Below are 57,671 nucleotides of genomic sequence, written 5' to 3' on the forward strand. Positions count from 1 at the left end.
CCGAGGAGCTGTACCGCGACTGCGTGTGGCTGCACCACCGGACCCTGCTGGGCACCGAGCAGCAGATGCACGACACCGCCGCGATCGTCGCCGAAGTGCTGGCGCGGCGATGAAGACCTACCGGGTCGCGGTGGTCGGCCTCGGCTGGGCGGGGCGGTCGATCTGGCTGCCCCGCCTCCAGGCCCACCCCGCCTTCGACGTGGTCGCCGCGGTCGATCCCGAGGCGGTCATCCGCAGCACGGTCGGCCGCGAGGCAGGAAACCTCAAGCTCCTGTCCAGTGTGGACGAATTGAAGGGGCTCTCGGTGGACCTGGCCGTGGTGGCGGTGCCGAACCACCTGCACCACGACGTGGCCAAGGGTCTGCTGCTCGACGGGATCTCGGTGTTCCTGGAGAAGCCGGTGTGCCTGTCCTCGGCGGAGGTCGACTCGCTGGCCGCCGCCGAGCGCGCCGGCCGCGCCACCCTGCTGGCGGGCAGTGCCGCGAACTTCCGCGCGGACGTGCTGGCCCTGCACGACCTCCGCAAGGAACTCGGCCACATCCGGCACCTCGAACTGACCTGGATCCGCGCCCGTGGCGTGCCTTCGGGCGACGGCTGGTTCACCGACCGCCGCTACTCCGGTGGCGGCGCGCTGGTCGACCTCGGCTGGCACCTGCTCGACGTGGCCGGGCCGCTGCTCGGCGACGCGGAGATCGACCAGGTCATCGGTTCGGTCTCGGCCGACTTCGTGAACGACAGTTCGCGGGGCGCGGTCTGGCGCCACGACGCGGGCACCGGGGCGCACGGCGACGTCGAGGACACCGCGAACGCGTTCCTGGTCACCGACAACGGCACGTCAGTGCTGGTCCGCGCGAGCTGGGCCTCGCACGAACAACGCGACGTGACCACGGTGACCGTGCACGGCAGCGAGGGCACCGCCCGGCTGCGCTGCACCTTCGGCTTCAGCCCGAACCGCGAGGGCGCGGCCGTGCTGAGCCTGACCTGCGACGGCGAAACCGTGGCGCTGCCGGTCCCGGAGGAGCCGATCGGCTCGGAGTACGACCGGCAGCTCAACGAACTGCCCGGCCTGCTCGCGGATCCCGCGTCGCAGGGCAGGGCGATCGAGGACGCCCGCAAGACCGTGCGGGTGATCGAAGGGGTCTACGGCTCCGTGAACCGGCGGAGGACCGCGTGACGATCGAACTCAACCGCCCGGCGACCGGCGGCCCCCTCGGCGTCGTCTTCGACCTCGACGGGGTCATCGTGGACAGCTTCGCGGTGATGCGCCAGGCCTTCGACCTGGCCTACGCCGAGGTCGTCGGCGAGGGGCACCCGCCGTTCGAGGAGTACAACAAGCACCTCGGCCGGTACTTCCCGGACATCATGCGGATCATGGGCCTGCCGCTGGCGATGGAGGAGCCGTTCGTCCGCGAGAGCTACCGCCTCGCCGGTGAGGTCGAGGTGCACGACGGGGTGCCCGAGACGATCGCGGAACTGCGGGAGCGCGGGCACCGGATCGCCGTGGCCACCGGGAAGAGCGGGCCGCGCGCCCGGTCGCTGCTGGAAACCCTCGGCCTGATCGAGCTGTTCGACGTGGTGATCGGCTCGGACGAGATCGCCCGCCCGAAACCGGCACCGGACATCGTGCGGCACGCGATGGACGTGCTCGGCGTGCCCGCGGACCGGTCGATGATGATCGGCGACGCGGTCACCGACATCCAGAGCGGGCAGGCCGCCGGGGTGACCGCCATCGCCGCGGTCTGGGGCTGCGAGGGCAACACGGCCGAGCTGCTGGCCGCGGACCCGGACGTGGTGCTGGAACGGCCCGAGGAACTGCTCGCCCTGTGCCCGGCCGCGGCTGTGGCGAGCGCCTGATGAGCGAGCGGATCGACGTCGACCTCGGCGACCGCTCGTACCCGGTGCACGTGGGCGCCGGGGTCCGGCACCGGCTCGGCGGCGTACTCGCCGGACTGGGGGTTCGGCGAGTCGCCGTCGTGTCGGCCAGGCCGGCCGAGCTGCTGCCCGATCCCGGGGTCGAGTCGATCGTGCTCACCGGGCAGGAGGGCGAACAGGACAAGAACCTGGCGACGGTGGAGGAGCTGTGCCGCCGCTTCGCCGGGTTCGGCCTGACCCGCTCGGACGCGCTGGTCTCGTGCGGTGGTGGCACGCTGACCGACGTCGTGGGGCTGGCGGCTTCGCTGTACCACCGCGGGATCCCGGTGGTGCACCTGCCGACCTCCCTGCTGGCGCAGGTGGATGCCAGCGTCGGCGGCAAGACCGCGGTGAACCTGCCCGAGGGCAAGAACCTGGTCGGCGCGTACTGGCAGCCCGCCGCGGTCCTCTGCGACACGGACTTCCTGGAGACCCTGCCGCGACGCGAGTGGATCAACGGCTACGGCGAGATCGCCCGTGCGCACTTCATCGGCGCGGGGGAGTTGCGGGAGCTGCCGCTGGCCGAGCAGATCGCCGCGAGCGTCCGCCGCAAGGCCGAGATCGTGGCGCGGGACGAACGGGACTCCGGGCTGCGGCACATCCTCAACTACGGCCACACCCTCGGGCACGCGCTGGAACGGGCCACCGATTTCCGGCTCCGCCATGGGGAAGCCGTGGCGATCGGCACGGTGTTCGCCGGCCGGCTCGCCGGGGCGCTCGGCCGGATCGACCAGGCCAGGGTGGACGAACACCTCGACGTGGTGCTGTCCTACGGCTGCCCGTCGGAGTTGCCACCGGGGCTCGACCTGGCGGAACTGGTCCGGTTGATGGGCATGGACAAGAAGGCCACCACCGGGCTGGCGTTCGCGCTGGACGGCCCGGACGGCGCCGAACTGGTGCGGGACGTGCCCGAGGACGTGGTGTTCGAGGTGCTGCGGCAAATGCCGGTGGGGCCCGCCCTACCGTGAATCCTCCGGTTGGCCCGGTGGGCCGGGCGGGTGCCCGGGACCAGGCTGAGCGGTATGAAAATGGTCTTGCTCAGCGCTTTGTGCCTGGTGGGTCTGGTGTCCCCGGCCGCGGCCGCGCCACCGGAGCGCCTGCGGTGGGAACCCTGTCCGGTCGCCGGTAGCGCGCAGGAGTGCGCGACCCTGCGGGTGCCGCTGGACTACCGGGCACCGCACGGCGAACGGATCGACGTCCGCGTGTCGCGGATCCCGGCGAGGCGGCCGGAGGCGCGGCACGGGGTGCTGTTGCTGATCCCCGGCGGTCCCGGCAGCACAGGGTTGAATCGTCCCTCCACATTGGACATCCCGGCCGAGGTGCGCGACCGGTTCGACCTGGTGGGCTTCGATCCGCGCGGGGTCGGCAAGAGCACACCGATCAGCTGTGCGCTTTCCCCGCAGGACAACGGGAAAACCATGCCGTGGCCGGACGCCGACGGCGGCATCGGGGAGAACGTGGCGCAGGGCAAGCGGGTCGCGAAGGCCTGTGCGGACAACGGCGGCCCGGTGCTGCGGCACATCAACACGCCCAACGAGGTGCGCGACCTCGACCGGCTGCGGCAGGCGCTGGGGGAGCGGAAGCTTTCGTACTGGGGCCTTTCGTACGGGACCTACGTCGGCGCGGTCTACGCGACGATGTTCCCGCGGCACACCGACCGGGTGGTGCTGGACAGCACGGGCGACCCGCGCCGGGTGGCCCGCGGCTGGCTGGCGAACTACCAGATCGGCGTCGAAGACCGGTTCCCCGACTTCGCCCGCTGGGCCACCGAACCCGGCAACGAACTGCGCCTGGCCGACGATCCGGCGGCCGTCCGGCCGTTGTTCCTCGACCTCGCCGCCCGTCTCGACCGCGCTCCGCTGCCCGGGTTGACCGGCAACGGACTGCGGGAAGCCCTGCTGCGCAACCTCTACACCGACGCGGGCTTCCCGGCGATCGCCAAGCTGATGATCGCGGCCAGGGATGGCGGGGAGATCCCGCCGCAACCGCAGCCGCCGGAGGACGTGCTGCAGAACGTCAGCGCGATGGCCATCACGACGGTGTGCAACGACGTCGAATGGCCGAAGTCGATCAAGGGGCACGAACGCGCCGTCGCGGAGAGCCGGGAGCGGTTCCCGCTGACCGCGGGCATGCCGGTGAACATCACGCCGTGTTCGTTCTGGCCGTACGAGCCGGTGAAGCCGGTGAAGATCACCGACAACGGCCCGTCGAACGTGCTGATGGTGCAGAACACGCGCGACCCGTCCACCCCGCTGGCCGGGGCGCGGGAGATGCGCCGGGCGCTGGGTGACCGGGCGCGCATGGTCGTGGTGGACTCGGGCGGGCACGGCGCCTACCGCGCCAACGGCAACGCCTGCGGCGACGACGCGGTGACCGGCTACCTGCTCTCCGGGCGGCTCCCGGCCGCCGACGTCACCTGCCCGGCCTCGTCCGGGCAGTAGTACTCCGGCATCCGGGCTTCGGTGGTTTCGATGTAGTCCCGCAGGGCCTGGCGAGTGCGGTTGAGCGTGTCGATCTGCTCGTCCAGGCCCTGCAACCGCCCGTTCAGCAGGTCCAGCGTCTCCTGGCACGGCACCAGGTCGGGACCGGCGCCGGACAGGCACGGCTGGAGGTAGGCGATGGCCTGGGTGGACAGCCCGGCGTCGAGCAGCTTCCGGATCTGGAGAACGGTGAGCACGGCGTCCTCGCCGTATTCGCGGTAGCCGCTGGTGCTGCCGCGGTCCGGTTCGAGCAGGCCCTGGGACTCGTAGTACCGCAGCTGGTGCGCCCCGACGCCGGTGCGCCGGCTCAGCTCCCCGATCAGCACGGCGGTTCCTCCTTGACCTTCATACCGGTGTGAAGGTTCACCATAGCGCCATGACGAAGAACCCCACGCATTCGGTGACCGTGCTCGGCCTCGGCCTGATGGGCCGGGCACTCGCCGGCGCCTTCGTGCGCGAAGGCCACACCACCACCGTCTGGAACCGCACCGCCGCCAAGGCGGACGAACTGGTCGCCGAAGGCGCGACCCTGGCCCCCTCGATCCGCGACGCGCTGGCCGCCGGCCCGCTCGTGGTCGCCTGCGTATCCGACTACGACGCCCTGCGCGCGCTGCTCGACCCGGTCGGCGACCAGCTCGACGGGCGCGTGCTGGTGAACCTGACCTCGGGCACTTCGGCCGGGGCCCGCGAGACCGCGGCCTGGGCGGTCGAGCGCGGTGCCACCTATCTCGACGGCGCGATCCTGGCCGTGCCCGCCGCCATCGGCTCGGCGGAGGCCGTGCTGCTCCACAGCGGTCCCCGGGAGGTGTTCGACCAGTACGAACCGGTGCTGCGGGCGCTCGGCACGACCACCTACCTCGGCGCCGACCACGGCCTGTCCTCCCTGAACGACGTGGCCGTGCTCGGGCTGATGTGGAGCATCCTCAACGGTTTCCTGCAGGGCGCCGCACTGCTCGGCGCCGCGGGCATGTCCGCGTCGTCCTTCGCCGAACTGGCGAAACGGCTCGCCCCCACCGTGGTCGACTGGCTCCCGGCCTACGCCGAGCAGATCGACAACGGCGCCTACCCGGCGTTCGACTCCACCATCGACACCCACTTCGGCGCGATGGACCACCTGGTGCACGAGAGCGAAGCGCTCGGCGTCAGCACCGAACTGCCGGAGTTCGTCAAGGCGCTGGGCGAGCGCGCGATCGCCGCCGGCCGGGGCGGGGACGGATACGCTGCGGTGATCGAACAGTTCCGCAAGCCTTCGGAGGTGGCATGACCACGCCGTTCAACCCGCGCGACCTGCTCGCCGCGAGCAACCTGGGGGTGCTCGCGACGATCCGGGCCGACGGGCGCCCGCAGCTCTCGCCGGTGACCACGTACTACGACCGCGAAGCCGAGACCATCTACGTCTCGCTGACCGACGGGCGGGCCAAGACGAAGAACCTGCGCCGGGACCCGCGGGCCTCGCTGGAGGTGACCAGCGCCGACGGCTGGTCGTGGGCGACCGCCGACGGCACGGCCACGCTGGTCGGCCCCGGCACCGATCCGCACGGTCCCGAGGTCGAGGCGCTGGTGGACTACTACCGCAAGGCCGCCGGCGAGCACCCCGACTGGGACGAGTACCGCTCGGTCATGGTGTCGGACCACCGGGTGCTGCTGAAACTGTCGGTCGAGCACGTCTACGGCGAGAAGGTGCGCTGAGCCTGGCTAGGCTGGGCTTCGAGTTCCGCCAGCACCCAGGAGGACCGTTGCCGCACATCGAACTCGATCCCCAGCTGCCCGGCATCCGCGCGTTGTTCGCCTACCGGCCCGAAACGGCGCAGCCGCTCGGCCTGCTGGCCGAAACCCTGCTGCGCGGGCCGAACAGCCTGTCCGTCGGCGAGCGCGAGCTGATCGCGTCGGTGGTGTCGAAGGGCAACGACTGCACGTTCTGCTCGTCCAGCCACGGCGCGGCCGCCGCGGCGGCGCTCGACGAGGACCTCGAAGTGGTCGCGGCCGCCTGGGGTGACGTCGACGCAGCGCCGGTCTCGGCGAAGGTGAAGGCATTGCTGCGGGTCGCGCTCGCGGTGCGGGAGACCGGCAAGGCGGTGACCCCGGAGCTGGTCGCGGCGGCTCGCGCCGAGGGCGCCACCGATGTGGAAATCCACGACACCGTGCTGATCGCTGCGGCGTTCTGCATGTACAACCGCTACGTCGACGGCCTCGCCACCGTCGCTCCTCCGGAGCTTTCGGCGTACCGGGGCATGGGGCAGCAACTGGTGGACCAGGGCTACCTGCGGATGTAGGGGGCGCCTCTGCACCCGTGCGGTGAATGTGGCTTTCACAGCGTCAGGCGCTGTGAAAGCCACATTCACCGCGTTCGGGGTCTCACATGGCGGCGGCCAGGCGGCCGGCCAGCAGGCGCATGAAGCGCGGCGGGTCGCTCAGCTCGCCGCCTTCGGCCAGCAGGGCCATGCCGTAGAGGATCTCGGCGGTTTCGGCCAGCGCCGGGTCGTCCTTGCGCTCCTCGTGCGCCTTGCGCAACCCGCTGACCAGTTCGTGGTCCGGGTTCAGCTCCAGGATCCGCTTGATCTGCGGCATTTCCTGGCCCATCGCCCGGTACATCTTCTCCAGCGTCGGGGAGACGTCGTTCGCGTCACCGACGATGCAGGCGGGCGAGGTGGTCAGCCGCGAGGACAGCCGGACCTCCTTGACCTGCTCCGACAGCGCCTCACCCATCCAGCCGAGCAGTCCGGCGAAGTCCTTCTGCTGCTCGTCGGACTCCTTCTTCTCCTCGTCGGAGTCGAGGTCGACCTGGCCCTTGGCGATGGACTGGAAGTTCTTGCCCTCGAACCCGGTGACCGACTCGACCCACATCTCGTCGACCGCGTCGGTCAGCACCAGCACCTCGTACCCCTTGGCCTGGAACGCTTCCATGTGCGGCGAGTGCTCGATCAGCGAGCGGCTGGCGCCGGTCAGGTAGTAGATGTGCTCCTGGCCGTCCTTCATCCGCTCCACGTACTCGCGCAGCGTGGTCGGCTTCTCGGCGTCGTGCGTGGAGGCGAACGACGAGATCTCCAGCAGCGTCTCGCGGTTGTCGGCGTCGTTGACCAGGCCCTCCTTGACGGCCGGGCCGAACTCCTTCCAGAAGGTCGCGTACTTCTCCGGCTCGGTGCTCTGCATCGCCTTGACCGTGCTGAGCACCTTCTTCACCAGGCGGCGGCGCATCAGCTGGATCTGGCGGTCCTGCTGGAGGATCTCGCGCGAGACGTTGAGCGAGAGGTCCTGCGCGTCCACCACGCCCTTGACGAACCGCAGGTACTCCGGCATCAGCGCTTCGCAGTCGTCCATGATGAACACGCGCTTGACGTAGAGCTGCACCCCGCGCTTGCTGTCGCGCATGTACAGGTCGAGCGGCGCGTGCGACGGGAGGAACAGCAGCGCCTGGTACTCGAAGGTGCCCTCGGCCCGCAGCTGGATGGTCTCCAGCGGGTCGGTCCAGTCGTGGCTGATGTGCTTGTAGAACTCGTGGTACTCCTGCTCGGTGGCGTCGTCCTTCGACCGGGCCCAGAGCGCCTTCATCGAGTTGACGGCGTCGGTGCTGTCCTTGCCGAGGCGCACCGGCCAGGTGATGAAGTCCGAGTACCGCTGGACGATCTCCTTGAGCTTCCAGTCGGCGGTGTAGTCGTAGAGGTGGTCGTCGCTGTCCTCGGGCTTGAGGTGCAGGGTGACCGCCGTGCCCGCGGGGGCGTCCTCGACCTCGTCGATGGTGTAGGTGCCCTCACCGGTGGACTCCCAGCGGGTGCCCTGGCTCTCGCCGGCCTTCCGTGTCACCAGGGTGACCTTGTCGGCGACCATGAAGCTGGAGTAGAAGCCGACGCCGAACTGGCCGATCAGGTCCGCCGACGCGGTGGAGTCCTTGGCTTCCTTGAGCTTGCGCAGCAGTTCCGCGGTACCCGACTTGGCGATCGTGCCGATCAGGTCGACCACGTCGTCGCGGGACATGCCGATGCCGTTGTCGCGCACGGTCAGCGTGCGCGCCTCGGCGTCGGCCTCCAGCTGGATGTGCAGGTCGGACGTGTCCGCGTCCAGGTCCTTGTTGCGGTACGCCTCGAGCTTCAGCTTGTCGAGCGCGTCGGAGGCGTTGGAGATCAGCTCCCGCAGGAAGATGTCCTTGTTCGAATACAGCGAGTGGACCATCAACTGCAGCAGCTGGCGCGATTCGGCCTGGAACTCGAGCGTTTCCACCGGATTCCTTTCGGGCTCACCAGGTTGGACGGGGAGCCCCCATTATCCCGTGTGCTCAACCCAGCTTTTCGCGCAGGGCGGGCAGCAGCTCGCGCTCGGCGAAGCCGAAGAAGCCGTCCTGGTGGTCACCGCCGATCTGCACCAGCGCCACGTCGGTGAACCCGGCGTCGGCGAAGCCCCTGACCGCTTCCACGACGGGCTCGGCGTCCGGCCCGCAGGGGATCGACGCGGCCACGTCGTCCTGGGTGACGAACTGGGTGGCACCGGCGAAGGCCGAGGTCCCCGGCAGCTCGGCGTTGACCTTCCAGCCACCGCCGAACCAGCGGAACTGCTCGTGGGCGCGTTCGATCGCGGCACCGCGGTCGGGGTCCCAGCTGATCGGGAGCTGGCCGACCTTGCGCGCGGTCCGGCCCGCGTGCTCGTCCCACGACCGGCACAGCTCGGCCTTCGGCTCGACCGCGATCAGCGTGTCCGACTTGGGCGCGAACGCGGCGATCGACTGCTCACCGGACACCGCCACGCCGATCTGCGGCCTGGTCTCGGGGAGGTCCCACAGCTTGGCCGAGTCGACGCGGTAGTGCTTGCCCGCGTAGTTGAAGTAACCACCGTCGAAGAGGCCGTTGATGATGTCGAGCGCTTCGCCGAGCATCTCGTGGCGGACGTTGGCCGGGGGCCAGCCCTGCCCGACGACGTGCTCGTTGAGGTTCTCGCCCGCCCCGAGGCCGAGGGTGAACCGGCCGTCGGCGAGCAGCTGCGTGGTCGCCGCCTTCTGCGCCACCACGGCCGGGTGGTAGCGCAGGATCGGGCAGGTCACGTAGGTCATCAGCTCGACGCGTTCGGTCGACTGGGTGACCGCGCCCAGCACGCTCCAGGCGTAGGGCGCGTGTCCCTGCTCGTCGAGCCACGGCGAGTAGTGGTCGCTCATCACCTCGAAGTCGAATCCGGCCCGCTCGGCCTCGCCGGCGAAGCGCACGAGGTCCTTGGGCCCGGCCTGCTCGGTCATCAACGTGTACCCGAATCGCATGCTCCCGGCGTTCCCGTTCGGCGAGGCGTGAAACCTCACCTCGTTCGTTCACTTGTCGTTCATGCTCAGTTCAGTGACCGGGGTAACCACTTCGGGTGACCACCATGGATGATCTGCACGGAGAACAGTTGTCGGAGCAGCTGCGCGCCCTGGAGGAACGGCTGGCGCGGGACTACGCGGACGTCCCGCCGCGCACCGTCCACCGGTGCGTGGAGCAGGAGGTCGGCCGGTTCGCCGGCGCCAGGGTGCTGAGCTTCATCCCGGTGCTGGTCGAGCGCGCGGTCCGGCCGAAGCTGGAACGGGGTTTCGTTGGCACGTAGGCTCATCCTGGACGTCGACACCGGTACCGACGACGCCGTGGCGATCATGCACGCGGCGCTGCACCCGGACCTGGAGCTGGTCGGGATCACCACGGTGAACGGCAACGTGGGGCTCGCGCACACCACGGACAACACGCTGCGGGTGCTCGACGTGATCGGGCGGGCGGACATCCCGGTCCACCCCGGGCTGGCGCACCCGATCGCGCGCCGCGGCTTCCCGGGGCGGAAGCACTACGAGCGCGACACCGACCGCGACATGCACGGCACGTCGCTGCCGCTGCCCGAGGCGCGGTCGAAGGCGCAGGACGTCACGGCGGTGGAGTACCTGCTGGAGACGCTGCGGTCGGCGACCTCGCGGCTGACGCTGGTGCCGGTCGGGCCGCTGAGCAACATCGCCACCGTGCTGGCCATCGACCCGTCCGTGGTGGACGCGGTGGACGAACTGGTGATCATGGGCGGGGCGCACGCGTACGGGAACGTGACCGCGTCGGCGGAGTTCAACGTGTGGGCCGATCCGGAGGCCGCGGCCATGGTGTTCTCCGCGGGCTTCGAGCGGTTGACGCTGGTCCCGCTGGACGCCACACACCAGGCACTGGTCACCCGCCGTGACTGCGAGGCGCTGGCGGGCCTGGGTACGCCGGCCGGAGCCGCGGCGGCCGACCTGATCACCCGGCGCATCGACGCCTACCGCGCCGGCGGCGGGGTCTCGGCGGCCGACGCCGCCCCGGTGCACGACGCGGTTTGCACGGCGTACCTGGTGCGGCCGGACATCGTCACCACGCGGCACGTGCACGTCGACGTCGATGTCGCCGGCCCGCTCACGGTGGGCCGCACGGTCATCGACACCCGCCCGAACGCTAGCGGCTCGCCGAACGCGCACGTCGCGTTCAGCGCCGACCCGGCCATCCTGGTCGACACCCTCACCAAAACCTTCGCCTAGCCGGTGTCACGAAGGTGGCTTCCGCCTCTCGGAAGCCACCTTCGTGACACCTAAGCCAGGCCGTAGGCGCGTTCTGCCCGCGCCCGGGCGATTTCCGCCAGTTTCGCCCGGTTCACGTGGTCCGAGCCGTAGGCGCCGGCGGCCGGGTCCAGGTAGCGGTCCAAGCCCGTCGCGGCCAGGGTGAGGATCGCGCTCGGTCGCAGTTTCGTGGTGATGAAGGCACCCGGCAGCGGTGTGCTCCGGCGCAGCCGGGCGAAGGCGTCGGGGCACGGGCGCGGCAGGAGCCACGGGCGCCGCTTGGCCAGTGCGCGGTAGGCGGTGGCCAGCGCGGGCAGGTACTCCGGCAGCAACCGGCGGGCGCCGATGCGGGCGAAACCGTTCTGGCACAACAGGTCCACCGCGAACAGCGGATCCGTCTGGTCCAGCATCGGCGGTTCGTGCACCGGGCGCTTGCCGGTCACGCGCGCGAACGCGACCCGGTGCGCCTCCCGGTCCAGCCGCCGCGACGGCAGCAGGACCAGGTCGAGGTCCCACAGCGCCAACTCGGGACCGGACTCCCGCGCGGTGAGCACCGGCGAGGTCCACTCCAGCGGCAGATCGCTGACGTACGCGGTGGTCACCGACATGGCAGCCCTCCCGGCGCGGTGACCGCCCGCCGCACCTGGTCCAGGTGGTCCAGCGACGCCAGCACCTGCTGGTCCGGCACGCCGAAGTCGATCAGGCAGGCCACCTCGTCCACGCCCACCTCGTGCAGGTTCCGCACGAAGTCCGCGCACCGGGCGACCGAACCGAACAACGCCGACGACCGGAAGTACCGTTCGAAGGCGTGGTCGAGCAGGTTGCCCTGCCTGGCGTCGTTGAGTTCCGGCCACTTGCTGCGCCAAAGGTCCACAGAGGACTCGAGGTAGCCGAGGAACGGCTCGCGGATCACCGCGCGCACGTCGTCGTCGGTTTCGCCGACGAAGGTGTGCAGCATGACCGTCACCGTGCCGGTGTCCGGGTCGAAGCCCGCCGCGGCTCGTGCTTCGCGGTAGGCCTCGATCCGCGGTACCAGGTCGTCGACCTCCTGGAACAGCAACGCGGTCAGCACGTTGAGCCCGCGCGACCCCGCCTCGGCGAAGTTGGCCGGATTCGACGAGCAGGTCAGCCACAGGTTCAGCTCCGGCTGCACCGCCCGCGGGTAGGTGGTGATCTCCACCTCCGCGCCCTCACCGTTGACCCGGGTCATCGGCTTGCCCGACCACAGGTCACGCAGCACGTCCAGGTGCTCGAAGACGTACTCGCGCCGCCCGGCGTACCGCTCCGGCGCGAGCGCGAAGTCGTTCGCGTTCCAGCCGGTGGCCAGCGCCAGGTCGACCCGGCCGCGGGAGAGGTTGTCCACGAAGGACCAGTCCTCGACCACGGTCAGCGGGTCGTGCAGCGGCAGCACCACGCTCCCGGCGCGCAACCGGACCCGGCTGGTCGACACGGCCAGCGCCGTGGCGGCCAGCGCCGGATTCGGGTACGCGCCGCCGAACGGGTGGAAGTGCCGCTCCGGCAACCACAACGCGGTGAACCCGTGCTCGTCGGCGAAGCGCGCCGAATCGAGCAGCAGGTCGTACTCCTTCGGCGGATCGGTCACCTCGCGGTTGGCGAAGTAGAGCAGGCTGAAGTCCATCCCCCACCTCACCTGGTCCCGGCGCCGGCCAGGCCGCCCTTGAGCGCCAGTGCCACCGCCTGGGTCCGGTTGGCGCAGTTCAGCTTCACCAGCATGCTGGCCATCACGCGCTTGACCGCGTGGTCGGAGATGGCCAGCCCGCGGGCGATCTGCTTGTTGCTCATGCCTTCCACGAGCAGCGAAAGCGCCTCCTGCTCCCGGCGGGTCAGCCGGGAGCGGTACTCGCGGCGCGGCGGTGGCGCGGGTGCTTCCGCGCGGCCGGCCCGGTGCAGCAGTTCGCGGGCCATCGCCGAGGGCATCGGCACCTGGTCCACCAGCAGCCGGTGCAGGGTGTCCTCGAGCACCGGCACGGTCAGTTCTTCTTCGACGAGGTAACCGTCGCCGGGCAGCTGCGCGATGGCCGACAGTTCCGCTTCGCCGGGATCGCGCATCAGCAGCAGGATCTTGGTGTGCGCGTGGCGCGCCCGCTCCAGCAGCGGTGGCAGGCCGGGGTCGGGCCCGAGCCCGGCCACCACCACGTCGGGCCGGTGCGCCCCGATCAGCCTGCTCGCTTCGTCGAAGCCGGTGCAGCTCAGCACATCACGGACGTTGGCGATGGACCGCAACATCGCCTCGATCCCTCGCCGCACCACCTCGTTCTGCCCCACGAGGAGAATGCGGATGTCCACGCCAGCCCCAGCGATGACCGAAATGCTCTTCGAGCTCTCCTGATTCATCGGATTCACCCATTCACAACGCCTGCCCCCAATGCAGGATCAATGACATTCGTACCCCCGAAGTTATGAGAAATTACCTCTGTTCTTCGGTATGGGGGTGTGCTAAAGCCGTAATCGAACGCTGACGCTTGGTTCTAGAACGGTGTGCAGGCGTGGGCGAAAAGGGCGGAAAAGGGGGTCAGCTCATCGCGCGGCGCTGGAACTTGCGCACCGCGATCGGCGCGCAGATCGCCACGAGCACCACGCACCAGGCGAAGGCACCCCAGCCGCGCCAGCCGAGCGGCTCGTCCAGCAGGAAACCGCGGACCGCGTCGACGATCACGGTGATCGGCTGGTAGTCGGCGAAGACCCGCAGCCCGGCCGGCATCGACTCGGTCGGCACGAAGGCGCTGCTGGCGAAGGTCAGCGGCAGCAGCCAGATGTAGTTCGCCGACTGCGCGCCCTCGGCGTTGCGCACCATCAGCCCGATGGTCGAGGACACCCAGGAGAAGGTGAGGCTGACCAGCAGGAGCAGCGCGATCGCGGCCACCCAGCCGCCGACGCCCGCGGTCGGCCGGAAGCCGACCACCAGGCCGATCAGCACGCCGGTGACGATGATCAGCGAGTTGCGCACCACGTCGGCGAGGATGCGGCCGGTGAGCACCGCGGAGGGCGCCATCGGCAGCGAGCGGAACCGGTTGACCAGCCCGCGGCTCATGTCCTCGGCCAGCCCGACGCCGGAGTTGACCGCGCCGAAGGCCACCGTCTGCACGAAGATCCCGGCCATCAGGAAGTCCGGGTAGGTCATGCCGGGCGTGCCGATCGCGCCGCCGAAGACGTACCGGAACAGCAGCACGAAGATGATCGGGTTGACCGTGGCGAAGATCAGCTGGTCGGGGATGCGGGGGATGTGGCGCAGGCTGCGCTTGGTCAGCACCAGGGTGTCGGTGATCGCCCACTGCAGCCGGCCGCGCTGGAGCGGGCGGACGGGGGCGAGGGATTCGGCCGTGGTCACGGTGGCTCCTCGGTCAGGCTTGCTGGGGTTCGGCGGGCACGGCGTTCTTGCCGGTCAGGGTCAGGAAGACCTCGTCGAGCGTCGGTTCGCGCAGGCGCACGTCCTCGACGCCGATCTCCAGGTCGTCGAGCTCGCGGATCACCTTCGCCAGCAGGCGCGGCTCCTTGATCGCGGGCACGGTGATCACGCCGGTCTCGGGGTTCATCTCGGCGGAGGCGGTGCTGAACCGTTCGAGCGCTTCGAGCGCGACGGTCGCCTTGGCGTCGGCGGCCAGGTGCACCTCCAGCCGGGCGCCGCCGACCTGGGTCTTCAGCGAATCCGGGGTGCCCTGCGCGACCACCGTGCCGCCGTCGATCACCACGATGTCGTCGGCCAGTTCCTCGGCTTCCTCCAGGTACTGGGTGGTCAGCAGCAGCGAGGTGCCGCCGGCGACCAGTTCGCGGACCATCTGCCAGACGGTCTGCCTGCTGTGCGGGTCGAGTCCGGTGGTCGGCTCGTCGAGGATCAGCAGCGCCGGGTTGACGATCAGGCTGGCGGCCAGGTCCAGCCGCCGCCGCATGCCGCCGGAGTAGGTCTTGACCAGGCGCTTCCCGGCTTCGACCAGTTCGAAGCGGGCGAGCAGCTCGTTCGCCCGGCGGCGCGCGTCGGCCCCGCTGAGGTGGTAGAGCTGGCCGATCATCTCGAGGTTCTCGTAGCCGGTGAGGTACTCGTCGAGCGCGGTGTACTGGCCGGTGAGGCCGATCTCGGAGCGCAGCGCCCTGGCGTCGCGCACCACGTCCTTGCCCAGCACGGTGACCGTGCCGCGGTCGAACGGGAGCAGCGTGGAGATGATCTGCACGGTGGTGGTCTTGCCCGCGCCGTTCGGCCCGAGCAGGCCGAGCACGGTACCGCGGCGGGCGGAGAAGCTCAGCCCGTTGACCGCCTCGACGTCGCCGTAGCGCTTGTACAGGCCGTCGACCACCAGCGCGGGGGTCTGGTCGGACATGGCGTTCCCTTCGTGGCCAAGTTCATTGTGAACTAGTAGATAGTGAGGAAGTACACTAATATCGGGAGTATGTCCGCCCCCGCTTCCGGCCGTCAACCCGGCACCGAGAGTGACCAGATCCCGGCCAGGGACATCGTCGCGATCCTGTTCGACACCTCGCGCCGGTTGTGCCTGCAGTCCGATCGCCTGCTCGGCGCCACCATCGGGCTGTCCGAGGCCCGCGCCCGCCTGCTGGTCACCGTCAGTGAGATGGAGCCCGCGCGGATGGGCAGGCTCGCCAGTGATCTAGGGGTTAGCCCACGTTCGGTGACCAGCATGGTCGACGCCCTCGAACGCGACGGGCTGATCACCAGGGAGCCCGACCCGGAGGACCGCCGCGCCACCCTGCTGCGGCTCACCGCGGACAGCCGGGCCAGGATGTCGCGGCTCTTCGACGCCCAGCACCAGCTCGCCGAGGACCTCCTCGCCCCGCTCGGGGAGGACGACCGGGCGAACCTGCACCGGATGCTCACCGTGCTGTGGCACAGCGCGGGCCCGGATGGGGCGCCCCGATCGGGGCGCCCCGGCGAGGTGACGGGTTGAGCCGAATGGGGCGCGCCTTCGTCTCTCTCGGTGCCCTCGTCCGGCGCCCTAGCATCGGCCGCATCGACACGAGGAACGCCGCATTGGGGGAAGATCCGGTCCAGGCCCGCCGGCGGCGCCGTCCTCCGGCGGAAGGCGAATCCGATGACCACAGTGCGTTCCGAGCCCGCACCGGCCGAGCCGGTGACCGAGTCAGCGAAGGCCGCATCGACGGCCGCACCGGGGACCGAATCGGCGGCGGCCGTGCCGGTGGCGAGCGAGTCGGCGGCGGCCGCGCCGGTGGCCGGGTCGGTGGCGGGCGAAGCGGCGGGCTGGACTCCCGAAGCGCCGTCGAGCCGGGCGAGTTCGGCGTATCTGGCGCTGGGCTACCTCTGCTTCTCGACCACCCTGTTCATCCTGGCGGTGTTCCACGCGGGGCTGGTCTCGTTCAACTTCATCGTCGCGGTGTTCCCGACGGCGATCTTCTTCGGTGGGGTGGCGCAGTTCATCGCCGGTATCTGGGCGTATTCACAGCGTAATTTCTTCGCCGCCGTCACCTTCACCTCGTTCGCCGCGTTCTGGCTGAGCTATTCGCTCTACACCTGGCTGTTCCTGCCGCAACTGGTGGCGAACTTTGGTAATTCTGTTACTGCCGCCACCGGTAGTTTCACCCTGGCGTGGGGATTGGTGGCGCTGTTCACCACCATCGCCGCGCGGCGGGTGAACCGCGCGGTGTTCGGGCTGCTTTCGCTGACCACGCTGATGTACTTGTTCATCACCATCGGCCAGTACGCGGTGGCACCGCCGGTCGACCTGGTGGGCGGGGTCTTCGCGCTGGTCGCGGCGCTGCTGGGGCTCTACGTCGGCGCCGCCTACCTGATCAACGGCAGCTACCGCCGGGTCGTGCTGCCACTGGGCGAACCGCGCTCGTAGCACCGCGAACGAACCGCACAGAACTGGGGACAGGGGCCGCGCCATGCCGTTTTCCACCGTCGGAAGCAGAACGGAAACCGTCGTCGAAGCCGTCCGGCTGGCGGCGGCCACCACCCCGGGAAAGCTCGCCTTCACCTTTCTCGAAAACGGTGAGACCGAAAGCGCGCGCTACGATTTCGCCGGTCTCGACGCTGCGGCCCGCCGGGTGGCCGCCCGGTTGCAGGCCGACGGCCTGGCCGGTGGCCGCGTGCTGCTGGCGATCAATCCCGGCCCGGACTACGTGGCGGCGTTCTTCGGCTGCCTCTACGCCGGGGCGACCGCGGTGCCCTGCTACCCGCCGCGGCAGCACGGCAAGTCGCGGGAACTGGCCGCGATCGCGGTGGACTCCGGCGCCGGTGCGGTGCTGACCGCGGGTGGGATGGCCGCCACCGTAGCCGAGCGGTTCGCCGAAACCGTGGAAGACAGCCACTTCCCGGTCCTCGACGTGGACACTGTGGACGATGAGCTGACCGGCTCGTGGACCCCGCCGGAGATCGGCGGCGACGACCTCGCCTTCCTGCAGTACACCTCGGGCTCCACCGGCGCGCCCAAGGGCGTGATGGTGCGGCACCGCGACATCGTCCGGCACGTCGGCCACATGTACCGCCGGTTCGAGCTGACCGGCACCAGCACCGCGGTGTCCTGGCTGCCGCCGTTCCACGACATGGGCTTGATCGCGTTCATCCTGATGCCCGCGGTGATGGCCTACCACGCCGTGCTGATGACCCCGCGGGACTTCGTCACCCGGCCCGCGCGCTGGCTGGAGGCGATCAGCCGGTACCGCGGTGAGATGGTGGCTGCACCGGACTTCGCCTACGAGCTCTGCGCCGACCGGGTCACCGACGACGAACTGTCCGGTTTGGACCTGTCGAGCTGGCGCCACGCCTGCAACGGAGCCGAGCCGGTGCGGGCGGAGACCATCGAGCGCTTCACCGAACGGTTCGCGCCACGGGGTTTCCAGCCTGAAACCTTCCGTCCGTGCTACGGACTGGCCGAGGTCACCCTCGCCGCCGCGGTGCCGCTGTCCGGCAGCCGGCCGGTGATCATCGAACGCACCTGGGACACCGAGGAGCAGGGCAAGCGCCTGGTCGGCTGCGGGGTGCCGCTGGACGACCACGAGCTGGTCATCGTCGACCCGGAAACCCGCGAGCGAACCGGCGACGGCACCCTCGGCGAGATCTGGGTGACCGGGCCGAGCATCCCCGCCGGGTACTGGAACCGCGAGGAGGAGACCGAGCGGACCTTCCGCGCGACCCTGGCCGGCGGTGACGCGCACTACCTGCGCACCGGCGACATGGGCCTGGTGCAGGACGGCGAACTGTACGTGGCGGGCCGGTACAAGGACCTGATCATCATCCGCGGCCGCAACTACGCGCCGTCGGACATCGAGCACCTGGTCGGCCCGTGCCACCCGCGCAACCGCGCCAGCGGCACGGCCGCGTTCTCGGTCACCGCCGGTGGTGCCGAGCGGCTCGTGGTGGTGCAGGAGGTGCGCACCCGCCGCGAGAGCGACTTCGAGGCGATCGTCGAAGCGGTTCGCCGGCGCGTGCTGGAGGAACTGGAGATCACCGTCGACGTGGTGGTCCTGACCAAGCCGACCGCGCTGCCCAAGACCACCAGCGGCAAGATCCAGCGCCGTGCCTGCCGGGCGCGGTTCCTCGCGGGCAGCCTGGAGACCCTGCACGAGTGGCGGGCCGCCACCGGTGAGCGCGCGGCCGGCCCGGTCGAACTCGAGGACGGCTGGTCCGGCACCGCCGAGGCGATGGAGATCCTGCTCGCGGAGAACGTCGGCCGGGTGATCGGTTCCGACGTCGCGCTGATCGACCGCGCCCAGCCGTTCAGCACCCAGGGCCTGGATTCGGTACGGGGTGCCGAGTTCACCGGCAATCTCTCGGTGCTGCTCGGCGTACCCGTGCCCGCCGCGGCGCTCTACGAATACCCGTCCATTCGCGACCTCGCCCGGCACCTGGTCGAACAACGAGCGGCGGGCGAGGGGACCGGGGACGACCGGTGACCGCGCCGGTCGCGGTGGCCGGAATGGCCTGCCGCCTCCCCGGGGCTTCCGGACCGGACGAGTTCTGGCGGCTGATCACCGAGGGGCGCAGCGAGGTCGGCGAGGTGCCGTCCGCGCGCTGGGACGTGGAGGCGACCTACGATCCGCAACCCGGTCTGCGCGGCAAGACCTGTTCACGCTGGGGTGGCCTGCTGTCCGATGTGGACCGCTTCGACACCGAACTGTTCGGGATCACCCCACGTGAAGTCGAACGACTGGACCCGCAGCAGCGGTTGGTGCTGGAGGTCGCCTGGGAGGCGCTGGAGGACGCGGCGCTGATCCCCGCCGACCTGGCGGGCAGCCGGACCGGGGTGTTCATCGGCGCCGGGAACAGCGACTTCGCCCGAATGCTGTTGCAGGAAATGTCCGAAGTGGACATCTACTCCCTGGTCGGCGGTGGGCTGAGCCTGCTGGCGAACCGGCTGTCGTACACGCTCGACCTGCGCGGCCCGAGCGTGGTGGTGGACACCGCGTGCTCCGGCTCGCTGGTCGCGGTGCACCAGGCGATGCGCAGCCTGCGCGACGGTGAATGCGATCTGGCCATCGCGGGCGGGGTGAACCTGTGCCTCTCGCCCGAGGTGGACATCGCGAACTCGCACGCCCGGCTGCTCTCACCGACCGGCGGCAGCAAGGTCTTCGACGAGTCGGCCGACGGTTTTGTGCGGAGCGAAGGCTGTGCACTGGTGGTGTTGCGCCGTGCCGACGAACCGGGTCCGGCGCACGCGGTGCTCAAGGGGTCCGCGATGGCGGGTTCCGGGCGCGGCAACGGGCTTGGCGCGCCGAGTGCGGCCGGTCAGGAGGAAGTGGTCCGGCTCGCGTTGCGCAACGCCGGGGTCGAGCCCAGCGCGGTCGGGTACGTCGAAACGCACACCACCGGCACGGCCATCGGTGACGCCGTCGAGGTCGGCTCGCTGTCCCGCGTGTTCGGCGGTGACCGCGAGACGCCGTTGCGACTGGGTTCGGTCAAGGCGGGCATCGGGCACCTGGAAGCGGCTTCGGGCGTGGTCTCGTTGATCAAGACCATTCTGGTGCTGCGGCACGGCTGGATCCCGCCGGTGGCGGTCGAGCGGTTGAGCCCGCAGATCCGGCTCGGTGCCGGGGTGGAGATCCCGGCGGAACCGTGCACTTGGGACGGTCCGCGGCTGGCGGGTATCAATTCGTTCGGCTACGGCGGCAACAACGTGCACCTGGTGGTGGGCGAGGCGCCCAGCGTCCCGGCGAAATCCGGTGAGGGCCCGGAGGTGCTGGTCCTGTCGGCTCGTTCGGCGGAATCGCTGACCGAACTCGTCAGCCGTTACACCGGTTTCCTGCGGGACCGCCAGGACGTGCCGCTGGCCGACATCGCCCACACCGCTCGGGTCGCCCGGACGCACTACGACCACCGGCTCTTCGCGGTCGGCACCACGCACGAGGAACTGGCCCGAAGCCTCGCCGAGGCGGAGGCGTTCGTTGTCGGCAAGCCGGTGATCGCCTTCGAGTTCGCCGACGACAAGGCGGACGGTGACTGGTTCGAAGCCCTGTGCCAGCGGATTCCCGCACTCGCGCTGATCGTCGAAGACCTCGATGGCACGATCGACGCGCCCGGCTTTGTGCCGCAGTACGCGTTGGCGACGTTGCTGGCGGAGTGGGGTGTCTACCCGGACCTGGTTCTGGGGGACGGTTCGGGTGAGATCGCCGCCGCCTGCGTCGCGGGCGCGAGCAATCCCTACGAGTTCGACGGCGAGTTCGGCGACCCCGACACCCCGCTGTACCTGGGCGGTCAAGCACCCGAGCGCGACTTCACCATCCGCTTCTGCGACGACTTCACCGGCGACGGATTACCGCGACTCCTCGGCAGCCTGCACTGCCGAGGCTCCGAAGTGGACTGGACGGCGATCGGTACCGAGCGGCCGGTGGCGCACCTGCCCGCGACCCCGTTCGAGCACCACGAGCGGTGGCCGATCGGGCTGCACCGCCGGGCACCGGCTAAACCGGCCAAGGCGCACCCGCTGCTGCGCCGGCGCTGAACCTGCACGCGAGGGCTACAGAAATGGGGTTGGGACCTGATGCGTTCCCTTGACCGGATCGAAACCGAGCTGGACCTGGAGTCCGTGCCCTACCTGCGGGATCTGGAGCTGGCGGGCGTTCCGGTCGTGCCGTCGGCCGTGGTGCTGGAGATCGCGGGCGCGACCGCGGCGATCGCCGAGCAGGGCGAGGCGATGGTGGGCGTCCGCCTGCCGGAACCGGTGGTGCACACCGAAAACGACACCGTCGAGCTGGTGGCCGACCTCTACCAGAACTCGACCGGCGCATACGGCGTGCGCATCCACCGCGCGGACTGGGCGCGGACGGTGCACGTGGAAGCGCTGTTCGCCCCCGGCAGCAGTGCCGAGAAGACCGCCGACCCCATTCCGCTCGACGACATCCGGCGCCGCTGCGGACAGCCGGTTTCGCGGGACGAGTTCTACGCCGATCTGACCGCGCTCGGCATTTCCTGCGGTGCCGCACTCGGCTGCGTGGAATCGGCGTGGCGGGGAAATCAGGAAATTCTGGGCGCTGTGCGTTCCCCCGTTTCCGAGGCGGAATCCGAACTTTACCGTTTACACCCTGTCATGCTGGAAGCGGCGCTGCAACCCGCGTTCGCACTTCTCACTCCTTGGACGGGGAGTGGTTGGTACCTCGGTGGAATCGACCGGTTCGAGATCCACCGCGAAGGCGCCACGGTCGCCTGGACGCACGTCGTGCGCACCGACACCGGCGAGAACCTGCCCGGTGCGGCCACCTTCCACATCGGCCTGCTCGACGCCGACGGTTACGTGGTCGCGGAACTGACCGGTGTGCAGTTGCGGGTGTTCGGTACGGGAGAACTGCGCCCGCCTCGGCTGGAACCGCCGTCCGGCGAAGAGATCCGCGCACTGGAAGGCGACGAACAGCGGGACACCATTCACACGGCACTGCACCGGTGGCTGGCCCAGGTGATGCGGATCGACGCCGACGAACTGGACACGAACCGGAAACTGCGTTCCTACGGCATCGACTCGTTCATGGGAATGGAGTTGAAGGCACTCCTTCAGCGCCATTGGGAAATCGATATCCCGCTGACCCTGCTCTTCGACGGCCGCAGTGTGGAAACGCTGACCGAGGACGTGGTCCAGCGGTTCTCGGGACACCACGCGAACCGGATCACCCGCCGCGAGCGTGGTGAAATCTCGCGCCTGTCCCGAGGGCAGGAAGCGCTCTGGTCCATCCACCGGTTCGCGGCCGAGTCTGGGGCTTACCACGTGGCGACCGCGTTGCGCGTGCTTTCCCCGCTGGACTTGGACAAGCTGGAGAACGCCTGGCAGACGGTGGTTGCCCGTCACGGCCTGCTGGGCGCGACCTTCGGCGAAGACGACCAGGGACCGTTCTACCGCCTCGGTTCGGCGACCGACTTCGACTGCGTCGACGCCCGGGCGGTCAACGACTTCGAGCGCCTGCTCGCCGACGAAGCCGACCTGCCCTTTGTGCTGGAGGACAGCGTTCCCGTCCGGCTGCGCGTCTACCAGCGCCCGGACGGCGAGTCCGTGCTGTTGCTCTGCGCGCACCACATCGTGGTCGACATGTGGTCCTGCGTGGTGTTGCTGGAGGACCTGGCGCTGGCGTACGGCGGCGGGACCGAGGCGTCGGTTCCGGCCGTCGAGTACGCCGACTTCGTGGACTGGCAGCGGGAACTGGTGGCGAGCCCCGAGGGTGACCGGCTTTGGAACTACTGGCGCGAACGGCTTTCCGGTGAACTGCCCGTGCTCGCCCTGCCCGGTGACCGGCCGCGGCCGGCGGTGCAGTCGTTCCGCGGTGCCAGCCGGGTGTTCGGCATCGGCCGCGAGTTGACCGAAAGGTTGAAGGAACTCGGTGTCCGTTGTGGAGTGACACCGTTCGTGGTCCTGTTGTCAGCCTACCAGCTGCTGCTCCACCGCGAGACCGGGCAGGAGCGGGTGGTGGTCGGCTCGCCGATCTCCGGGCGTGGCCGGAGTGAGCTGGAACGGACCGTCGGTTACTTCGTGAACCCGGTTCCGCTGATCGCGGACTTCACCGACCAGATGTCCTTTGAGGACACGCTGAGGCAGGTGCACGAGGTGGTGCTGGGGGCGTTCGAGCACGAGGACTTCCCGATGGCGGAGATGGTCGAACGGCTCGCGCCCGAACGGGATTCGTCGTATTCCCCGCTGTACCAGACGATGTTCGTGATGCAGCGCTCCCAGGCGTTCGACCAGGAGGGACTCGCGCCGCTGGCGGTCGGGGCGGGCAGCCGCCTCCAAGTCGAGGCGATCGAGCTGCACTCGCTGGTGGTCGAGCCGGTGACCGTGCCGCGCAACTGGTCCATGTTCGACCTGACCTGGATGGTCGCGGAATCGGACGACGGGTTCCTGGTATCGGTGGATTACAACACGGATCTGTTCGACGAGAGCACGGTCGACCGGTTCCTGGAGCACTTCCGCGTGCTGCTCGACGGTGTGGCCGGTGCGCCAGAGCGGGCGGTCGCCAAGGTGCCGTTGCTCGCCGCCGCCGAGCACGACCTGATGGTGCGGCAGTGGAACGACACGGCCGTGGACTTCGGCGCCGCCGCGGCCGGACGCGTGCACGAGGGTGTGTGGGCGGCCGGGGCGTGCTTCCCGGACGCCACCGCCGTCATCGCGCACGACGGCTCGGTGACCTACCGGGAGCTGCTGGCGCGGGCGTCGCGGATCGGCTGGTGGTTGCGGGAGCAGGGCGCGCGGCCGAACGAGCTGGTGGGCGTGTGCCTGGAGAAGTGCACCGACCAGGTGGCCGCGGTGCTCGGCGTGGTGGCCTCAGGCGCGGCGTACCTGCCGCTGGACCCGGGCCTGCCGCAGGCGCGGCTCGCCGAACTGGTCGACCTCGGTGCCGTCAAGCAGGTGCTGACGCGTTCGGGCATCGAGCTGCCGGACGGGGTGACGCGGCTCGACCTGGACGCGGCGAACCTGGCGAGCTACCCGGCGGGCCTGCCGGACGTGGTGCAGGCCCCGACCGACCTGGCGTACGTGATCTTCACGTCGGGGTCCACGGGTGTGCCGAAGGGCGTGATGATCGACCACCTCGGCGTGCTCAACACCGTGGTCGACATCAACCAGCGCTTCGACGTCACGCCGGACGACCGGGTGCTGGGACTGGCGTCGCTGAGCTTCGACCTATCGGTGTACGACATCTTCGGCCCGCTGGCGGTCGGCGCGGCGCTGGTGCTTCCCGCGCCCGAGGGCGTGAAGGACCCGTCGCACTGGGTCGAGCTGATCGACCGCCACGGCGTCACCGTCTGGGACTCCGTGCCGATGTTGCTGCAACTGCTGGTCGAAGCCCCGGAAGCGAGCGCGCAAACGCTTGCCTCCCTGCGAATCGGCCTGCTCTCGGGTGACTGGATCCCGGTGACGCTGCCCGAGAAGGTGTGGGCGCTGAACCCGGAGATGAAGCTCTTCAGCGGGGGTGGCGCCACGGAGGCGTCGATCTGGTCGATCACCCACCCGATCACCGAGGTCGACCCGGGCTGGACGAGCATCCCGTACGGCCGTCCGCTGTCCAACCAGCGCTTCTACATCCTCAACAGCGCGCAGGAACCGTGCCCGGTCGGCGTGGCCGGTGAGCTGTGCATCGGCGGCATCGGGGTGGCCCGCGGGTACTGGCGCGATGAGGAGCGGACGAACGCGAGCTTCCTGCCTGACCCGTTCTCCGACGACCCGCGCGCGTTGCTCTACCGGACCGGCGACCTGGGGCGGTGGCGCAAAGACGGCGTGATCGAGTTCCTGGGCCGGGTGGATCACCAGGTCAAGATCCGCGGGTTCCGGGTGGAACTGGGTGAGATCGATTCGGTGCTCTCGGCGCATCCGGCGGTGGCCGAGTCGGTGACGGTGGTGCACCAGGACGGGGTGAACCGGCGGCTCGCGTCCTATGTGGTCACCGAAGCCGACCCGGCTGAGCTGCGCGACTGGGTGCACTCGCGGCTGCCCGAGTACATGGTCCCGGCGGGCGTGACCCGGCTCGACCGGCTGCCGTTGTCGTCGAACGGCAAGGTGGACCGGTCGGCGTTGCCCGAGCCGGTGTGGCAGGCGGCCGACGAGTTCGTCGAGGCGCGGTCGGAGCAGGAACGCGTGCTGGCCCGGATCTGGGCCGAGGTGCTGGGAGTCGAACGCGTCGGCGTGCGGGACAACTTCTTCGCGCTCGGTGGCGACTCGATCCTGTCGATCCAGATGGTCTCGCGAGCGGCCCAGCACGGGATCCAGCTGACTCCGGCGCAGGTGTTCCGCGAGCAGACCGTGGCTCGGCTGGTGGAAGTGGCTGGTCAGGGTCCGGTGGTGGTCGCCGATCAGGGACCGGTGGTCGGACCGGTGGAGCTGGGGCCGGTGCAGCGCTGGTTCTTCGGCCTCGACCTGACGAACCGCGACCACTGGAACCAGACCGTGGTGCTCGAAGCCGACGGCGAACTGGACGCCGAGCGCGTGGCCAAGGCACTCGAAACCGTGCTCGACCGCCACGACGTGCTGCGCTCCCGCTTCGCCCGTGAAGACGGGCAGTGGCGCCAGGAGCAGTTGGCCGAGGCCACCGCGCCGGTGGTCGACGGGGACCCGAACCGCGGACTGGACATCGAACACGGACCGTTGCTGCAGGCGGCGATCACCGGCAACACCGTCACGATCGCCTGTCACCACCTGGTGATCGACGCGGTGAGCTGGCGCTTCGTCCTGGAGGACTTCGAACGCGCTTACCTCGGTGAAGGCGAGATGCCCGCGAAGACCACCTCGTACGCGGAGTGGTCCTCGCGGCTCGCGGACTACGACGCGAGCGATCAGGTCGAGTACTGGCGCGAGCTCGTGGACACGATCACCCCGCTGCCCGCCGACCTGAGCGGCGACGACACGCACGCCACCGCCGTCACCCGGCGGGTCTTGCTCCCGGCCGCGTCCCTGGTGGACGCCGGCCGCCGGATGAAGGCCCGGCCGGACGAACTCGTGCTGACCGCCTGGGCACGGGCGCTCGCCGAGTGGACCGGCCGCGACGGCGTGACCGTCGACGTCGAGGCCCACGGGCGCGAGGCGTTGTCCGACGACGTCGACCTTTCCCGGACGGCGGGCTGGTTCACCGCGATCCGACCGGTCCACCTGCCGGTCGGCGGCACCGACGAGATCGGGGCCCTGCGGGCGGTGAAGCGGTCGCTGCGCGAGGCGCCGGACCAGGGCATCGGGTACGGACTTCTGCGTGCCCAGCTCGGCCGGGACGCGCCGGTACTGTTCAACTACCTCGGCCAGATCGACCAGGCCGGCGCGGTGTTCGCCCTGCGCTACGACCCGGCCGCCAACGACGCCGGGTACGCGCCGGAGAACCGCCGCCACCACACCTTCGAGATCAACGCCGGGCTGCACCACGACCAGTTGCTGATCGATTTCACCTACTCCTCGGCCCGGCACGAGGGCACCACCATCGACGGCCTGCTCGACAGCGTGCAGCGGCAGCTCACCGCGCTGACCGACTCGACGCAGGCCGCTTTCATCCCGGAGGACTTCCCACTCACCCAGGTCACCGAGGCGGAACTCGCGCGGATCGCGACCACCTCGATCGACGACCTGTACCCGGCGACGCCGATGCAGCAGGGTTTGCTGTTCCACACGCTGTCCGCACCCGACTCGGGTGTCTACATCGAACAGATCCGGCTCCGGCTGTCCGGTGAGCTGCGAGTGTCCACTTTGTGCGACGCGTGGGAACGGACCGTGCAACGGCATCCCGCGTTGCGCACCGCGCTGGCCTGGCAGGACCTCACGACGCCGTACCAGGTGGTGCACACCAAGGTCGCCGCGCCGATCGTCATCGAGGAACGCGACGACCTCGACGCACTGCTGCGCGAGGACCGGACCGCCGGGTTCTCGCTGTCCGACGCGCCGCTGATGCGCCTGCGGCTGATCCGCGCCGACGACCGGTCCTGGGACCTCGTCTGGTCGCACCACCACGTCGTGCTGGACGGGTGGAGCGCGGCGCTGGTGCTGGAGGACTTCTTCGCCGTGTACCGCGCGCTGGTGGCCGGGGAGGAACCGTCCGCGGTGACGGCACCGCCGTACCGCGACTACGTCGAATGGCTGGCCGCGCAGGACCTCGGCACGGCCGAGGAGTACTGGCGCACGCACCTCGCCGGGTTCACCGAGCCGACGCGGCTGGGCATCGAGCAGGTCATCGCCGCGACGGCGCGTCGTCCGGAAGCAGCCGAGTCCACTGTGGAACTGCCGAAGGAACTGTCGGACCGCACCCGCGAATTCGCCCGTGCGCACGGGCTCACGCTGAACACCGTGCTGATGGGCGCCTGGTCGCTGCTGCTGTCGCGGTACTCCGGCCAGCGGGACCTGGTCTTCGGCGTCACCTCCGCCGGGCGTCCGGCGGAAGTGTCCGAAGTGGAGCGGATGATCGGTTTGTTTATCAACACGCTCCCCGCACGCGTGGGCGTGCCCGCCGAACAGCGGGTCGCCGACTGGCTGCGCGACCTCCAGCGGGTGGAGACCGAGCGCCGCCGGTACGAGAACACCCCGCTGACCAAGGCACACGAGTGGAGCGACATCGCGGGCGGGACCCCATTGTTCGACCACATCTTCGTGGTGGAGAATTACCTGCTCGACGAGTCCGTGTTCCAAGTGGACGAATCTCTGCGCGTCTCGGACTACCGCTCCTACGAGCAGACGAACTACCTGCTGGCGCTGGTGGTGGAACCGCTGGAACGGCTCACCCTGCGCACGCGGCACGATCCCGACCGGCTCGCCGCCGACACCGTGGAGCGGCTGCTCGGCCACTTCGAGGTGCTGCTGGACGGGGTCATCTCCGCGCCACAGCGGCCGGTCGGCGAGGTGCCGCTGCTCAGTGCGGCCGAGCGCGAGATGCTGGTGCGCCAGTGGAACGACACCGACGAGGACTTCGGTGCGCCTGCCTGTGTGCACGAGGGTGTGTGGGCGGCTGGGGCGCGGTTCCCGGACGCGCCGGCGGTCATCGCGCACGACGGGGTGCTGACGTACGGGGAGTTGCTGGCGCGGGCGTCGCGGATCGGCTGGTGGTTGCGGGAGCAGGGTGCGCGGCCGAACGAGTTGGTCGGCGTGTGCCTGCCGAAGGGCGTGGAGCAGATCGCGGCGGTCTTGGGCGTGGTGGCTTCGGGGGCGGCTTATCTGCCGCTGGATCCAGGGCTACCGCAGGCGCGGCTCGCGGAACTGATCGAACTCGGTGGGGTCACGCGGGTGCTGACGGGCTCGGGTATCGAGCTTCCGGGCGGTGTGACCCGACTGGATCTGGATGTCGAAAAGCTGGCGACCTATTCGGCGGAAATGCCGGACGTGGTGCAGGCCCCGACGGATCTGGCGTACGTGATCTTCACGTCGGGGTCCACCGGGGTGCCGAAGGGCGTGATGATCGATCACCTCGGGGTGCACAACACCGTGGTCGACATCAATCGGCGCTTCGAGGTGACGCCGGACGACCGGGTGCTGGGGCTCGCGTCGTTGAGCTTCGACCTATCGGTGTACGACATTTTCGGTCCGCTGGCGGTGGGGGCGGCGTTGGTGCTTCCGGCGCCGGACGGGGTGAAGGATCCTTCGCACTGGGTGGAGTTGATCGAGCGGTATCGGGTGACGGTGTGGGACTCGGTGCCGATGTTGTTGCAGCTGCTGGTGGAGGCGCCGGAGGCTTCGGCCGAGAAGCTGGCCTCGCTGCGAGTCGGGTTGCTTTCGGGTGACTGGATTCCGGTGTCGTTGCCCGAGAAGGTGTGGGCTTTGAACCCGGGGATGAAGATCTTCAGTGGTGGTGGGGCGACGGAGGCGTCGATCTGGTCGATCTCGTATCCGATCACCGAGGTGGACCCGTCGTGGACGAGCATTCCGTATGGTCGTCCGTTGTCCAACCAGCGCTTTTACGTCCTGAACGAGGCGCAGCAGTTGTGTCCGGTGGGCGTGGCCGGTGAGTTGTGCATTGGCGGTATCGGGGTGGCGCGCGGGTATTGGGGTGATGAGGAGCGGACGAACGCGAGCTTCTTGCCTGACCCGTTCTCCGATGATCCGCGGGCATTGCTGTACCGGACTGGTGACCTGGGGCGGTGGCGCAGTGATGGGGTGATCGAGTTCCTCGGGCGCGTGGATCACCAGGTGAAGATCCGCGGCTTCCGGGTGGAGCTGGGGGAGATCGACTCGGTGTTGTCGGCGCATCCGGCGGTGGCCGAGTCGGTGACGGTGGTGCACCAGGAAGGCACGAACCGGCGGCTTGCGTCCTACGTGGTCGCTGAGAACGCGGATGTCACGGCATTGCAGGAATGGGTGCGCGAGCGGTTGCCCGAGTACATGGTCCCGGCTGGGGTCACCGTGCTGGACAGGCTTCCGTTGTCGTCGAACGGCAAGGTGGACCGGTCCGCGCTGCCGGAACCGGAGTGGCAGTCCGACGGCGAGTACGTCGAGGCGCGGTCCGCCACCGAGAAGGCGCTGGCCGGAGTGTGGGCCGAGGTGCTGGGTGTCGAGCGTGTGGGCATCCACGACAATTTCTTCGCCCTCGGTGGCGACTCGATCCTGTCGATCCAGATGGTGTCGCGGGCGGCTCAGGCCGGGATCCACCTGACACCGGCGCAGGTGTTCCGCGAGCAGACCGTGGCCCGGCTGGCGGAAATGGTCGGGGAGAAGCGCACGTCGATTCAACGGCGTGAACGTGGTGCGGTCTCGCGGCTGTCCAGGGGACAGGAAGCGCTCTGGTCAATTTATCGATTCGCCGACGAATCGGGGGCCTACCACGTCGCGACCGCGATGCGGGTGCTGTCCCCGTTGGACAACGAGCTGCTGCGGTCTGCCTGGCAGACGGTGGTTTCCCGGCACAGCCTGCTCGGCGCGGTGTTCGGCGAGGACGATCAAGGGCCTTTCTTCCGGATCGATCCCGGTGCGGTGGCCGACTTCGACGTGGTGGACGCCCGTGCGGTGGCCGACCTGGAAGGCCTGGTCGCCGACGAGGCCGACCGTCCGTTCGCTTTGGACGATGGCGCGCCGGTCCGGCTCCGCGTGTTCGAGCGTGACGGCGAGTCGGTCCTGCTGATCTGCGCGCACCACATCGTGGTCGACCTCTGGTCGTGCGTGGTGCTGCTGGAGGAACTGGCGCTCGAATACCGGGGCGAGGCATCCATGCCGCCGCCGGCCGTCGAGTACGCCGACTTCGTGGACTGGCAGCGGGAACTGCTGTCCGGCGCCGACGGCGAGCGGCTGTGGGAGTACTGGCGTGAGCGGCTCGACGGTGATCTGCCGGTGCTCGCCCTGCCCGCCGACCGCCCGCGCCCAGCCGTGCAGTCGTTCCGCGGCGCGAACCGCGTGTTCAACGTCGGCCAGGAGATCTCCGAAGGGCTGAAGGAACTGGGTGCCCGGCTCGGGGTGACGCCGTTCGTGGTGCTGCTGTCGGCGTACCAGCTGTTCCTGCACCGCGAGACCGGGCAGAATCGGATCGTGGTCGGCTCACCGACGGCGGGGCGCGGGCAGCCGGAGATCGACAACGTGGTCGGGTACTTCATCAACCCGTTGCCGATGCTCACCGACTTCACCCCGGATATGTCCTTTGAGGACACGCTCAGGCAGGTCAACGAGGTGGTCCTCGGGGCGTTCGAGCACGAGGACTTCCCGATGGCGGAGATGGTCGAGCGGCTCGCCCCCGAGCGCGACTCCTCGTATTCGCCGCTGTACCAGACGATGTTCGTGATGCAGCGGACGCAGGCGTTCGACACCGAAGGGCTGGCGCCATTGGCCGTCGGTGCCGGGAACCGGCTCCAGGTGGGCGAGGGCGAGGCGATCGAGCTGCACTCGCTGGTGGTCGAGCCCGCCACCGTGCAACGCCGGTGGTCGATGTTCGACCTGACCTGGATGGTCGCCGAGTCGGACGACGGGTTCCTGGTTTCGGTGGACTACAACACGGATCTGTTCGACGAGAGCACGGTCGACCGGTTCCTGGAACACTTCCGCGTGCTGCTGGACGGGGTCGTCGCGGCGCCGGAGCGGCCGGTCGGTGAGGTGCCGCTGCTGACCGAAGCCGAACGGAACCGGCTGGTCCACGAGTGGAACGACACCGACGAGGATTTCGGTGCGCCTGCCTGTGTGCACGAGGGCGTGTGGGCGGCTGGGGCGCGGTATCCGGAGGCGACCGCGGTCATCGCGCACGACGGTGAGCTGACCTACCGGGAGCTGCTGGCTCGGGCGTCGCGAATCGGCTGGTGGTTGCGCGAACAGGGTGCCCTGCCGAACGAGCTGGTGGGTATCTGCCTGCCGAAGGGGGTGAACCAGGTCGCCGCGGTGCTGGGCGTGGTGGCCTCGGGCGCGGCCTACCTGCCGCTGGACCCGGCCCTGCCGCAGGCGCGGCTCGCCGAGCTGATCGAGCTCGGCGGGGTGAAGCACGTGCTCACCGCGTCCGATGTGGACCTTCCCCCGGTCGGCACGCGGCTCGACCTGGATCGGGATCAGCTGACCGGGTTCTCCTCGCGGATGCCGGACGTGGTGCAGACTCCGACGGATCTGGCGTACGTGATCTTCACATCGGGTTCCACTGGAGTGCCGAAGGGTGTGATGATCGATCACCTCGGGGTGCACAACACGGTCGTAGACATCAATCGGCGCTTCGAGGTGATGCCGGAGGATCGGGTGCTGGGGCTGGCGTCGTTGAGTTTTGACTTGTCGGTGTACGACATTTTCGGTCCGCTGGCGGTGGGGGCGGCGTTGGTGCTCCCGGCGCCCGAAGGCGTGAAGGACCCGTCGCATTGGGTTGAGCTGGTGGACCGGCATGACGTGACTGTCTGGGACTCGGTCCCGATGTTGTTGCAGCTGCTGGTGGAGGCGCCGGAGGCGGACGCCACCAGCCTTGCGTCCCTCCGAGTGGGGCTGCTCTCGGGGGACTGGATTCCGGTGTCGTTGCCCGAGAAGGTGTGGGCGCTGAACCCGGGGATGAAGATCTTCAGCGGTGGTGGGGCGACGGAGGCGTCGATCTGGTCGATCTCGTACCCCATCACGGAAGTCGACCCGTCGTGGACGAGCATTCCGTACGGTCGTCCGTTGTCCAACCAGCGCTTTTACGTCCTGAACGAGGCACAGCAGTTGTGCCCGGTGGGCGTGGCCGGTGAGTTGTGCATCGGCGGCATCGGGGTGGCGCGCGGGTATTGGGGTGACGAGGAGCGGACGAACGCAAGCTTCCTGTCCGACCCGTTCTCCGACGACCCGCGGGCGTTGCTCTACCGCACCGGTGACCTCGGGCGGTGGCGTAGTGATGGAGTGATCGAGTTCCTTGGGCGCGTCGACCACCAGGTCAAGATCCGCGGCTTCCGCGTGGAGCTGGGCGAGATCGACTCGGCGCTGACGGCCCATGAAGCCGTTTCCGACGCGGTCACCGTCGTCCACGGCGAAGGCACCGGAAAGCGGCTGGCGTCCTATGTGGTCACTGAAGCCGATCCCGCCGAACTGCGGGGCTGGGTGCGCGACCGGCTGCCCGAGTACATGGTCCCGGCCGGGATCACCGTGCTCGAAAGGCTCCCGTTGTCGTCCAACGGCAAGGTGGACCGGTCGGCGTTGCCGGAGCCGGTGTGGCAGGCGGCTGACGAGTTCGTCGAGGCCCGGTCCGACCAGGAACGCGTGCTCGCCGAGATCTGGGCCGACGTGCTCGGCCTGGACGAAGTCGGGGTGCTGGACAACTTCTTCGCGCTCGGCGGCGACTCGATCCTGTCGATCCAGATGGTCTCCCGGGCTGCCCAGCACGGCATTCACCTGACGCCCGCGCAGGTGTTCCGGGAGCAGACCGTGGCCCGGCTGGTCGAAGTGGCTGGTCAGGGGCCGGTGGTGGTCGCCGAGCAGGGACCCGTGGTCGGACCCGTCGAGCTGGGGCCGGTGCAGCGCTGGTTCTTCGGCCTCGAACTGGAGAACCCGGACCACTGGAACCAGGGCGTGGTGCTGGAGTCGAGCATCGAGCTCGATCCGGACCTGGTCGCCGAGGCGCTCGGCAAGGTGGTCGCGCACCACGACGTGCTGAGGTCGCGGTTCGTCGACCGCGCTCAGGAACAGCTCGAAACCGACGAGGTACCGGTCGAGCTGATCGACGGCTCCGGCCGCGACGCCGACGTGGTGATGGTCGACGCCGTTCGCGCCGCGCATTCGGGCCTGGACCTGGAGAACGGGCCGCTGCTGCGTGCCGTGGTCGTCGACCTCGACGACGCCCAACGGCTCGTCCTCGCCTGCCACCACCTGGTGGTCGACGCGGTGTCCTGGCGGTTCATCGTCGAGGACTTCGAGCGCGCTTATCTCGACGAAGGCGACTTCCCGCCGAAGACCACCTCGTTCGCGGAATGGACCTCACGCCTGTATGACCACGACGTCAGCGGCCAGGCCGACTACTGGCGTCAGGTGGCGAGCACGATCACCCCGCTGCCGGTGGACCGCGCGGGCCAGGACGTGCAGGCCAGCGCCATCACCCGCCGCCTCACCCTGCCAGCGGACGTCACCGCCGAACTCGTCGAGAACGCCCGCCGGACCAAGGCGCGCACCGACGAACTCGTGCTCACCGCCTGCGCGCAGGGCCTCGCCGACTGGAGCGATCGCGCGGGCATCACCATCGACGTCGAGGGCCACGGCCGCGAACCGCTGTTCGACGACGTGGACCTGACCAGGACCGCGGGCTGGTTCACCGTGATCCGCCCGGTGCACCTGCCGGTCGGCGGGGCCGAGGCGGCCGAGGCCGTCCGCGTGGTCAAGCAGGCGCTGCGCGAGGCACCGGACAACGGCCTCGGCTACGGCCTGCTGCGCGAACAGCTCGGCCTGCCGGACGCGCCGGTGCTGTTCAACTACCTCGGGCAGGTCGACGAGTCCGCCACCGGCGACTCGGTGTTCCGCCTGCAACTGGACAACCCGGCCTGGGCGAGCGCCGCGCAGGCACCGGAGAACACCCGCCACCACACGCTGGAGATCAACGCGGGCATCCACCACACCGAGCTGGTGCTCGACCTGACCTACTCGACCGAACGCCACAGCGACACCACCGCCGCCGACCTGCTCGACGGCATCCGGCGGCGGCTGGAGGTGCTCGCCGGGCACGCCGAAGCGGCCGCGCACACCAGCGACTTCCCGCTCGCCGGGCTCAGCCAGCAGGCGCTCGACGACCTCGTGGCCAAGATGGAAGGAAACGCCGGTGCCTAGGACCATCAAGGACATCTACCCGCTTTCCCCGGTCCAGCAGGGCCTGCTCTTCCACACCCTGTCGGCGCCCGAGTCCGGGGTGTACTTCGAGCAGTTCAGCGTGCGGCTGGAGGGCGAACTCGACACGACGGCCTTCCGCGGCGCGTGGGACCGGTTGGTGCACCGGCACGACGTGCTCCGCGCGGCCGTGCAGTGGGAGGGCCTGGACACCCCGGTGCTGGTGGTGTTCGACCGGATCGAGCTGCCGTGGTCCGAAGAGGACTGGCGCGGGCTGACCCCGGACGAGCAGTCCGCCCGGCTCTCGGAAACCCTGGCGGCGGACCGGATCGAGGGCTTCGACCTCGGTAGCGCGCCACTGCTGCGGGTCGGCCTGTACCGGCTGGCCGACGACGCGTGGCAGGTGGTCTGGAACTACCACCACCTCCTGCTCGACGGCTGGAGCTCGGCGGCCGTGCTGCGCGAGCTGTTCCTGAACTACGTGGCGTTGGGCGCGGGGGAGGAGCCCCAGCTGCCGCCGGTGCGGCAGTACCGCGACTACATCGGCTGGTTGCAGCAGCAGGATCTCGGTGCGGCGGAACGGTTCTGGCGTGACCTGCTCGACGGGGTCGCCGAGCCGACGGTGCTCGGCATCGACCGCACGGCCGACGGGTTCCGCGGTGACGAGGACTACGACCGCCGCGAACTGGTGCTGCCCCAGGACCTGGCGACCCGGCTGGAGGAGGTCGCGAGGGAGCGCAGGCTGACCGTCAACACGATCTTCCAGGCCGCGTGGTCCCTGCTGTTGTCGCGGTATTCCGGCAGCGACGACGTGGTGTTCGGCGTGACCTCGTCGGGACGGCCGGTGGAACTGCCCGGCGTCGAGGAGATCGCCGGCATGTTCATCAACACCCTGCCCGCGCGCGTGCGGATCCCGCGTGACGGCACGGTCGCCGACTGGCTGCCGGAGTTCCAGCGCGAGGAAACCGAGCGGCGGCAGTTCGAATTCAGCCCGCTGGCCAAGGTGCAGGACTGGAGCGAGGTGCCCTCGGGCGCCACGCTGTTCGACAGCATCCTGGTGTTCGAGAACTACCCGACGGACTTCTCGGTGCTCGACGACGTGCGCGATCTCCGCGTCACCGAGTTGTTCGGCATCGAGCAGACGAACTACCCGCTGACCCTGCTCATCGAACTCGGCGCACGGACCAAGCTCAAGGTGTGGTTCGACGAGACGCGGATCGACGCCGACGTGGCCGAACGCCTGCTCGGGCACCTCCGCACGCTGATCGAGGAACTGATCGGGGATCCGGCCCGCCGCGTCGACGAGCTCGGCCTGCTCACCGGGCCGGAGCGCGAGCAACTCGACGCCTGGGCCGACACCGGGGTGGACTTCGGCTCACCCGAGTGCCTGCACGAACTCGTCGTGCGCCAGGCCGCGAAGACGCCGGACGCCATCGCGGTCCGGTGCGAGGGCGACGAACTGACCTACGCCGAACTCGACCGGCGGTCGAACCAGCTCGCGCACCACCTGATCGAGCGGGGCGTGACCGCGGACCGGGTGGTGGGCCTGTGCCTGCACCGGTCGGCCGAGCTGGTGGTGGCGATGCTCGGGGTGCTCAAGGCGGGTGGCGCGTACCTGCCGCTCGACCCCGACCACCCGGTGGACCGCCTGGAGTTCATGCTCCGCGACACCGACGCGGTGCTCGTGCTGACCCAGGACCACCTGCGGTCCGGGCTGCCGGACGGCGTGCCCGTGCTGAGCATGGACCGCGAGTGGCACGGCTCGATGGCCGCTCCCGAGCGCCCGGTCAGCGCGACCGATCTCGCCTACGTCATGTACACCTCGGGATCCACCGGCAATCCCAAGGGCGTGATGGTCGAGCACGCCGGCGTGTGGAACCGGCTGCGCTGGGGGCAGCACCACTACGATCTGGACGCCTCGGCGGTGGTGCTGCAGAAGACCCCGTATACCTTCGACGTTTCGGTGTGGGAGTTCTTCTGGCCGCTGATGGTCGGGGCGCGGCTGGTGCTGGCGAAGCCCGAAGGCCACAAGGATCCGGACTACCTGGTCCGGCTGGTCCGCGACGAGGGCGTCACCGTGCTCCACTTCGTCCCGTCGATGCTGCGGTACTTCCTTGCCGCGGAAGGGGTTTCGGAGCTTCCCACGGTGGAGCGGGTGTTCTGCAGCGGGGAGGCGCTGACCGCGGACCTGCGCGACCGGTTCTTCTCCCTGCTGGACGCCGAACTGCACAACCTGTTCGGCCCGACCGAGGCGTCCATCGAGGTCACCCACTGGCAGTGCCTGCCGGAGCACCACGGCGATCCGCTGGTGCCGATCGGACGGCCGATCGCCAACGTGCACTGCCGGATCCTGGACCAGGCCGGGCAGCAGGTGCCGGTCGGCGTGCCGGGCGAGCTGTGCCTGGGCGGCATCGCCGTCGCACGGGGTTACCTCGGTCGCCCCGAGCTGACCGGCGAGAAGTTCATCGACGACCCGTACTCCGACGGCAGGCTCTACCGCACCGGCGACCTCGCGCGCTGGCGCGCGGACGGGGTGATCGAGTTCCTCGGCCGCAACGACGACCAGGTCAAGATCCGCGGCCAGCGCGTCGAACCGGGCGAGATCGAGTCGGTCATCCTGACTCATCCCGCCGTGCGCGAAGCCGCGGTCACCGTGCACCAGGTCGAGGGGCAGCAGCAGCTCGCCGCGTACGTGGTGCCCGCGGTGGACGCCGACGAGCTCCGCGACTGGGTGCGGCAGCGGCTGCCCGAGTACATGGTGCCAGCCGGGGTCACCGTGCTGGAGGCGTTGCCGTTGTCCGCCAACGGAAAGCTGGACCGCGGCGCGCTGCCGGACCCGGTGTGGCAGGGCGGTGAGGAGTTCATCCCGGCACGCTCGTCGCTGGAGCAGGAGCTGGCCGCGATCTGGGCCGAGGTGCTCGGCGTCGAACGCGTCGGCGTGCTGGACAACTTCTTCGCGCTCGGCGGCGACTCGATCCTGTCGATCCAGATGGTCTCGCGGGCCGCGCAGGCCGGGATCCACCTGACGCCCGCGCAGGTGTTCCGCGAGCAGACCGTGGCGCGGCTGGTGGAGGTCGCCGGGCACGGGCCGGCGGTGCTCGCCCCGCAGGAACCGGTGACCGGCCCGGTCGCGCTGGGGCCGGTGCAGCGCTGGTTCTTCGACCTGGACCTGCCGGTGCGCGACCAGTGGAACCAGGGCATCACGCTGGTCGCACCGGAGGCCTTCGAACCGGACCGCGTCCGCCAGGCCCTGGAACGCGTTGTCGCGCATCACGACGTGCTCCGCTCGCGGTTCACCCCGGACGGCGCACACCAGGTCGGGCTCGACGAGATCACCGTGCCGGTGGTGGTCAGCGAGGACCCGGTCCGCGCCGCGCACACCGGGCTCGACCTCGAACGCGGCCCGTTGCTGAAGGCCGCCGTCGACGGCAGCAAGCTGGTGCTCGCCTGTCACCACCTGGTGGTCGACGCGGTCAGCTGGCGGTTCCTCGTCGAGGACTTCGAGCGCGCTTACCTCGATCAGGGCGAGTTCCCGCCGAAGACCACCGCGTTCGCGCAGTGGACCGAGCGGCTCGCCTCGTACGACGTGACCGTGGAGGAGGACTACTGGCGCGGGGTGGTCGATTCGATCACGCCGCTCCCCGCCGATTTCGACGGCCCGGACACGCAGGGAACCGCGGTGACCCGGCGGATCTCACTGCCCGCCGAGGCGACGGCACGGCTGGCCGAGACCGCCCGCCGGATGAAGGCGCGGGTGGACGAGCTGGTGCTCACCGCGTGCGCACAGGGGCTGACCGACTGGACCGGCGACGCCGGGATCACCGTCGACGTGGAGGGCCACGGCCGCGAACCGCTGTACGACGACATCGACCTCTCCCGCACGGTCGGCTGGTTCACCGTGATGCGCCCCGTGCACCTGCCGGTCGGCGCGGCACCGGAGGTCGACGCGGTGCGTGCGGTCAAGCACGCGCTGCGGGAGGCGCCGAACAACGGCATCGGTTACGGCCTGTCGCACTTCCGGGAAAGCTCGGAGGTGCTGTTCAACTTCCTCGGCCAGCTCGACGGGGTGGCCGGTGGCGAGTTCGCACTGGCGCTGGACGACTCGGAGGGCGCGCACGCGGCGGAGAACACCCGGCACCACCCGGTCGAGATCAACGCGGGCATCCGCGAAGGCGCGCTGACCGTCGAACTGACCTACCCGGGTTCGCGGTACGAGCCGTCCACAGTGGACATCCTCCTGGCGGAGATCCGGGGCCACCTCGACGCGCTGACCGCCTCGGCCGGTGAAGTGGCGGCGCGGGCGTACCTGCCCGGCGACTTCCCGCTCGCCGGGGTCGGTACCGCCGAGCTGGCGGCGATCACCGCCACCCACGGCCTGGTCGGTGACCTCTACCCGGCCACCACCATGCAGCAGGGCCTGCTGTTCCACACCCTGTCCGCGCCCGGCTCGGGTGTCTACTTCGAACAGTTCAGCGTCCGGCTCGAAGGCGAACTCGACCCGGCGGCCTTCCGCGAGTCGTGGCAGCGCCTGGTCGACCGGCACGAGGCGCTGCGGTCGGCGGTGGAGTGGGAAGGGCTCGACCGGCCGCTGATGGTGGTCTTCGACTCGATCGAGCTGCCGTGGTCCGAAGAGGACTGGCGCGACCTGGACGAGGCCGCGCAGGCCGATCGGCTGTCCGCGTTGCTGGCCCGGCAACGCGAGGACGGGTTCGAGCTGAACCGGGCGCCGCTGGTGCGCGTCGGGTTGTTCCGGCTGGCCGACGAGGCGTGGCAGGTGGTCTGGAACTTCCACCACCTGATCCTGGACGGCTGGAGTTCGGCCGGGGTCCTGCGCGAGCTGTTCGAGATCTACGTGCCGTTGTGCGACGGCCGCGAGCCCGAACTGCACGACGTTCGCCAGTACCACGACTACATCGAATGGTTGCGGCAGCAGGATCTCGATGCCGCGGAACGGTACTGGCGCGGTCTGCTCACCGGGGTGCCGGAACCGACGGCGCTCGGCGTGGACCGTCCGTCCGAAGGGGACCGTCGCGACGAGGACTACGACCGGCGCGAGATCGTGCTGCCGGTCGAGCTGGGCGCCAAGCTCGAAGAAGTGGCGCGTCGCCGCAGGCTGACGGTGAACACGCTGTTCCAGGCCGCGTGGTCGCTGCTGCTGTCGCGGTACTCGGGCACCGAGGACGTGGTGTTCGGCGTGACCTCCTCGGGTCGTCCGGTCGACCTGGCCGGGGCCGAGAACATCGCCGGGTTGTTCATCAACACCCTGCCCGCGCGGGTGGCCTGCCCCAGCGGGCAGCGGCTCGGGACCTGGCTGAGCGAACTGCAGCAGGCGCAGATCGACCAGCGGCAGTTCGAGTTCAGCCCGCTGACCAAGGTGCAGGAGTGGAGCGAGATTCCGGCCGGGGTGCCGCTGTTCGAGAGCATCCTGGTCTTCGAGAACTACCCGGCCGACTTCTCCGTGCTGGAGCGGGTCAGCCGCCTGCGGGTGGCCGAGCTGCACAGCATGGAGCAGACCAACTACCCGCTGACCGTGGTGATCATCCCCGGCGAGGAGACCACGCTGAAGGTCTGGTTCGACCAGACCCGGATCGAGCCCGGTGCCGCGGAACGGCTGCTCGGGCACCTGCGCGGCCTGCTGGAGGAACTGGCGGGCGACGAGGACCGCGCGGTCGGCGAGATCGGCCTGCTCACCGCGCCGGAGGCGGAACTGTTCGAGCGGTGGGCGGACACCGCGGTCGACTACGGCGAACCCGAGTGCCTGCACCGGGTGATCGCGCGGCAGGCCGCGGCCACACCGGACGCGATCGCGGTCCGATGTGGACAGGAGGAACTCACCTACGCCGAACTCGATCACCGGGCCAACCAGCTGGCGCACCAGTTGACCGGCCACAAGGTGGTCGGCGTCGCGATGCGGCGGTCCGTCGAACTCGTGGTGGCGCTGCTCGGTGTGCTCAAGGCAGGTGCCGCGTACGTGCCGTTGGACCCGGACTACCCAGCCGAGCGCCTGGAGTTCCTGATCCGCGACACCCGCGCGAAACTGGTGCTCACCCAGGACGAACTGCGTGACCGGATCCCCGGCCCGGTTTTGGCGCTGGACACCGCCGAGTTCGACGGTCCCGACACCGATCCGAGCGCCGGCAAGCCCGACGACCTGGCGTACGTCATCTACACCTCGGGGTCCACCGGCAAGCCCAAGGGCGTGATGCTCGAACACCGCGGGGTGTGGAACCGGCTGCGCTGGATGCAGGCGGAGTACCCGATCGGCGAGGCGGACGTGGTGCTGCAGAAGACCCCGTTCACCTTCGACGTGTCGGTGTGGGAGTTCTTCTGGCCGCTGATGACCGGGGCGCGCATGGTGCTGGCGAAGCCGGAAGGCCACCGCGATCCGGACTACCTCACCGGGTTGATCCGGGACGAAGGTGTCACGACCCTCCACTTCGTCCCTTCGATGCTGCGTTACTTCCTTGCCGCGGAGGGGGTTTCGGAACTTCCTTCGGTCAAGCGGGTGTTCTGCAGCGGGGAGGCGCTGACCGCGGATCTGCGGGACCGGTTCTTCTCGCTGCTGGACGCCGAACTGCACAACCTGTTCGGCCCCACCGAAGCCTCGATCGACGTGACCTACTGGCAGTGCCTGCCGGAGCACGCGGGCGATCCGGTGGTGCCGATCGGCCGTCCGATCGCGAACACCACCTGCCGCATCCTCGACCAGGCCGGGCAGCAGACCCCGATCGGCGTGCCGGGTGAGCTGTGCCTGGGCGGGATCGGGCTGGCCAGGGGCTATCTCGGCCGGCCGAAGCTGACCCGGGAGAAGTTCGTCAAGGACCCGTTCTCCGACGGCAGGCTCTACCGCACCGGCGACCTCGCACGCTGGCGGGCCGACGGGGAGATCGAGTTCCTCGGCCGCAACGACGACCAGGTCAAGATCCGCGGCCAGCGCGTCGAACCGGGTGAGATCGAGACCGTGCTGCAGGACGACGACATGGTCAAGCACGCGGTCGTGGTGGCCGACGACGGCGTGCTCGCCGCCTTCGTAGAGCCGGACTTCACCGCGGTCACCGACCAGTCGCTGTCCTCGGCGCCGTGGCTGCGGCGGCACGTGGACCAGTGGCAGTCGCTGTACGAGCAGATCTACACCGAACCGGTGATCGAGGTCGACGCCGACTTCAACACCGCGGGCTGGCTGTCCAGCTACACCGGGCAGCCGATCCCGACCGGCGAAATGCTCGAATGGCGCGACCGCACGGTGGACCGCATCCTCGGCCTGCAGCCGAAGCGGGTGCTGGAGATCGGCTGCGGCACGGGGATCCTGCTCACCCGCATCGCGCCGAAGGTGACCAGCTACCACGGCACCGACATGTCGGCCACGGCCATCGAGTACGTGCGCGGCAGGCTCGCCGAGCACGGCGACGAGCACGTGGTGCTGGAGCAGCGCGAAGCGGTCGACTTCGCCGGGATCCGGCCGGACAGCGTGGACGTGGTGGTGCTCAACTCGGTCACCCAGTACTTCCCGGACGTGGCCTACCTGGTCGAGGTGGTCCGGGGCGCGATGGACGCGCTGGTGCCGGGCGGTTCGATGTTCCTCGGCGACGTGCGCAACCTGCTGCTGCTGGAAACCCTGCACGCGTCGGTCCAGGTCGCGCAGGCACCGGGGGACGTGCTCGCGGCGGACGTGGTGCAGCGGGTCCGGCACCTGGCGCGGGTGGAGAACGAGCTTCTGGTCGACCCCGGCTTCTTCACCAGGCTGCGGGAGAAGGTGCCGGAGCTGGGGCGGATCGAGATCAGCCCGAAGGAAGGCGCCTACGACAACGAACTGAGCCGGTTCCGGTACGACGTGGTGCTGGAGAAGGCGGCCAAACCCCACGTGCAGGTGGACGCGCGGTGGCTCGACTGGACACGCGGGGAACTGACCTGGGAAGCCGTCGGCGCCCTGCTCCGCGGTGGGGCCAGGGAACTGATCGCGCTGTCCCGGGTGCCGAACGCGCGGGTGCGGCGGCACCACGAGCGCTGGCAGCGGTTGCTCGGCGCCACCGGGGACGCGACCGTGTCCGAGGTGGTCGGCGGGGTCGACGGTGACGCCGTCGATCCCGAGAAACTGCGGGCGCTCGCGCGTTCCTGCGGGTACGAGGTGGAGATCAGCTGGGCCGCCGGGTACGCCGACGGCGCGTTCGACGTGATCCTGCGCAAGGCGGGCCAGCCACGCGCCGACTTCCGCCCGCCCGCCACCGCGGAACTCCTGGAGCCGGCGAACATGCCCGTGCGCCAGGAACTCGGCGCCGAACTGCGCGGCAGGCTCCTGGAGGAGTTGGCGGCGAAACTGCCGTCGCACCTGGTGCCCGCCACGCTGACCGTGCTCGACGCCATGCCGATGACCAGTTCCGGCAAGGTCGACCGCAAGGCGCTCCGGGCCACCCGCGGCGCGCACCTGTCGGAACGGCCTTATGCGGCCCCGCGTGACGCGGTGGAGCTGCGGCTGGCGCGCATCTGGGAGAAGGTGCTCGACGTCGAACGCGTCGGCGTGCTGGACGACTTCTTCGAGCTGGGCGGCGATTCGCTGGTCGCGATCCGGCTGTCCACCGAGGTGAAGCGCGCCTTCGACGTGCAGATCACGCTCGCCGACCAGCTCGCCGCCCGCACGGTCGAGCAGGAGGCCGGGCTGATCAGCGGTGGCGGGGCGGCGTGGCGGCCGCTGGTGGAGATCACCGCGGGCGAGGGCACACCGGTGTTCTGCGTGCACCCGGCCGGCGGAAGTGTGCTCTGCTACGGCGAACTGGCCCGCCGCCTCGGCCGCGACCGGCCGTTCTACGGACTGGCCCCGCTCGGCCTGGAGGAGGGGCAGGAGGCCGACGACAGCATCGCCGTGATGGCCGACCGGTACCTCGCCGAGGTGCGCGCGGTCCGCCCGCACGGGCCGTACCACCTGGCGGGCTGGTCGCTCGGCGGGGTGGTCGCGCTGGAAATGGCGGCCAGGCTGGAGGACGAGGGCGAACGCGTCGAACTGGTCGCGATGATCGACTCGGTGGCGCCGGAACTGGTCGACGGCGACGTGGACGACGTCGACGTGATCGCCGAGTTCTTCGCCGGTGTGCCACTGGACCTGGACCACCTGCGCTCGCTCGAACCGGATGCCGCCATCGAGGCGGCCATGGCGCAGGCGGCGGCGGTGAACGCGCTTCCGTCCGGTTTGGACGCGTCGCGGCTGCTGCGCATGCGCGACGTCCACAAGCGACACATCGCCGCGCTGGTTTCCCACCGGGCGGCCAGGTATGCCGGGGACGTGGTGCTGTTCCGCGCCTCGGACACCCCGGTAACCCAGCCCGCGTACGGCTGGGAGAACACCGTCAAGGGCAGGCTGGAGATCATCGGCGTGCCCGGCAACCACCAGACCGTGCTGAGTTCCCCCGGCGTCGGCCGGATCGCCCGCGAACTCGGCACCCGGATCCCGGACTAAGGAGAGTTTTTCGATGTACGACGTGATCGTGGTAGGCGCCGGGCCGTCCGGCCTGAACGCGGCGCTGATCCTGGGCCGCGCGCTGCGGCGGGTGCTGCTGGTGGACTCGGGCGAACCCCGCAACGCCAGGGCGCACGCGATGAACGGCTTCCTCAGCCGGGACGGGATCGACCCGGCGGAATTCCGCCAGATCGCCAGGGACGACCTGGCCAAGTACGAGACGGTGACCGTGCGGGACGTCGCGGTCGCCTCGGTGTCCGCGGGCGAGGAGGGCGCGTCGGTGGTGCTCGCCGACGGCACCACCGAACAGGCCCACAGCGTGCTGCTGACCGTGGGCCGCCGCGACAGGTTGCCCGAGGTCGACGGCGTGGCCGAGCTGTGGGGCCAGGGCGTCTACGGCTGCCCGTACTGCCACGGGTTCGAGGTGCGCGGGCAGAAGCTGGCCGTGCTGGGGGCGGAAACCTCCGCCGCGCACCTGGCCGTGCAGCTCACCCGGTACAGCTCCGACGTGGTGCTGTTCACCGGCGGCGCGCCGGACTTCGACGAGGAGGCGGCCGCCGCGCTCAAGGTATGCGAGGTGGACGTGCGGACGGAACCGGTCGAGCAGGTCATCGGCGCCGACGGCCGCCTCACCGGCGTGCGGATCGGGGGCGAGACGATCGCGCGCGACGCGATGTTCATCAAGACCCCGCTCGACGCGCACGGTGAACTCGCCGAAGCGCTCGGCTGCGAACTGATGGACGACGGTTCGGTGCGGATCGACGAGCACGGGCACACCTCGGTCGACCGGGTCTACGCCGCCGGGGAAGCCGCGCGGCTGCCGAACTGGCCGTCACCGTGGATCCACGCGGTGACCAGCGCCGCGCTGGGCGCGATGGTCGCGCTGAGCATCGACCACGACCTGATCGTCGCCGACGTCCGGTCGAAGTTCGGGAGGTGAGGGCGAGCCCTCACCTGGCCGTGCTGGCCCAGCCGGTCAGGTGGGGGATCTTCACCCCGAACGGGCCGTGGAGCAGGAACTCCTCGGTCTCCACCCGGTCGAACCCGGCCGCGTCGATGGCGCGGCCGGTCTCGCGCGCCGGATCGCAGCCGCCGTCGAGCCAGCGCGACGCCGGCGCCACGGTCTTCTGCGCCCAGCGCGACCAGGTGCCCTCGGGCGCGGCGACGTGCTCCAGGAACACGTAACGGCCACCCGGCCGCAGCACACGCACGATCTCGGCGAGTACCCGGCGCTGGTCGTCGACCGAGCACAGCACGATGGTGCCGACCACCGCGTCCACGCTGTGGTCGGCCAGCGGAATGGCCTCCGCCGCTCCGCCGATGACCTGCCCCCTCGCCTTCTCGCGCAGGCGTTCGTGCAGGTAGGGATTGGGTTCGAGGCCGAGCCAGCGGACGTCGCGGCCGAAGTGCGCGGTGTTCGCGCCCGCGCCGGGGCCGATCTCCAGCACCGTGCCGGTCAGGTCCGCGAGGAGCTTGCGCCGCTGCGGGACGTACATGCCCGCCCCACCGGCGGAGCGGTTGCGAGCGGCGCGCTTCCAGCCGCGTGCGGTGCGCGTGGTCATCCGGTGGTGACCCCTTCGGTGACCTGTTCCACGACCTCGATCACGCGCGCGGCTCCGTCCTCGTCCCGCAGTTCCGCCGCGATCCCGGCGGCTCGTCGAGTGTAGGTCGGCGCCTCGGCGATCTTCGCCGCGAGCGCGTCCCCGGTGAGCTTGCGCGCCGGGAGCACGCCCGGCGCGGTGCCCAGCTCGGCCAGGCGCTTCGCCCAGAACGGCTGGTCGTTCGAAAACGGCACGGGCACCGACGGCACGCCCGCGCGCAGCACCGCGGCGGTGGTGCCCGCACTGGCGTGGTGCACCACGGCGGCGACGCGCGGCAGGAGCCATTCGTGGGGCACGTGACCGACCGCGAGCACGTTCTCGCCGGAGGCGGCCAGGTCGCCCCAGCCGGTGTGCACGATCGCCCGCAGTCCGCTGCGCCGGATCGCGTCGGTGAGCGCTTGTTGTCCGCGTCCGGCCTTGCCGGCGACCACGCTGCCGAAGCTGAAGTAGACCGGTGGCGGGCCGTTGTCGAGGAAGGCGACCAGCTCGGCGGGTGGTTCCGCGGTGGAATGCGGCCACCAGAAGCCGACCATCTCCTGTTCCGGGCGCCAATCGCGCGGGCGCGGCACCACGATCGGGCTGACGCCGTGCAGCATGCGCTGGTGCGGGTCCGGGGTGAACTTGCCGTCGAGCCCGAGGCGCGTGCGCAGTTCGGCCAGCGGTTTCGCGAACATCCGGGGTCCCAGGTGGACAAAGAGTTCGCCCGTCCCGCGGTTGAGCCACGGTCCCAGATCGCGGCCGCCGAACAGGGCGGGGGACATCTCGCGGGTCGGCGCGGCGGGCTGCAACGGCAGCGCGAGGCACGGGATGCCGTTGGCTTCGGCGAGGCTGTTGCCGAAGATCAACGTGGACATCGGGCAGAGCAGCACGTCGGCGTGCCCGGCGGCGTCGATCATCTCCGGCACCTGCTCGCGCAGGCCGTCCACCATCAGCCGCATCGGTGACTTCCGGCTGCTCGCGGTGACCTTCCGGGGATCGGTCGAGGACAGCCGGTGGAATCCCAGCCCGGCGCCGGTGATCGCCTCGCCGAACCGCGCCACCGCCGCGACCGTCACCGGGTGCCCGGCTTCGGCGAGCTGCCTGCCCAGGCCGAGGTAGGGCAGCACGTCCCCGTCGCTGCCACTGGCCAGGACCACCACGCGCGCCATGGGCCCGAGGCTAACCGCGCCGACCTGGGGCGATGCCCAGTCTTGACGCAACCGATTGGTTGCCATAGAGTCGCAACCAGTTGGTTGCTACCTAGTGGAGGTTCCCATGGCATTCCCCGACCGCATCGAGCGGACCGTCGAGCTGGCCCAGCCGCCCGCCAAGGTGTGGGCCGCGCTGACCACCGCCGAAGGGCTCGGCACCTGGTTCGGCAACCAGGCCACCATCGACCTGCGGCCCGGCGGATCGGCGCAGCTGAAGTGGGACACCGGCGACGCGGCCGACCTGCGGGTGGAGCGCGTCGAGGAACCGTCCGTGTTCGGTTTCACCTGGCACATCTACGGGCTGCCCGAGGGTGACCCGCGTCGCACCTACGTCGAGTTCACCCTCGAACCGGTCGACGCGGGCACGCGGTTGACCGTGGTCGAGAGCGGGTTCGGCCAGCTCTCGGCCGACGACCACGAGAAGGCCTTCGGCGGAAACGTCAAGGGGTGGGCGGCCGAACTGGGCGAGCTGATCGAATACCTCGATGCAGCCTGAGCAAGAGGCGGTCGCCGAACAGGTCTTCACCGCACTGGCCGACCCGAGCCGGCGCGCCATTCTCGGTGCGCTGGCCGCGGGTGGGCCGGCCACCGCGACCGAACTGGCCGGTCGCCTGCCGATCAGCAGGCAGGCCATCGCCAAGCACCTGAACCTGCTGGCCGAGGCCGGTCTGGTGACCGCGGAGCCGGGGGAGCGGCGCCGGGTGCGGTACCGGCTGCGCTCGGCGCCGATGCGGGTGGCCCAGCAGTTCCTGGCCGCGCTGGCCAGCGACTGGGACGGCCGGTTGGACGCGCTGAAGACGCGCCTGGAGCAGACTTGAGCGCGCGGCTCGTAATTTACGCGATCGAGCGGAACCGGATCACCACGCGTAGTGACGTAGTCGCGGTGTTCACCTGATCCAGGGCTCGATACCCTGGACGAGTTGGCGCGTCTAGGTGAGAGGTGGCGTTCGGCGATGGAACCCGCGACGGAACTGGGGCGGCGGCTCCGGGAGATCCGCGGGTGGCGGCAGCTCAGCCTGCGGGCGGTGGCCCAGCTGTCGGGCTACTCCTTCACCTACCTCGGCCAGATCGAGCGCGGTGAGAAGCCGGTGAACAGCAGGCGGGTGCTCGAAGCGCTCGCCCGCACGCTCCGCGTCTCACCCGCCGAGCTGACCGGAAAGCCCTACGCGGCAAGGGATCCGCTGGACGACGACATCCGCGCCGGGGTGCCCGCGGTGGAGGAGGCGCTGACCGGCTGGTGGGTCGGCGAGGTGCCGGAGCAGCCGGAACGGCCGTGGGCGCAGCTCTCGGCGGACGTGGTGCGGCTGAACAAGGTCCTGCGGCCCGACGCCGACTTCGCCGCGCAGGTGGTGCTCATCCCGCAGCTGATCCGCGAGCTGCTGACCGCGTCGGCCGATCCGGCGTACCGCCGCGAGGCGCTGGTCGGGCTGATCGGCACCTACAAGGCCGCCGCCTACCTGGTGCACGACCTCGGCTTCGCCGGGCTGCCCGCGCTGGCCGTGGAGCGGATGCGCCAGGCGGCCGAGGAACTCGACGATCCGGTGTGGACCACCTACGCCGCCTACCAGCGCGCGCAGCTGCTGTCCGGGGCCAACCGCGCGCGGCAGTACGAACTGGCCGTCCGGGTGGCCGAGATGTCCGGCGCCCGCGCCGAAACGGCCGGGCTGGCGCACCTGACCGCCGCACTGGCCTCGGCCACCCGCGGGCAGGCCGACCAGGCGCGGACGCACCTGGCCGAAGCGGCCGCGCTGGCCGACGCGCTGGAGCCGGACGTGAGCCCGTGGATGGACACCAACTTCGGCCGGACCAACGTCGGCATCTGGCAGGTGACCATCGGGCTGGAGCTCGGCCTGGGCGCCGGCGTGGCCGAACTGGCACGCGTAGTGCGACCCGGTGGGGTTTCCCGCTCCCGCCAGTCCGCCTTCTGGATGGATTTGGGCCGCGGCCTGCTCACTGAGCGGAAGACCCGCGAACAAGGGCTTTCCGCCCTGCTGAAGGCGGAGGAACTGGCCCCGCAGAAGGTCAGGAACAACGTTTTCGCTCGTGAGGCCGTCGCGGACCTGCTCGGCAGCGCCCGCCGCGAAGCCGGTGGCCGGGAGCTGCGCGGACTCGCCTGGCGCATGGGTGTTGCCCCAACCGGGTAGACCACGGCGGCTGTGCACTCCTGGTGCACAAACCGGCCCCGGACGCGCCTAGCGTGATTGCGCGATCACGGGAGGTGCTGGTGCCTGGCGAAAGACCGGAGCCAAGGCGGGCGGACGGCGAAAGCCCCGCCGCGTTCGTCAGCCGGGTTTTCCGTACCTGCCGTTGGTGCGGCACGCGTTATCCCGACGCCTGGACCTGCTTGTTCCACGAATGCCGGTGCGACGGCGGAGGCAGGCCACCGTGGCCGGAGGCCGACTCCGACCGCGGCGCCTGGTTCGCCACCGCCCGCTCAGCCCCCGGTGGAACGGACTGACCCCCGACCCGTCCGTTCCCCCGGGTTCCACCGCCCCGCGGCGTCCGAAGAGGACAGCCGCCCGACCGCGCCACACCGGACAGTCCGCTTAGGACCGCAGTGGTGGCGGTGAGTAACCGTTCGGCTGTGGTGACAGTGATTTCTCGCCGCCTGTTCCCTCGACTTTTCGCGCGCGGTACCGTTTGTGCTCGGCGTCGGCGCGAGAGCGGGGTGATCAGCATCGAGGCCGGGACCACCGCGGATGCCGCGACCGAACTGCTCGTGCTGCTCGATCGGCTGCGGGCCCAGACCGGCCGCGAGGACGTGCCCAAACGGGAGGTCCTCGACGACAACCTCGCGCTGCTCGCCGAGGACATGCGCGCGCTGCAGCGCGGCCTGCCCGGCACCGTGCACCCCGAACTGACGCTGAGCCGCTGGTCGAAGGTGCAGTCCCTGCTCGGCGGGCGGGCCAGGTTCGCGCCGCTGGTGTCCGCCATCTCCAGCCGGATCGAGCACCTCTTCCGCTGAACTTTCGCTGAGCCGGCGCACATGTGGCGCACAGCCCGTTCACAGCCCGTGCCGCTTCACTCACGTTATGGCCAAGAAGCTCGCCGCCCTTGTGCTCCTGGTGTTCGCCGCGTTCGCCGTGCGCACGCTTTTCTTCGACTACCGGTCCGGGGACTACAACGCGTTCCTGCTCCGCTGGTACGAGTTCATCGAGCAGAACGGCGGCTGGGCCGCGCTGCGGCACGAGTTCGCCAACTACAACGCGCCCTACCTGTACCTGCTGGTGGTGCTGAGCTACCTGCCGGTGCCGCCGCTGGTCGGGATCAAGCTGATCTCGGTGGTGTTCGACTTCGTGCTGGCCTGCTTCGCCTACCGGATCGTCGACCTGCGGTACCCCGGGCGCTGGTGGCCGGTGGCGGCCGGCGCGGTGGTGGTGTTCCTGCCGACCGTGGTGCTGAACAGTTCGATGTGGGCGCAGGCCGACTCGATCTACTCGGCGTTCGCGCTCGGCGGTCTCTACTTCGCCCTGCGCCACCGGCCGTACCTGGCCTGTGCCTTCTTCGGGCTGGCGCTGGCGTTCAAGCTCCAGGCGGTGTTCCTGTTCCCGGTGTTGCTGCTGCTGGTGCTGGCCAAGCACGTGCCGTGGCGCGCTTTGCTGCTGGTGCCCGCGGTCTACCTGGTGCTCGACCTGCCCGCGTTGCTGATCGGCGCCGATCCGGTGGCGCTGCTGACGATCTACGCGACGCAGACCGAGACCTACGGCCAGCTCACGCTCAACGCGCCGAACGCGTACCAGTTCCTGAGCGAGGTGAGCGGGACCGACGTGCTCAAGGCGGCGGGAGTGGCCCTGACCGGGGCGCTGCTGCTCGGTGGCACGGTCGCGCTGCTGGCCAGGGCGACCGAGCTGACCACCACCCGGATCGTGTTGCTGGCAACGGTTTCGGCGTTGCTGGTGCCGTACTTCCTGCCCGCGATGCACGAGCGGTACTTCTACCTCGCCGACGTGCTGACCGTGGTCGCCGCGTTCTCCCTGCCCCGGCTGCTGTGGCCACTGCCGATCCTGACGCAGTTCGCCTCGCTGTTCTCGTACCTGCCCTACCTGGCCCCGGACAGCCCGGCCATTGTGGACTTCCGGGTGCTGGCGATGGTGATGCTGGCGGCGCTGGTGCTGGCGGTCTGGGTGACCGTGGAAAAAGTGCTTGAGCGAGGTCCTAGTCTGCCGGAATGGACGAGATCATCACCTATCTCGAGATGACCGCGCCCGGCGAACTGCGGCCGGCGGAACCGGTCGACGGGCTGGTGCTGGACCCGGTCGGGCACACGTCGCCGTTGATCAGGGAGCTGCACGCGCGCATCGGCACGCCGCACGGCTGGAGCAGCGCCACCCGGACCGACGCGGGCTGGGCGGAGTGGCTGGACAAGGAGGACCGCGAGTACCGGGTCGTCCGGTTCGGCGGGGAGGCCGCGGGCGCCACCGACTACGTGGCGCGGGACGGCGGGGACGTGGAGATCAGCACCTTCGGCCTGGTCCCGGAGTTCGTCGGCCGCGGGCTGGGCGGGTACGCGCTGACGCTGGTGGTCCGAGAGGCGTGGGCGGTGCCGGGCGCGCGGCGGGTGTGGCTGCACACGTCGACGAAGGACCACCCGAACGCCATGCCGAACTACCTGCGGCGCGGTTTCCGGACGTTCGACCCGAACCAGTAGCGCGGGGGCGGCTGGCCGGGGTCGTTCTAGCAGCGCCGGGGGCGGCCAGCCGGGGTCGTTCTAGCAGCGGGGGCAGCCGGCCGGGGCGGTTTAGCAGCGCGGGGACAGCCGGCCGGGGCGGTTTAGCAGCGCGGGGACAGCCAGCCGGGGCGGTCTAGCAGCGCGGGACAGGCAGCCGGGGGCGTTTCTAGTAGCGGGGCAGCCGCGGTCGTTCTAGCAGCGTGGGGGCAGCCAGCCGGGGTCGTCCAGCACGGCTTCCGGCGAGACCGGCATCTCGCCGCCGAAGCTGAAGCCGACCAGGGCGCCGGGGCAGACCGGCACCCCGGCCGGGCCGTCGCCGGTCTGGGAAGCGCGCCAGGCCACCGGGTCGAGGCCGACGCGCCACACCTTCCAGTACGGGTCGCCGTCGGCGTGCCCGGCGCAGTCGTCGTCGATCGCGGAGGGGACTTCGTTGATGCGGCAGACGTACCCGGCGTCGCCGTAGGGGCCTTCGCCGCGGCCCGCGTGCACGGCGAGGCCGGTGCGGTCGAGCGCCTGCCGGGCGTCGGTGGCACCGGTTGCGCAGCGGACCACGAGTTCGCCGGGCAGTGCGACGGCGACGGTGACGCCGTCGCATCGCGCTTCGACCGGCTTTTCGGGGGTGAGCGGGGTGGGCAGGGTCAGCAGCAGCGACGCGAGGACAGGAATAACAGCCACAAATCGGACAGTACGGCTGTTCTGCTTGCTGCGCGATTCGAAGCGGTGTTGCGCAGATCACCTTCCATTCGCGGGAAAGGTGCGCCGAATTGACCTGCTTGTTCGCAAATGCCCGGTTACCGGGTACTTGTGAGAGCGGGCGAAACGGGAGAAGGATGTGTTACCTCGCAATCGAGTTCCTCCAGCCGAGTGAACCGATTTGTCCGAATGGATCATCAGTTTCATTCGGGTCCTCGAAAGGTTTCCGAGCGTGACACGTAGACGCCTCACCGCTGTCCTTGTTCCCCTCGCCCTCGTGGTGGCGACGCTGACCGCGGGCGGTACCGTCGCCCAGTCGCAACTGCCGAGGCAGAGCCCGATCAACGTGACCCCGGGCGCGATCAAGATCGATCCCAGCCAGCCGAAGCTGAATGTCTCGTACGGGCATTCGGACGTCGAACTGGAATACGTCCGGAAGGACACCGCCGAGTCCGCGGGGTGCACGACGCGCCACCACGAGGAGACGGAGGAGGCCAACGTGACGCCCGGCGCCGGGCACGTCACGGTGGCCGGGGTGCGGTACGAACTGGAGCAGTTCCACTTCCACACCCCGTCGGAGCACCGCTTCGGCGGGCACGCCGATCCGCTGGAGATGCACTTCGTCCACCGCAGCGCGGCGGGACGGCTGCTGGTCATCGGCGTGCCGCTGCGGGCCGGGCACAAGTCCACTGTGGACACCGTGCTGGCGAAGCTGGCGCCGGAGTGCGGTGAGCCGGAGGAGGTGCACGACATCGACCTGAACTCGCTGCTTCCGGCGAACCGGAGCACGCTGCGCTACGACGGCTCGCTCACCACGGCGCCGTTCAGCGAGGACGTGCAGTGGTTCCTGACCGCGGAACTGACCGTCAGCCAGGCGACGATCGACCGGTTCCAGAGCCTGTTCGTCGATGGGAACGCGCGTGCCGTGCAACCGCTGAACGGCCGAACGGTCACCGGCGTGCCGCAGTTCTGACGGATCCCTTGCGGGTGCGGTGAATGTGGCTTTCACAGCGGAATTCGCAGTGAAAGCCACATTCACTGCAGCGGCCTACGCCTCGAAAGGCGGGGGTCAGGCGTGCAGGGTGCGGGAAAGGATCGCGCGGTGCGTGGGCTTGGCTTCCGCGTAGCGCCGGCGCCCGGCGTCGGTCAGGGTGATGAAGATGCCGCGCCGGTCGGCGTCGCAGATGGCGCGTTCGACGAGGCCCTCGCGTTCCAGGCGGGCGACCAAGCGCGAGGTGGCGCTCTGGCTCAGGTGCACCGCGTCGGTGAGATCCGCGCCGCGGCACTTGCGGTCGCAGGTGGCGAGCCGCTCCAGTGCCTCGAACTCGTTGATCCCGATGCCGTGGAGCTCCTGCAGTTGGCATTCGAGCGCGTTGAACACCGCCGCGTGCCGCGCGAACAGCTCGTGCCACTCCCGCACCAGTGTCTGCTCGGCCACATCGCTCACCCGGCGAAGATAGCATGCACACGAATCTGATGCAACGACATTAAATGCATTGGCATTAGATGCGCGTGCATGTACTGTCCTGACCCATGAGCTTGTCCACGTCTTCAACCCGGTGGGACGCACGCCTGTGGGGCGTGCTCCTGACCGTCTCCACCGTCGTCGGCCTCGATGCGCTCGACGTGTCGATGGTCGGCGTCGCCCTGCCGTCCATCCAGGCCGAACTCGGCCTCTCCACCAGCGCCCTGCAATGGGTCGTCAGCGGCTACGTCCTCGGTTACGGCGGCCTGCTCCTGCTCGGCGGCCGCACCGCCGACCTGCTCGGCCGCCGCCGCGTCTTCCTGGTCGCGGTCGCCGTGTTCGCCGTCGCCTCGCTGTTCGGCGGGCTCGTCGACAGCGGCCCGCTGCTCATCGCGAGCCGGTTCGTCAAGGGCCTCGCGGCCGCGTTCACCGCCCCGGCCGCGCTCTCCATCATCACCACGACCTTCCACGAGGGCCCCGCCCGCAACAAGGCGATCAGCATCTTCGCCGTGTTCGGCGCGAGCGGGTACTCCGCCGGACTCGTCTTCTCCGGCCTGCTCACCGAGGTCGGCTGGCGCTGGACCTTCCTGCTGCCGGTGCCGATCGCGCTCGCCGCGCTGGTCGCCGCGATCAAGCTGATCCCGCAGTACCGCCCGGAAACCGGCCGCGGTTACGACTTCCCCGGTGCGATTACCGGCGCGGCCGGTTCGCTGCTGCTGGTCTTCGCCGTGGTCGAGGCACCCGAGATCGGCTGGGCGTCGCCGCGCACGCTGATCTCGTTCGCGCTCGCCATCGCCCTGCTGGTCGCCTTCGTGTTCATCGAGAAGCGCTCGAAGCACCCGCTGCTGCGCCTCGGCATCCTGCGCTCCGGCCCGCTGGCCCGCGCGAACCTCGGGGGAGCGCTGTTCTTCGGCGCCTACATCGGGTTCCAGTTCGTGGTGATGCTGTACCTGCAGTCGGTGCTGGGCTGGTCCGCGCTGCAGACCGCGCTCGGCTTCCTGCCCGCGGCGCTGATCGTCGCCTTCGGTTCGCCGAAGATCGAGCCGCTGATCGACCGGGTCGGCACCCCGCGCACGATCCTCGCCGGGGTCGCCGCGCACGTCGTCGGTTACGCGTTGTTCCTGGGGATCGACAAGGACTCGAGCTACGCCGGGGCGGTGCTGCCCAGCATGATCCTGCTCGGCATCGGCTTCACGCTCGCCTTCTCCTCGCTGAACATCCAGGCCACCGCGGGCATCAGCGACGACGAGCAGGGCCTGGCAGGCGGCCTGCTCAACACCTCGGTCCAGGTGGGTGGCGCGATCGGGCTGGCCGTGGTGACCGCGGTCCTCACCGCGAACGGCGGCGAGGGCGTCCACGTGCTCGACGGGCTCACGCCCGCGCTGGCCGTGGTCACCGGGATCGCCGTGCTCGGCCTGCTGGTCGCGGTTTCCGGGGTGGTCAAGCGCTCGCGCGCGGCCGAGCCGGAGCTCGCGCTCGCCGCGTCGAAATAGCGGTCCACGCGGTCACGACGCTGATGCAGCCGAGGCCGAGCCAGCGGAGCGCCGAGAGCCGCTCGTCCAGCACGAGCAGCCCGGCGACCGCGGCGACCGCCGGTTCCAGGCTGAGCAGCAGGCCCACGGTCCCGGCGCTGATCCGCCGGAGCGCGGACTGTTCGAGGGTGTACGGGAGTACCGCGGTGATCGTCGCGACGGCGGCGCCCGCCAGCAGTACTCCCGGCGCCCAGTCCACCGGCTGCGCGAGCAGTCCGGTGGGCACGCCCAGCACGGCCGCGAAGGCGACGCCCCACGCCAGTCCGGAGGCGTCGCCGGTGAGCAGGGCGACCTTTCGGCTCAGCAGCAGGTAGGAACCCATCGCCACCGCGGACAGCAGCGCGAGCACCAGGCCCGGCCAGTGCAGCGGACCCCCGGCGGGATCGTTCAACAGCCAGACCCCGGCGCCGGCCACCACGGCGGCGCCGAGGTCGGCGGGCCGTCGCGAGCCGAGCAGGCCGACCGCCAGCGGCCCGAGCAACTGCAGCGTGCTCGCCACCCCGACCGGCAGGTACCGCATCGCCGGGTAGACCAGGTTCATGCCCGCGATCGCGGTGCCGAGCCCGAGGATCCACGGCAGTTGCCGCCGGTCGGGCAGCTTCGGGCGGAACCACAGCAGGAGCAGGACCGCCGCGAAACCCAGGCGCAGCGCGACAACTCCGCCCGCGCCGATGTCCCCGGAGAGCTGCTTGCCGAAGGCCTGACCGGTCTGCGTGCAGATCGCCGCGGTGAGCACGAGAAGCGGGGCGGGAACCATGCCGCCAGCATCAGCCCGCCGGACCGTTCAGGTCCATCGATGATTTCGGCGCGTTTTCATTTAGCGTCGGCTACATGATGGACCTTCGACGGGTACAGGTGCTGCGGGTGCTGGCCGATCGGGGCACGGTCACCGCGGCGGCCGAAGCCCTCTACGTGACGCCCTCGGCGGTGTCGCAGCAACTCCGCGCGCTGGCCGACGAACTCGGCGTCGAACTGCTCGTCCGCGACGGTCGCCGCGTGCGCCTGACCGCCGCCGCGCACGCGCTCCTGGAGCACGCCGACGCGTTGCAGGAACACTGGGAACGCGCTCGCGCGGATCTCGGCGGGTCCCGCCGGACCCTGCGCTTCTGCGGGGTTTCCTCGGCCGTCGCCGCGTTGCTTTCGCCTGTCGCGGCGGCCATGCACGCCCGCGATCCGCGACGCCGCATCGAGTTGATCGAGGAAGAGAGTGAGGAGTGCTTCCGCCTCCTGCTCGCCGAACAGGCGGATCTCGCGGTGGTCCTGCCGACCCCGGCGAGCCCGCCGGTCGACGATCCCCGCTTCGAGCAACGGGTGCTGCACGAGGACCCGCAGGATCTGCTGGTGCCCACCGGCCATCCGCTCGCCGGGCGTCGCGCGGTCACGCTCGCCGACGCCGCCGCCGAGCGCTGGATCGTCAAACCCCGCGAGAACGACACGTACGACCTGTTGCTCTCGGCCTGCGCGGCGGCGGGGTTCACGCCCGCGATCGCGCACCAGGTGAAGGAGTGGTTCGCCATCTCGCGGCTGGTGGCCGACGGGCTCGGGGTCTGCCTGCTGCCCAGGATCGTGCCGATCCCCGCCGAGCACGCGGTGACCAGGGTGCCGCTGACCGGGAACCCGCGACCGGTCCGGCGGCTGATCGCCTGCCTGCGGCGGGGCAGCGCCGGTCAGCCGGATCTCGCCGAAGCGCTGGCCGTGCTGGACGGGGTCGTGATATAGCTTTGTAAGCAAAGATGATTTGCTGGCAAAGCAAAGGGAGTCCAGGATGACCGTTCTTGTCACCGGCGCGCGCGGCAACATCGGCAGCAGGCTGGTCGCCGAACTGGCCAGACGTCGCCACCCGGTGCGCGCGTCGGCCCGCGACCTCACCGGGCTGGTGCTGCCCGATGGTGTCGAGCCCGTGCGGCTGGACCTGCTTGAACCGCACAACGCCGAGGCCGCGCTGGCCGGGGTCGACGCGATCTTCCTGTACCCGACCCGGACCGCGCCGACGGAATTCCTTGCGGCGGCGGAGAAAGCCGGGGTTCGGTACGTGGTGCTGCTGTCCTCTCCGGACGTTTTCGAAGGCGCGCCGGACAACCCAATCCGCCGCGGCCACCTCGCCGCGGAACGGGCGGTGCGGGAGTCGGGCCTGCGGCACACGGTGATCTACCCCGGCTGGCTGGCCAGCGACGCGCGCCGGGACTGGGGTGAGCAGATCCGCACCGGCGACCGCGTCGGCATCGCCCATCCGGAAGGGCAGTTCACCCCGATCCACGAGGACGACATCGCCGAGGTGGTGGCCGAACTGCTCACCACCGATCGCTACCACGGGCACTCGCTCACGCTCACCGGGCCGGAATCGCTGAGCCAGGCGGAAATCGTCGCGGTGCTGGCCGAGGAACTGGGCCGTCCGATCGCGGTCGAGGCGCTGACCAGGCAGCAGGCGCACGACCGTCGTGAACCATGGATGCCCGAGGCGATCCTGGACCACTTGATCACCGTCGCCGAGCGGGCGGGCGCCATGCCGGCGCCGGTGAACAACACGGTCGAGCGGTTCACCGGGCACCCGCCGCGCACGTTCCGGCAGTGGGCGGCCGAGCACAAGGAGCACTTCTCGGCAAAGGGTTGATCGGACCGGGCACCTCCCCGACGATGAGGGGATGACTCCGCGCGAGACTCCGCCGTTCCGTGCCGATCACGTGGGCAGCCTGCTGCGCCCGCCCGCACTCCGGACCGCCCGCGCGAGAGCCGCGACCGGGGAGATCGGCGCGGTCGAACTGCGGGCCACCGAGGACGACGCGATCCGCGAGGTGGTCGAGTTGCAACGCGCCGCCGGGCTGCGGTCGGCCACCGACGGGGAGTTCCGCCGCGGTTCGTGGCACATGGACTTCATCTACCGGCTGCGCGGCATCGGCAAGAGCGACGAGCAACTGCACGTCACCTTCCACAACGAGCAGGGCGATCTCGAGTTCAGCCCGTCGGCCTTCCGGGTGAACCAGAAGATCGGGCTGGACGAGGTCGTCTTCGCCGACGACTTCACCTACCTGGAGTCCATTGTGGACGACGCGGTCACGGCGAAGCAGACCATTCCGT

The 57,671-nt window shown here is 70.1% G+C and carries 41 protein-coding genes (2 of these 41 cut by a window edge); 28 read left to right on the forward strand and 13 right to left on the reverse strand.

What is annotated here, in order from left to right:
• The 5 genes in view from JYK18_RS20475 to JYK18_RS20495 are tightly spaced (at most 54 nt apart) and all read left to right on the forward strand, a layout consistent with a single transcriptional unit that may run on beyond the window.
• Nucleotides 1-113, forward strand: the final stretch of a protein-coding gene (locus JYK18_RS20475; RefSeq protein WP_206803541.1) for a DegT/DnrJ/EryC1/StrS family aminotransferase. Its footprint begins 1,054 nt before the window's first position; only the last 113 of its 1,167 coding nucleotides appear in the window; its start codon lies beyond the left edge, outside the window; the stop codon is at nt 111-113.
• Entirely contained in the window at nt 110-1,174 is a 1,065-nt protein-coding gene (locus JYK18_RS20480; protein WP_206803542.1) for a Gfo/Idh/MocA family protein, read from the forward strand. Before JYK18_RS20475 ends, JYK18_RS20480 begins: the two co-directional genes overlap by 4 nt.
• The gene (locus JYK18_RS20485) at nt 1,171-1,854 is read left to right on the forward strand and encodes an HAD-IA family hydrolase (RefSeq protein ID WP_307795964.1); all 684 of its coding nucleotides are present in this window, start codon (nt 1,171-1,173) and stop codon (nt 1,852-1,854) included. The genes JYK18_RS20480 and JYK18_RS20485 overlap by 4 nt, the downstream gene beginning before the upstream one ends.
• On the forward strand, nt 1,854-2,879 hold the full coding sequence (locus JYK18_RS20490; protein WP_206803543.1) for a 3-dehydroquinate synthase: 1,026 nt from the start codon (nt 1,854-1,856) through the stop codon (nt 2,877-2,879). Before JYK18_RS20485 ends, JYK18_RS20490 begins: the two co-directional genes overlap by 1 nt.
• A 54-nt stretch (nt 2,880-2,933) precedes the next feature.
• Nucleotides 2,934-4,352, forward strand: coding sequence for an alpha/beta hydrolase (locus tag JYK18_RS20495; RefSeq protein WP_206803544.1), 1,419 nt, complete (start codon nt 2,934-2,936; stop codon nt 4,350-4,352).
• Here JYK18_RS20495 and JYK18_RS20500 read toward each other — a convergent pair.
• On the reverse strand, nt 4,289-4,717 hold the full coding sequence (locus JYK18_RS20500; RefSeq protein ID WP_206803545.1) for a MerR family transcriptional regulator: 429 nt from the start codon (nt 4,715-4,717) through the stop codon (nt 4,289-4,291). The two genes, JYK18_RS20495 and JYK18_RS20500, sit on opposite strands and share 64 nt — an antisense overlap.
• A 50-nt stretch (nt 4,718-4,767) precedes the next feature.
• Here JYK18_RS20500 and JYK18_RS20505 point away from each other — a divergent pair, with 50 nt between their 5' ends.
• Genes JYK18_RS20505 through JYK18_RS20515 form a run of 3 tightly spaced genes read left to right on the forward strand, consistent with a single transcriptional unit; the run spans nt 4,768 to nt 6,664 of the window.
• Complete coding sequence (locus JYK18_RS20505; protein ID WP_206803546.1) at nt 4,768-5,655, forward strand: NAD(P)-dependent oxidoreductase; 888 nt, start codon at nt 4,768-4,770, stop codon at nt 5,653-5,655.
• Entirely contained in the window at nt 5,652-6,080 is a 429-nt protein-coding gene (locus tag JYK18_RS20510; RefSeq protein WP_206803547.1) for a PPOX class F420-dependent oxidoreductase, read from the forward strand. Before JYK18_RS20505 ends, JYK18_RS20510 begins: the two co-directional genes overlap by 4 nt.
• 47 nt (nt 6,081-6,127) lie before the next feature.
• Nucleotides 6,128-6,664 carry a carboxymuconolactone decarboxylase family protein gene (locus tag JYK18_RS20515; protein WP_206803548.1) on the forward strand — a complete coding sequence of 179 codons (537 nt, stop codon included), beginning with the start codon at nt 6,128-6,130 and terminating at the stop codon, nt 6,662-6,664.
• Between the two features lie 82 nt (nt 6,665-6,746).
• On the opposite strand, the gene htpG is transcribed toward JYK18_RS20515, so the two are convergent.
• Nucleotides 6,747-8,606, reverse strand: coding sequence for a molecular chaperone HtpG (htpG, locus tag JYK18_RS20520; RefSeq protein ID WP_307795965.1), 1,860 nt, complete (start codon nt 8,604-8,606; stop codon nt 6,747-6,749).
• A gap of 55 nt (nt 8,607-8,661) precedes the next feature.
• Nucleotides 8,662-9,630 carry an LLM class F420-dependent oxidoreductase gene (locus JYK18_RS20525; RefSeq protein WP_206803549.1) on the reverse strand — a complete coding sequence of 323 codons (969 nt, stop codon included), beginning with the start codon at nt 9,628-9,630 and terminating at the stop codon, nt 8,662-8,664.
• Between the two features lie 104 nt (nt 9,631-9,734).
• On the opposite strand from JYK18_RS20525, the gene JYK18_RS20530 reads away from it, so the two are divergent.
• Together JYK18_RS20530 and JYK18_RS20535 are read left to right on the forward strand one after the other, a co-directional pair.
• Nucleotides 9,735-9,950 (forward strand): three-helix bundle dimerization domain-containing protein, encoded by a 216-nt coding sequence (locus tag JYK18_RS20530; RefSeq protein ID WP_228004302.1) that lies wholly within the window; start codon nt 9,735-9,737, stop codon nt 9,948-9,950.
• Nucleotides 9,940-10,890 carry a nucleoside hydrolase gene (locus JYK18_RS20535; RefSeq protein ID WP_206803550.1) on the forward strand — a complete coding sequence of 317 codons (951 nt, stop codon included), beginning with the start codon at nt 9,940-9,942 and terminating at the stop codon, nt 10,888-10,890. Before JYK18_RS20530 ends, JYK18_RS20535 begins: the two co-directional genes overlap by 11 nt.
• A 50-nt stretch (nt 10,891-10,940) precedes the next feature.
• Here JYK18_RS20535 and JYK18_RS20540 read toward each other — a convergent pair whose 3' ends face one another.
• The 5 genes from JYK18_RS20540 to JYK18_RS20560 form a co-directional block, all read right to left on the reverse strand.
• Complete coding sequence (locus JYK18_RS20540; RefSeq protein ID WP_206803551.1) at nt 10,941-11,516, reverse strand: hypothetical protein; 576 nt, start codon at nt 11,514-11,516, stop codon at nt 10,941-10,943.
• Complete coding sequence (locus JYK18_RS20545) at nt 11,507-12,547, reverse strand: MupA/Atu3671 family FMN-dependent luciferase-like monooxygenase (RefSeq protein WP_206803552.1); 1,041 nt, start codon at nt 12,545-12,547, stop codon at nt 11,507-11,509. The genes JYK18_RS20540 and JYK18_RS20545 overlap by 10 nt, the downstream gene beginning before the upstream one ends.
• Before the next feature lie 8 nt (nt 12,548-12,555).
• A complete protein-coding gene (locus JYK18_RS20550; protein ID WP_206803553.1) occupies nt 12,556-13,263 on the reverse strand; it encodes a response regulator transcription factor in 708 nt (235 codons plus the stop codon).
• Between the two features lie 178 nt (nt 13,264-13,441).
• On the reverse strand, nt 13,442-14,257 hold the full coding sequence (locus tag JYK18_RS20555) for an ABC transporter permease (protein WP_206803554.1): 816 nt from the start codon (nt 14,255-14,257) through the stop codon (nt 13,442-13,444).
• Between the two features lie 13 nt (nt 14,258-14,270).
• Entirely contained in the window at nt 14,271-15,242 is a 972-nt protein-coding gene (locus JYK18_RS20560) for an ATP-binding cassette domain-containing protein (RefSeq protein ID WP_206803555.1), read from the reverse strand.
• A 69-nt stretch (nt 15,243-15,311) separates the two neighbouring features.
• On the opposite strand from JYK18_RS20560, the gene JYK18_RS20565 reads away from it, so the two are divergent.
• The 7 genes from JYK18_RS20565 to JYK18_RS20595 all read left to right on the forward strand — a co-directional run bounded on the left by JYK18_RS20565 (nt 15,312) and on the right by JYK18_RS20595 (nt 44,386).
• Nucleotides 15,312-15,824: a MarR family winged helix-turn-helix transcriptional regulator gene (locus JYK18_RS20565; RefSeq protein ID WP_206803556.1), complete on the forward strand. Its 513-nt coding sequence runs from the start codon at nt 15,312-15,314 to the stop codon at nt 15,822-15,824.
• Between the two features lie 144 nt (nt 15,825-15,968).
• On the forward strand, nt 15,969-16,736 hold the full coding sequence (locus tag JYK18_RS20570) for an acetate uptake transporter (protein ID WP_206803557.1): 768 nt from the start codon (nt 15,969-15,971) through the stop codon (nt 16,734-16,736).
• Nucleotides 16,737-16,779: 43 nt separating this feature from the next.
• Complete coding sequence (locus tag JYK18_RS20575; protein WP_206803558.1) at nt 16,780-18,789, forward strand: AMP-binding protein; 2,010 nt, start codon at nt 16,780-16,782, stop codon at nt 18,787-18,789.
• Complete coding sequence (locus tag JYK18_RS48025; protein WP_206803559.1) at nt 18,786-20,834, forward strand: type I polyketide synthase; 2,049 nt, start codon at nt 18,786-18,788, stop codon at nt 20,832-20,834. Before JYK18_RS20575 ends, JYK18_RS48025 begins: the two co-directional genes overlap by 4 nt.
• A gap of 39 nt (nt 20,835-20,873) precedes the next feature.
• Nucleotides 20,874-34,001, forward strand: coding sequence for a non-ribosomal peptide synthetase (locus tag JYK18_RS20585; protein WP_206803560.1), 13,128 nt, complete (start codon nt 20,874-20,876; stop codon nt 33,999-34,001).
• A complete protein-coding gene (locus JYK18_RS20590) occupies nt 33,994-43,446 on the forward strand; it encodes a non-ribosomal peptide synthetase (RefSeq protein ID WP_206803561.1) in 9,453 nt (3,150 codons plus the stop codon). The genes JYK18_RS20585 and JYK18_RS20590 overlap by 8 nt, the downstream gene beginning before the upstream one ends.
• Before the next feature lie 13 nt (nt 43,447-43,459).
• Complete coding sequence (locus tag JYK18_RS20595; protein WP_206803562.1) at nt 43,460-44,386, forward strand: NAD(P)/FAD-dependent oxidoreductase; 927 nt, start codon at nt 43,460-43,462, stop codon at nt 44,384-44,386.
• A gap of 10 nt (nt 44,387-44,396) precedes the next feature.
• On the opposite strand, the gene JYK18_RS20600 is transcribed toward JYK18_RS20595, so the two are convergent.
• Nucleotides 44,397-45,008 (reverse strand): class I SAM-dependent methyltransferase, encoded by a 612-nt coding sequence (locus JYK18_RS20600; protein ID WP_206803563.1) that lies wholly within the window; start codon nt 45,006-45,008, stop codon nt 44,397-44,399.
• Nucleotides 45,005-46,195 carry a glycosyltransferase gene (locus JYK18_RS20605; RefSeq protein WP_206803564.1) on the reverse strand — a complete coding sequence of 397 codons (1,191 nt, stop codon included), beginning with the start codon at nt 46,193-46,195 and terminating at the stop codon, nt 45,005-45,007. The genes JYK18_RS20600 and JYK18_RS20605 overlap by 4 nt, the downstream gene beginning before the upstream one ends.
• Nucleotides 46,196-46,301: 106 nt before the next feature.
• Between JYK18_RS20605 and JYK18_RS20610 the strand changes: the two genes are divergently transcribed.
• The 6 genes from JYK18_RS20610 to JYK18_RS20635 all read left to right on the forward strand — a co-directional run bounded on the left by JYK18_RS20610 (nt 46,302) and on the right by JYK18_RS20635 (nt 50,885).
• The gene (locus JYK18_RS20610) at nt 46,302-46,733 is read left to right on the forward strand and encodes an SRPBCC domain-containing protein (protein ID WP_206803565.1); all 432 of its coding nucleotides are present in this window, start codon (nt 46,302-46,304) and stop codon (nt 46,731-46,733) included.
• Nucleotides 46,723-47,055, forward strand: coding sequence for a helix-turn-helix domain-containing protein (locus JYK18_RS20615; RefSeq protein WP_206803566.1), 333 nt, complete (start codon nt 46,723-46,725; stop codon nt 47,053-47,055). The genes JYK18_RS20610 and JYK18_RS20615 overlap by 11 nt, the downstream gene beginning before the upstream one ends.
• A 135-nt stretch (nt 47,056-47,190) precedes the next feature.
• Nucleotides 47,191-48,381, forward strand: coding sequence for a helix-turn-helix domain-containing protein (locus JYK18_RS20620; protein WP_206803567.1), 1,191 nt, complete (start codon nt 47,191-47,193; stop codon nt 48,379-48,381).
• Between the two features lie 524 nt (nt 48,382-48,905).
• Nucleotides 48,906-49,202: a hypothetical protein gene (locus JYK18_RS20625; RefSeq protein WP_206803568.1), complete on the forward strand. Its 297-nt coding sequence runs from the start codon at nt 48,906-48,908 to the stop codon at nt 49,200-49,202.
• 67 nt (nt 49,203-49,269) lie between these two features.
• Nucleotides 49,270-50,436, forward strand: a complete 1,167-nt coding sequence (locus JYK18_RS20630; protein ID WP_206803569.1) for a hypothetical protein — start codon at nt 49,270-49,272, stop codon at nt 50,434-50,436.
• The gene (locus tag JYK18_RS20635; protein WP_206803570.1) at nt 50,406-50,885 is read left to right on the forward strand and encodes a GNAT family N-acetyltransferase; all 480 of its coding nucleotides are present in this window, start codon (nt 50,406-50,408) and stop codon (nt 50,883-50,885) included. Before JYK18_RS20630 ends, JYK18_RS20635 begins: the two co-directional genes overlap by 31 nt.
• A gap of 213 nt (nt 50,886-51,098) precedes the next feature.
• Here JYK18_RS20635 and JYK18_RS20640 read toward each other — a convergent pair whose 3' ends face one another.
• On the reverse strand, nt 51,099-51,581 hold the full coding sequence (locus JYK18_RS20640) for a hypothetical protein (protein WP_206803571.1): 483 nt from the start codon (nt 51,579-51,581) through the stop codon (nt 51,099-51,101).
• Between the two features lie 250 nt (nt 51,582-51,831).
• Here JYK18_RS20640 and JYK18_RS20645 point away from each other — a divergent pair, with 250 nt between their 5' ends.
• Nucleotides 51,832-52,572 (forward strand): carbonic anhydrase family protein, encoded by a 741-nt coding sequence (locus JYK18_RS20645; RefSeq protein WP_206803572.1) that lies wholly within the window; start codon nt 51,832-51,834, stop codon nt 52,570-52,572.
• Between the two features lie 96 nt (nt 52,573-52,668).
• Here JYK18_RS20645 and JYK18_RS20650 read toward each other — a convergent pair whose 3' ends face one another.
• A complete protein-coding gene (locus tag JYK18_RS20650) occupies nt 52,669-53,046 on the reverse strand; it encodes a MarR family winged helix-turn-helix transcriptional regulator (protein WP_206803573.1) in 378 nt (125 codons plus the stop codon).
• Between the two features lie 86 nt (nt 53,047-53,132).
• Between JYK18_RS20650 and JYK18_RS20655 the strand changes: the two genes are divergently transcribed.
• Nucleotides 53,133-54,557 (forward strand): MFS transporter, encoded by a 1,425-nt coding sequence (locus tag JYK18_RS20655; protein WP_206803574.1) that lies wholly within the window; start codon nt 53,133-53,135, stop codon nt 54,555-54,557.
• Here JYK18_RS20655 and JYK18_RS20660 read toward each other — a convergent pair.
• A complete protein-coding gene (locus JYK18_RS20660) occupies nt 54,505-55,353 on the reverse strand; it encodes a DMT family transporter (RefSeq protein ID WP_206803575.1) in 849 nt (282 codons plus the stop codon). The two genes, JYK18_RS20655 and JYK18_RS20660, sit on opposite strands and share 53 nt — an antisense overlap.
• Before the next feature lie 74 nt (nt 55,354-55,427).
• On the opposite strand from JYK18_RS20660, the gene JYK18_RS20665 reads away from it, so the two are divergent.
• The 3 genes in view from JYK18_RS20665 to JYK18_RS20675 are tightly spaced (at most 46 nt apart) and all read left to right on the forward strand, a layout consistent with a single transcriptional unit that may run on beyond the window.
• On the forward strand, nt 55,428-56,315 hold the full coding sequence (locus JYK18_RS20665) for a LysR family transcriptional regulator (RefSeq protein WP_206803576.1): 888 nt from the start codon (nt 55,428-55,430) through the stop codon (nt 56,313-56,315).
• 46 nt (nt 56,316-56,361) lie between these two features.
• A complete protein-coding gene (locus JYK18_RS20670; protein WP_206803577.1) occupies nt 56,362-57,207 on the forward strand; it encodes an SDR family oxidoreductase in 846 nt (281 codons plus the stop codon).
• 31 nt (nt 57,208-57,238) lie between these two features.
• Nucleotides 57,239-57,671 carry the 5' end (the start) of a 5-methyltetrahydropteroyltriglutamate--homocysteine S-methyltransferase gene (locus tag JYK18_RS20675; RefSeq protein ID WP_206803578.1) on the forward strand. It continues 689 nt past the right edge of the window, so 433 of the gene's 1,122 nt are visible here — the first part of the coding sequence; the start codon lies at nt 57,239-57,241; the stop codon falls past the right edge of the window.

Origin of the sequence: Amycolatopsis sp. 195334CR (genome assembly GCF_017309385.1) — a bacterium.
Classification (GTDB): domain Bacteria; phylum Actinomycetota; class Actinomycetes; order Mycobacteriales; family Pseudonocardiaceae; genus Amycolatopsis.

Bases quoted from the DNA above. Each gene is read 5' to 3' on its own strand.
- JYK18_RS20575 (WP_206803558.1), top strand. From the start codon at position 16,780: ATGCCGTTTTCCACCGTCGGAAGCAGAACGGAAACCGTCGTCGAAGCC.
- JYK18_RS20655 (WP_206803574.1), top strand. From the start codon at position 53,133: ATGAGCTTGTCCACGTCTTCAACCCGGTGGGACGCACGCCTGTGGGGC.
- JYK18_RS20600 (WP_206803563.1), bottom strand. From the start codon at position 45,008: ATGACCACGCGCACCGCACGCGGCTGGAAGCGCGCCGCTCGCAACCGC.
- JYK18_RS20545 (WP_206803552.1), bottom strand. From the start codon at position 12,547: ATGGACTTCAGCCTGCTCTACTTCGCCAACCGCGAGGTGACCGATCCG.
- JYK18_RS20585 (WP_206803560.1), top strand. From the start codon at position 20,874: ATGCGTTCCCTTGACCGGATCGAAACCGAGCTGGACCTGGAGTCCGTG.
- JYK18_RS20570 (WP_206803557.1), top strand. From the start codon at position 15,969: ATGACCACAGTGCGTTCCGAGCCCGCACCGGCCGAGCCGGTGACCGAG.
- JYK18_RS20605 (WP_206803564.1), bottom strand. From the start codon at position 46,195: ATGGCGCGCGTGGTGGTCCTGGCCAGTGGCAGCGACGGGGACGTGCTG.
- JYK18_RS20480 (WP_206803542.1), top strand. From the start codon at position 110: ATGAAGACCTACCGGGTCGCGGTGGTCGGCCTCGGCTGGGCGGGGCGG.
- JYK18_RS20530 (WP_228004302.1), top strand. From the start codon at position 9,735: ATGGATGATCTGCACGGAGAACAGTTGTCGGAGCAGCTGCGCGCCCTG.
- JYK18_RS20630 (WP_206803569.1), top strand. From the start codon at position 49,270: ATGGCCAAGAAGCTCGCCGCCCTTGTGCTCCTGGTGTTCGCCGCGTTC.
- JYK18_RS20490 (WP_206803543.1), top strand. From the start codon at position 1,854: ATGAGCGAGCGGATCGACGTCGACCTCGGCGACCGCTCGTACCCGGTG.
- JYK18_RS20525 (WP_206803549.1), bottom strand. From the start codon at position 9,630: ATGCGATTCGGGTACACGTTGATGACCGAGCAGGCCGGGCCCAAGGAC.
- JYK18_RS20565 (WP_206803556.1), top strand. From the start codon at position 15,312: ATGTCCGCCCCCGCTTCCGGCCGTCAACCCGGCACCGAGAGTGACCAG.
- JYK18_RS20635 (WP_206803570.1), top strand. From the start codon at position 50,406: ATGGACGAGATCATCACCTATCTCGAGATGACCGCGCCCGGCGAACTG.
- JYK18_RS20550 (WP_206803553.1), bottom strand. From the start codon at position 13,263: ATGAATCAGGAGAGCTCGAAGAGCATTTCGGTCATCGCTGGGGCTGGC.
- JYK18_RS20495 (WP_206803544.1), top strand. From the start codon at position 2,934: ATGAAAATGGTCTTGCTCAGCGCTTTGTGCCTGGTGGGTCTGGTGTCC.
- JYK18_RS20665 (WP_206803576.1), top strand. From the start codon at position 55,428: ATGATGGACCTTCGACGGGTACAGGTGCTGCGGGTGCTGGCCGATCGG.
- JYK18_RS20615 (WP_206803566.1), top strand. From the start codon at position 46,723: ATGCAGCCTGAGCAAGAGGCGGTCGCCGAACAGGTCTTCACCGCACTG.
- JYK18_RS20540 (WP_206803551.1), bottom strand. From the start codon at position 11,516: ATGTCGGTGACCACCGCGTACGTCAGCGATCTGCCGCTGGAGTGGACC.
- JYK18_RS20610 (WP_206803565.1), top strand. From the start codon at position 46,302: ATGGCATTCCCCGACCGCATCGAGCGGACCGTCGAGCTGGCCCAGCCG.
- JYK18_RS20560 (WP_206803555.1), bottom strand. From the start codon at position 15,242: ATGTCCGACCAGACCCCCGCGCTGGTGGTCGACGGCCTGTACAAGCGC.
- JYK18_RS20595 (WP_206803562.1), top strand. From the start codon at position 43,460: ATGTACGACGTGATCGTGGTAGGCGCCGGGCCGTCCGGCCTGAACGCG.
- JYK18_RS20510 (WP_206803547.1), top strand. From the start codon at position 5,652: ATGACCACGCCGTTCAACCCGCGCGACCTGCTCGCCGCGAGCAACCTG.
- JYK18_RS20505 (WP_206803546.1), top strand. From the start codon at position 4,768: ATGACGAAGAACCCCACGCATTCGGTGACCGTGCTCGGCCTCGGCCTG.
- JYK18_RS20660 (WP_206803575.1), bottom strand. From the start codon at position 55,353: ATGGTTCCCGCCCCGCTTCTCGTGCTCACCGCGGCGATCTGCACGCAG.
- JYK18_RS20670 (WP_206803577.1), top strand. From the start codon at position 56,362: ATGACCGTTCTTGTCACCGGCGCGCGCGGCAACATCGGCAGCAGGCTG.
- JYK18_RS20620 (WP_206803567.1), top strand. From the start codon at position 47,191: ATGGAACCCGCGACGGAACTGGGGCGGCGGCTCCGGGAGATCCGCGGG.